Source organism: Desulfuromusa ferrireducens, assembly GCF_055389805.1.
This window is the reverse complement of record NZ_AP042415.1, coordinates 230,687-288,357: the sequence shown is the minus strand read 5'-3', so window position 1 is coordinate 288,357 and position 57,671 is coordinate 230,687. Positions and strand designations below refer to the sequence as shown.

Sequence of the window (57,671 nt, the reverse complement as noted above, 5' to 3'; positions counted from 1 at the left end):
CTCTCCCCCTCATTTGCCCAGTTAAGCCCTTTGCTGGCCGCCAGCCCTTCTCTGCTTTTGCCTTGAACCTGCCAGGCTAACGTGCTACCACAGCTGGACTTTTTTCTCACGAGGTAACTATGATCCATCTGACCGATATCAGCAAACAGCACGGCAACCGGGTGTTGTTCAAAAAAGCCAGCTTTCAAATTCTTCCCGGCAGTCGGACCGGACTGGTCGGACCCAACGGTGCCGGCAAGTCGACCATCTTCCGCTTGATTACCGGCGAAGAAGTCGCCGATAGCGGCGATATCAGCTGTGGCAAGAAGACGGTGATCGGTTATTTTTCGCAGGATGTCGGCGACATGTCCGGTCGCAGTGCGTTAGCAGAGGTGGTCGCTGCTTCGGAAGCGACGGTTAAACTCGGTGAGCAGATTCAGCAGATGGAAGCGGCGATGTGCGAGCCGCAGTCGGACGATGAGATGGTGACGCTGTTGGAGCGCTACGGTGATGTCCAGCAGGAGTTCGAACATCGCGGTGGTTACGATCTTGAGAGCCGTGCTCAGGCGGTATTGACCGGTCTGGGGATCGGTCCCGATGATTATCAGCGGCCGGTTGAATCGTTCAGTGGTGGTTGGAAGATGCGTATTGCTCTGGCGCGGATTCTGACCCTTAATCCCGATGTTTTGCTGCTCGATGAGCCGACCAACCACCTGGACGTGGAATCAATCGTCTGGCTGGAAAACTGGCTGGCCGAGGACTATCAGGGCGCGCTGGTGATGACCAGCCATGACCGCGACTTTATGAATCGGCTGGTGAGTCGGATCGTTGAGGTCGCCAACCAGAGCATCACCAGTTATGGCGGCAATTACGATTTCTATCTGCGTGAGCGGGAAATACGCCGCGAGCAATTGCTGGCCAGCCATAGACGCCAACAAGAAATGTTGTCCAAGGAAGAGGAGTTTATTGCCCGTTTTGCCGCGCGTGCTTCGCATGCGGCGCAGGTTCAATCGCGGGTGAAAAAACTGGAGAAGATTGAACGGATCGAGCTGCCTCCAGAGCAGAGAGTGGCCCGCTTCGAGTTTTCCGAGCCGCCGCGCAGCGGTGATGACGCGATCGCTATCAACGCGCTGGCGAAAAGCTGGCCATTGGACAACGGCGCTGAAAAAGCGGTTTTTTCCGGCGTCAGTGGCATGGTGCGGCGCGGTGACAAGATTGCCGTGGTCGGTGTTAACGGCGCCGGTAAATCGACCTTTCTGAAAACCCTGGCTGGTCAGACCGAGCCGAGTGCCGGGACGGTGACCATTGGTGCCAATGTCCATGCGGGGTATTTCAGTCAGCACTCGATGGAAGTCCTCAATCCGAAAAGGACGGTTTTTGAAACCGTGCAGGATGCTCTGCCGTTGCAGACCATCGGTGTGTTGCATAATCTTTGCGCCGCCTTTCTCTTCCAGGGTGAGGATGTCGACAAGCGGGTCGATAAACTTTCCGGGGGCGAAAAATCACGGCTGGTGCTGGCGACTATCCTCGGCCGACCGCTGAACCTGTTGATTCTTGACGAACCGACCAACCATCTGGATATCCAGTCGCGCGAAGTTTTGCTCGGGGCGCTGCAGAATTTTACCGGGACTCTGCTGCTGGTCAGCCATGACCGGCATTTCCTCCGCAGTCTGGTCGGGCGGGTGTTTGAGGTCGATCAGGGGCAGATGGTCGCTTACGAAGGCGATTACGAATACTACTTGCACAAAAGTGGCCGTGAGCATCTTGGGCTGTAGGTTTTTACTATAACTATTTAAAGTGTGAGCATAATAACGTGGTGAAAACATTCCCGGATTAAAGGGGGTTATTTTTCAAGGGAACCGCATTTAAATACTGTAAAATAAGACATGTGATTGATTTCAGTAGCTTTAAGGTTGACTGTCTGCCTGATTAGCTTATACTCAGACTTTCTGTTTTGGATAGATTTGTCAAGGACGAGGGGGGGCAGGTCCTTGTTGTTGTCATGTTGACACATGGCTGACTCTCTACCCTGTAGGGCCGTTATGTCCAGAGCTCTTCTGTTCTTGTTGCTGTTCGTCAGTCTGTTCCTGACTGCCTGTGCCTCCGAAGATCAAACCCTTCCTCTTATCCGCCTCGGGTACGCCCCTCATGATCATCACGCATCGCTTTATCTCGCCGCGCAATTGTCGGACCATTTTCGGCAACAGGGTGGACTGTATCTCAGGGAAGTCCGAGCTAAAGAACACTATCAGCTAATCGATCAGGGTCAGGCAATTGCTGATGTCATGGTGGTTCGCTGCACTGGTGGTGGGCAAATTATTCGTAAATTACATGAAAAGCAACTGGATGTTTCCTTCGGTCCAGTGCCGGCGATGATTCAACGGATTGACGCCGGCAGCGACCTGAAGATTGTCGCTCCGGTTATGTCAAATGGTGCGGCGCTGGTGATGGCAAAGGATTTCCCGGCCGATGATTGGCCAAGTTTTATCGCCGCAGTGAAGCAGGCACCGCAACCAGTGCGGATCGGCTACAAATTTCACAACTCAGTTCAGAGCCTTGTTTTTGAGCAGACCTTGGATTATGAGGGGATCAGCTTCTCTCACGATGTTTCTATCCACACTGTCCAAGTTGTGGTGCGTAATTTGTTCGGTTCCCAGAACCTGATTCCGGCATTGAAAAATGGACTGATCGACGGTTTTGTTATCATGCAGCCGGTCGTCGCCCTGGCGGAATATCAGCAGGTTGGCAAAGTCGTCAGTTTCTTGCATGACTTCCCTCCCGCAGGGCAGTGGCAGGGTTTGCCTTGCTGTGCCCTGGCTGCTAACGGCCCGGTCTTAAGTCAGCAGCCTCTGGCCTTGAGCAAACTGGTCACCCTGCTGTCGCGTGCCAACCGCTATGTGCAGGAACATCCCCGAAAAAGTGCAGCGTTGATCGCTCATTGGTTAGGAACCCCGTTCGCCGTCGAGGAACGGTCAATACCGACAATCAAGTATCTGGATGATTTCTCCCCCGAGTGGCACCGTGGCGTTGATCAGTGGATGACCAACATGGCGAAACAGGGTCAGTTGAGCGGAACCCTCAAGACGGCATTGGCGGATGGAACTGCAAAAACATTGCTCTACGATCAGTCATTTTTTGACTACACCCGTATGCAGGTGGGGGCGCAATGAGACTCCCGCAAAAGGTCTTTTGGATTTTTTTCATCATTACCTTCGGCACGCTGATTTTGGCTCTCAACCAGTTTGCCAGTTTTTATACCCAGCAACGTTTTAATCAGATGTCCGGCCACCTCAATCAATTGCAATCCCAGATGCGTCAACTGGACCATATCCGTGTTTCCTTGTTGCTTCCGGAAATGAACTTTGACAAGACTGAATTTGAGCGACTGGTGCATGACAGCGCAACAACCAGTAAAAAATTAAGGACAGACTTGGCTCGTCTCTCATCTCTGCTAGTGGTCAAACTTGATAGTATCGACTTTAATCTGACAAATTTTAGTCAGGCACTTCTCGAGCTGGCGACAAGTCGTAAGGTTGCTCTTCAGTTAGAAGCCGCCATTCATACAACACTGAGTCGGCTGCATACCCACAACGATGTAGAAAAAGAACATTTGACGCAGGGTGATGGCCCTTTTCCGCATCGGCATGAGAAGGCTTCCGATGCGAAGACCATTACTGATCTGGAACTACATTTCCAGGCGAACTCCTTCGTCCATCATCGGCAGTTTGAGCGGTTGCCGAATATCAAACGAATTCTGGATCAAATCAATAATAGATTTGCTGATCCGGCGCTGTCCAGCGAGCTGGGCCAACTGTTTCAGTTGCTAGAGCAGTTCTACCAACGTGACCTGCAGTTGGAGGATCGCAAGCTGTTTGTTGAAACGTCGTCTGTCAATTTTTTTCAAGTTAGTCAACGGATTCTGTCCGAGCTGGAGGATGTTAACGTCAAGCGACAACGGCTGATCTCACAGATTTCTCTTTTCGTCAGTGTTTTCGGTGTGCTGGCGGCGATTTTTTTCTGGTACCGGATTCGCGATTATTTCCGCCGTTTTCTCTACAACCAGAAGCAGGTCATGGTCGCTATCCAGAATGATAACGATCATGTGCAACTGGCCCCACAGAGCCATGATGAACTGGGTGGCCTGACGACGACCCTGAAGGATTTGTCGGTTGAATTGAAGGGAAAAAAAGACGATCTGCGCGCTTCGGAACAGAAGCATCGTCTGCTGGTGGAAACCCTGAGCGAATGGCTCTGGGAAACGAATATCAATCAGCAGTTTTCCTATTGCAGCCAGGCGGGAGAGCAGGTGACCGGTTATTCCCCGTCGGTCATGCTGGGGCGCAAATATCTGACGCTGTCAGAAGGATGTGAAGACCCTGCAGTTGTCCGCAATATTGAGCAGCATTTTTTCGCTCGAACGGCTTATAGCAACATTGAGCGAAAAATTCGTTGCGTTGATGGTTCAATTAAATATCTGATCTCCAGTGGCTCCCCTTTGTTTGATCCGGAAGGTCGATTTGCCGGTTTCCGGGGTATCGATCGCGATATTACCGCGCTGGTTGAGGCCAAAGAAGCACATGTTCAGTTAGAGCTGAAGTTGCAGCATTCGCAAAAAATGGAATCGATCGGTCGCCTGGCCGGTGGTGTTGCCCATGATTTCAATAATATTCTCAGCGCCATCATCGGTTATACCGAAGTGATTATGCATCGTTTGGAACCGGATCATGCCTGCTTCAGATATGTTCGCGAAATCCGAAACTCCGGCGATCGGGCGGCCAATCTCACCAAACAGTTACTGGCGTTCAGTCGCAAACAGGTCCGTAAACCGCAGATTCTTGATCTCTGCCGTGAGGTCAGCGAGCTGAACGACATGCTGCAGAGACTGGTCGGGGAAGAGATTCGCACCCTGATCGATACGGAGGCGGGACTGTGGCCAGTTAAGATGGATAAGTCGCAATTGGAGCAGGTGATTATTAATCTGGCAGTCAATGCCAGGGATGCCATGGCTGAGGGTGGGGTTATTTCCATTGGTTTACGCAACTACCAAATCAAAGGCGACTGTGTTGAAACGCCGAATCTGACGGCTGGCGATTATGTCCAGATCAGCGTCAGTGACACGGGCAGCGGAATGCCGCCGGACGTTATGCAGAATATCTTTGATCCCTTCTACACTACCAAGGAGCAAGGCAAGGGGACCGGTCTCGGTCTGGCGATGGTTTATGGGATTGTGACACAAAATAGCGGAGATATTCTGGTCAGCAGTGATGTTGGCAGGGGGACCTGCTTCAGAATCTTACTGCCACGCTCCCAACCGGTTGTCGAGCAAGCGGTAGTATCTAAACCGGAGAAACCACTTCGTAAGGGCAGTGAAACCATTCTGTTTGTTGAGGATGATGTGGTCCTGTTGAAAATGAATGCCGATTTTTTGCAGTCGCTTGGGTATCACCTCGTGACGGCAGGTGACGGTAACGAAGCGTTGGAGAAATACCAGCAACTTTCCGATGGCGTCGACCTGTTGATCACCGACATCGTCATGCCGAATATCGGCGGAATAGCGTTGGCAGAAGCACTTACTGGACAGTCTCCCGCGCTTAAGGTTCTTTACATGTCCGGTTATACGGAACACAAATTATTTGATCAGGGGATACTGAAGGAAGGGATCAATTTTCTTCATAAACCGGTTTCGCCGATCGATATCGTTAAATTGATGGAAAAACTGCTCGATTCCTCCCCAGCCTGAGTTTGCTTGTGCTGCTGGTCATTTGCACTGCTTGAACCAGGGGTTATGCTGACCATTGAAATATGGTTAATTCTTATTGTTATCGGGCGTCGCTGGCCTGGCGAACTACAAAACCGACCCATACCGGCAGCACAAAATAGCTGAGTGTTCTATTCGGTTAAAAGCAGCTGGTGGCAACTGGGATGTGAACGGCTCCGAAGCTAGAGACCGAACTTCTGTAATGTCTCTGCCGGAGCCTGATCGAAGTGCGAAAATTCCATCGTGAAGCTGCCCTGTCCCTTGGTCGCGCTACGGAGTTCGGTCATGTAACCGAACATTTCCAATAGTGGGATCGTGGCGCGGATGACATCTTGTCCCGGACGTGACACCACCCCTTCGACCTGCCCTCGTTTCTGTTGCAGGCTACCCATCACCCGGCCGGTGTACTCGGTCGGGGCGCTCAATTCGAGACGCATCACCGGTTCCAGCAGGGTCGCTTTGCCGTTGCGCAGCGCTTGGGATATGGCCCGACTGATCGCGGCCGAGATGCCGAGTTCCGTGGTTTTATTATTATCGTAGGGTGCAGCGGTCAGGATCAATTCCAAGTCGGTGAGGGGGTATCCTGCGACCGGTCCGGCCTGACAGGCACCCGCAATCAGCTCCTGCAACAGATCGGCTTGCTCCTCTGGCCACTGCTGCAGGACCGTTTCCGGAACATCAATCGTTAAGCCACTGCATCGTGGTTGGGGACTGATTTTGATGTTGACCTCGCCCTGCTGCAGTTTGCCGTCGATCTCTCGCTCGAAGAGTTCATGCTGCTCACTCGGCCGGGTCAGGGTCTCGCGGTAAACGACCTGTGGCCGGCCGGTTATCGTCTCGACTCCAAAATCTCTGCTCAGCCGTTGAACAACCACTTCCAGATGCAGTTCCCCCATCCCCGTTAGCAGGGTTTGACCGGTTTCCGGATCTTCTTTGACCAGAAAAGTTGGATCCTCCCATTGTAACTTTTCCAGTGCTGGTGGGAGTTTATCTCGATCGTCCACGGTTTTCGGTTCCACCGCCAACGAAACCACCGGTTCGGGGGAGTCCAGTCCTGCCAGTTGTAGTGGTGTTTCTGCAAAGCTGATGGTGTCACCGGTAAGAACATTCTTCAGGCCGGTGGCGGTGACAATATCTCCGGCAGCTGCGTGGTCGATCCGTTCTCGCTTGTGCGAATGCATGCGGAACAGGCGGGCGACCTTCTCTTCGCCGAGGGTGCGACTGTTGTAGACCGTATCGCCCGGTTTCAGACTGCCAGAATAGAGGCGCAGGTAGGTGAGTTTACGCCCTTCGTCAGCCAGAACCTTAAATGCGAGTGCACAGAGCGGCCCCTTTGCCTCAGATTCGATCTCCTGTGGCGTTTGGCGGTCAATGCGGATCGCTGCTGACGGGGGAATGTCGATCGGCGATGGGAGTAGGGCGCAGATGGCATCGAGTAACGGTTGAACCCCTTTATTGCGCAAGGCGGAGCCGAGCAGCACCGGTGATATCTGGCAGTCGATGACCCCTTGACGTAGCGCAGGCAGCAGCCGTTCTGCGGCGATGGGGAGCCCTTCAATAAAATCGTTGAGAATGCTGTCATCGTAATCGGCGGCGGCCTCAATGATCCGCTCGCGGGCCTGCTGTACTTCTTCGCACCTCTCCGCGGGGATCTCGCCATCGATGGTTGTTTGCCCGAGATCATCTTCGTCAAACAGAATGGTTTTTTCCTCGATCAGATCGATTATGCCACGGAAAGCATCTTCGGCGCCGAGCGGTAATTGTAGCAGCACCGGTTTGACGTGTAGTTTTTCAATCATGGCAATCAACACGGCGCGATGGTCGGCTCCAATGCGGTCCATCTTGTTGATCAGACAGATCCGGGGAACCTGGTAGCGATCCGCCTGCCGCCAGACCGATTCAGTCTGTGGTTGCACCCCTTCCACGGCGCTGAAAATTGCCACCGCTCCGTCCAATGCGCGTAAGGAACGTTCCACCTCAATGGTGAAATCGATGTGTCCGGGGGTGTCGATCAGGTTGAAGGTGTGGTCTCGCCATCGGCAACAGGTTGCCGATGCGGTGATCGTTATGCCGCGTTCCTGCTCCTGCTCCATCCAGTCCATTGAAGCCATGCCATCGTGGACTTCACCCATTTTGTGGATCTCGCCGGTGTAGAAGAGTATCCGTTCCGAGACGGTCGTTTTGCCGGCATCAATGTGCGAAATAATGCCAAAATTGCGGATCTGGTTGCGGTTGACATCAGCCATGAAAAGCTCCCTGAACGGCAGATGGAATTTTTGCTTTCAATTATACTACAGTATCAACGGACCCCGGTTATCCTCTGCGAATCAGTTGCTTTCTGCCCTGAGTCGGTTGAGGTGGTCAAGGTCAATCTGGTTCAGATTGAAATATTCCCGCTCCAACTCTTCGACATAAAAACGGTCGAGGCCGCTGTTACTCAAAAAATCCTCGCGGAGGCCACGATCCTGATTGGATATGATTTCCGGCAGCAGGCTGTGGAGATAGATCGCTTCCTTTTTTATGTCGTGGATGACGTTGCGGAACAGTCGTGGGTCGAGCAAGTCGCTGATAATGCCCCTGACGAGTAATTCATCGCTCAGTTCACCGAACAGTTCCTTCTGCTCGGATGGCGTTTCGTAGCGTGAATAGCGATTACGAATCCGCTCCTTGGCATTTTTAAGGACCGTGTTGTAGAGCCGTTCTTCCGCATCAAGTTGTTTGATTTTGCGGATCAGCTCTGGCAAACTCAGTTGCTTGTTCGCCGCGGAATCCAGCCCTTCTTCCAAGCAGGTCAGCTTGAGTCGGCCAAAGCGGCCGAGATAGCCGTTGCCGTGGATTTCATCAAAGAATAAGCGGCCGAACAGGTTATCCCCCAGTTCGTTGAAGGCTTGCTGGTTGCCGAGCAGGCTGCGCAGCAGGTCTTCATTGATACGGAAATTCTCCATGAAAGCCATCTGGCTCAAATGGGTCGAGGTGCTGTCGTAGCGGTCGAAGAAGGTGATGATGTAGGAAAAGTTTTCCAGTAACGCCAGCGGCGCTCCGTCGCGGATTTGTTCGTCGCAGATTTTACCGGTTTCCAGGAGTAATTGTTCAAAGCTATGATCGCGATTTCGATTTGCCTGCAATTTGGCGAACAGTAAGCGCTCCATCTCTTGATTGCCGATGTTGCCGCCGGGGGTGTCGTCGCGCGCGAAGATTCCCTGGAGTATCTGGCGGGTCGTGACGATATAGTCCGGTTCTTCGGCCGAGACTTCCGGTGCGGTCTTGAGTTGCTCATCCAGGGTGAGGAACAGGGCCGAAGGTATTTTATTCCGCACCGAAAGGGTTTTCAGTCTGGTCAGCCGAGCGTGCTGTTCACTGCCGAGGTGTCCTTGTTGATGGCAGGCAATCAGAATCTTTTTGTATTCATCGATGATCCGGTAATTATCGCGGTGCCGATACATGACATCGACGCGGATTCGCTCTTGTTGGTAACGATCAATTCCCATGTCATTGGCCAACATCTGTAACTCGGTAAAGTTGCTATCCGGTATCGAACGATGTTGGTAATAAAGGCGCTGAAATTCTTGCAGATAGCGACGATGGCGGGAGTTGATCAGGCAGACCAGATAGATAGTGCATTGCTCTGGTAGTTGGGTCAGTAATTCGGTGACCAGTTGGGAATCGTCCCGTTGGTTGAGGTTGGTCAGTCGCTTGAGGACTTTTCCTAGTCGTCGTAGCACCTGTTCTTGCTGCTGCCGGTGGGTTTGGGCGTCAAGTCCGTCAATGAAGAAAAAGCAGTTATAAACCGCATGTCCTTCGAAAAAGATCTGTTCGTAGGTGTGCTGTGTACGGTTCATTTCATCGATGTGCAGATTGCCCGATTCGTCATAGCTGACACCCAGCAGGGTCAGGCGGTTAACGATGCCGTCCTTCGATAGATCGGCCAGCGGCTGATCGACACCGAACATGTATTCACAGAAACTGCCGCCATTCCCCAGTTGACGAACGCCCTGCTCGTCGAGGATCAGTTCGTTGCCCGGGGCGAAAAAGCGCAAGGACTGGTCCGAAACCTGGTAGAAATGGTGATGGGCCGTGCGGCAACCCGCAGCAGTGGCGAAGTATTCGATATTATCGTTGATGCGACCGTGCAATCGCAGCTCGGTATTCATGGCCGCCGTCTCCACTGCGATTGTTCGTCGGCTTGGCACAATGGCAGAGAGAATTTTTGTCCATCATAGGCGAAGTCGATCCCCTCAGGGAGTTGCGGTGCATGTTTGGGATGATCCACTTCATGGCTGAGGTGGGTCAGGATGGTCTGTCTGGCGCCAATTGTTTGCGCCATTTGAATCGCCTGGGGGATGTTGAAGTGCGTGTTGTGCGGTTTGAAACGCAGTCCGTCAAGAACCAGAATCTGCAAACCTTTAAGCAGCGGTAGCGAGGTTTCCGGGATGCCATTGCAGTCGGTCAGATAGGCAAATGGACCGCAGCGATAGCCGAAGGCTTGCATGCCGCCATGATTTAACGGGATCGGAATAATTTCCAGGCCGAATAACGGAAAACCGCTCTCTATCGGGCAGAGGGTGAGTCGTGGCACGTAGCCTGGCTTTTCGACATCGGCAAAAATGTAGCTGAAGTTGTCCCGGACTCTTTCCAGGGTCCGGGGGGAGCCGTAAAGTGGGATCGGATCTTTGCTACGCAAGTTGAATCCGCGCAGATCATCAATCCCGTGCATATGATCGGCGTGGCTGTGGGTGTAAAGGACGGCGTCAATATGGCAGATGTCTTCCCGTAGGGCCTGTTGGCGTAAATCAGTTGCGGTGTCGATGAGAATGTTGTATTGACCGTAACCGATGAGCGCACTGCAGCGGGTTCGGTGATTGCGCGGGTCAGAGGAGCGACAGACGGCACAACGACATCCGACCACCGGGATGCCGGTGCTGGTTCCTGATCCGAGTATGGTAATTTCAAGCTTTTCAGGCGTCATTGTTTTGCCGTGGCTTGTTGGGTTTCTGGAAGAGATTTAGTAATTTAGCATTTTGCCGGGGGCGGAGACAATAGTTGATTGTATCTGCCTGCTTGCCAGACTTCGGTCCTCTGCAGTAGACTGGGGACTGCGAAGGATTGTCAGTATGAGTGAGAAGAAAATAGAAGAATTCAATAAGCTTTGCAGCCGCTGTATCCGGCAGTGCAAGCAGCCGGTCGCGGTGTTGATGCTCGAATGTCCCCGGTTTGAGCCACGACCATTTAAATCGGAGAAACACAGGTTTCAGCAACTGGACCTGTTCGGCAAGTAATAAAGGGTGATTCCGGCGGAATCACCCTTTACTTTTTAGCAAAACTATTTCGCTGCCTGCAGATCGAGAAACTCTTGCAACATGGGGATGAATTTCTCTGGCTCGACCAGAAACGAATCATGCCCGTAGTCGGACTGGATCAGTCGATAGTCGACTGTTTTGTTGAGGCGTTGCAGTTCGTTGACCACCTCTTCAGTCTGCTGTGGTGTATAGAGCCAGTCGGAGCTGAATGCAAACCAGAGAGACGGGCAATTGAGCCGATCGAGCGCTTCGCTGAACGAATCGAAATTCCAGGCGACATCATACAGATCGAGGGTCTTGGCCAGGTAGAGGAACGAATTGGTGTCGAAACGACCGACAAAATTACCACCGTTGTAATCGAGGTAGCGTTCGATTTCAAACTTACCGAAGAAATCGAACATGCCATCCCGTACCGAGAAGCGCCGTTCGAACTTGAGGTTCATTGAGGCGTCGGACAAAAAGGAGATGTGTCCGACGGCACGGGCCAGGGCAAAACCATCTGCTGGCGGGTGTTCCGTTCGGTAATTCCCCTTTTTCCACAGGGGGTCATTGAAAATCGCCTGCCGGGCCAAGGCGTTCAGTGCGATGGCCATCGGCGAGGTTTTTCCCGTGCCGGCGATCGGAACGATGGAACGGACCATTTTCGGATAATGAATCCCCCACTCCAGTGCCTGCATTGCGCCCATTGACCCGCCGACAACGCTCAGCAACGATTTGATCCCCAAGTGGTCAATCAGCAGTTTCTGGGCGCGTACCATGTCACGAATCATCAGCACTGGAAAGTTGAGTCGGTAGGGGCGGCCAGTGCGTGGGTTGATACTGGTCGGACCGGTGGACCCTTTGCACGAGCCGATGACATTCGTGCAGAGGACGAAATACTTGCTGGTGTCGAAGACTTTGCCGGGGCCGATCATGTTGTCCCACCAACCCGGTTTGCGGTCTTCCTCGCTATGGCGGCCAGCAGCATGCGCATCGCCAGTCCAGGCATGGGTCACTAAAATGACATTGGTGCACTCAGCGTTAAGTTGGCCGTAAGTCTCGTAGGCGATGGTGAGCGGGCCTAGCAGGCGACCACTCTCTAACCGCAGTTCGATATCAAAGTCGGCGTATTCGGTTGTGACCAAGCCAACGGAATCGTTCAAGCCATCTCCCCTTTTGGTACAGATACTAACAAAAAAGGCCCCTTCCCGGGATAATGGGAAGGGGCCTTGGAGATACGACTATACGTGGTATCGCTGGCTCCGTCCCCATCTGTCCCCCGGGACCGTAGGTCCGGCAGGGCAGGAATTGGCACCGGGCGCCCGCTGATACTTTTGTATCAAAAGGCCGGTTGCCGTGGTTTCGCAGGGCCGTTTCCCTCCACCACTCTGGATAAAGACGTTGTTCATTTTTTCTTGTGCGGCCGACTCTAGCTTACTCGGTTGTAACTTGTCAAATGGAACTGCTTGCTGGTTTGGCCGGCTCCCTGTCCTCTTCGCTTATTTTGAATGCCCCCATCTCTTTTTGCAGCAGGGCGGTATGTTTAATCAAGTCTTCAACGACCGCATCCATGCCGATAGCGCGCTCTGAATTCTCTTCGGCAATGCGGCGGACCATCGCAACCGATTCGACGACTTCGTTGCTGCGGTCGTTCTGCTCACGGGTCGCACTATCGATCAGTTCTATCATCTGCTGGATATGCTCCATACTCTGCGCAATCTGCTGGCTGCCCCGCCCTTGTTCGGAGGTGCTGTTTTTGACCCGCGCCGCGATATTTTTCATCGATTCAGCGGCGTTAGACAGATTGCGGGTGCTGGCCGTCTGCTGACCGATGGAGCTGGCAATCTGGTCGACCATATTGGTGATGGCCAGCACTGCCTGACTGATGTTGCGGTTTTCTTTCGACTGCTTCAGGGTCTGGTTAGCGATGCCGGTAATTTGCTCGGTCGAGATCAGCGAGCTTTCGTGCAGTTTTTCCAGTGCTTCACCGGCCGCATGAGACCTAGCGACCTCTTGCTGCGCGCGCAGGCTCCCTGCTTCGATTGTTGAGACGGCGGTCTGTGTCCCTTCCTGGAGATTCTCGATGATTTCGGCAATCTCTTTTGTCGACACCGAGGTGCGCTCCGCCAGATTGCGGATTTCATCGGCGACGACAGCAAAACCTTGACCGTGTTCACCTGCTTGGGCGGCGATGATGGCTGCGTTGAGAGCCAGCAGGTTGGTCTGATCGGCAACATCGGCGATGACGTTGACAATGTTACCTATGGCGTCTGAACGTTCGCCTAAATCGCTGATGGCCAAGTGGGCCTGTTCCATTATCTGCTGCAGACCGCTGATTCCGCGAATCGTGTCTTGAACTGCGGCTTTTCCCTCAAGGGCTTCTGCTGCTGCTTGCTGGGCGAGTTTGCTGGTCTGTTCGGCACTCTGTTCAATCGTGCTGGTCGCCTGCTCAAGTTCTTTTGCCGATTGTGAGGTTTCTCTGGTGTTGTTGGAGAGTTCAATGATGTTGCCATCAATCTGCTCGTTGGAGGAGGAGAGTTGATGGATGGAACTGGATATATCGCTGATAATGCCGAACAGGTTTTCCATCTGTTCGGTAATACTGATGGTGGTTGATTCCAGTTCGTGGGTGGCTGCGGCGCTCTGTTGCACCGAGGCCACGAGGTTGGAAACGCTGTCGGCAATTTCACCCGCGGACTTGCCGATTTCGGTGACGCTCAGGTGGGACTTTTCCATCGCCTTGGTCTGCTGATCGGCCGCGTGGCTGACTTCGCTGGAGCGGCTGCGGATGGCGCTGGTCGCTTCCGATAGTCCGGTTGCGGTTTTGCGGGTGTTTTCGACTATTCCACGCAGTCGTTCCACAAAGCGATTGAAGTTGCTGGCCAGAAGACCGATTTCGTCATTGGAGGTGATTTTAAGGGTTTTGGTTAGATCCGCATCTCCCTCGGCAATTTCACGTAGATTGCGGACGACTGAATCGAGTGGTTTGGCGATACCGCGGGAAAAGACAATACCAAAAATGGTCGCGACGAGCATCACTCCGATTGCCATCATCAGCAGGGTGCGTTGCATCGTCCGGTTGCTGGCCAGGATTGAGGAGCGGTCGATGGCAATCAGGAATCCGGCGGTGTCATGATTGAGCGGATAATTGTAGACGATGTGCGAGCGATTCTTCAGGGTCATCAGCACGAAGTCTTCGTCCAGAATTGCATTGAGGTCTAATTTTAGATCCTTTAATTCAGCGAGGCTGCTGGCGATGATTTTTTCCCCGTCATGAAAGCCAACATCGGCATCGATCATCGATTGAAATTGTTTGGCTTGCAGTTCTCCAATGTCACGGTAGGCGCGCAGGTTTGCAATCGGAGATCCCTGATAAATCAATGGCACGGTGCTGGAGATACTGAGACTGTTGTTGTTAACGATAAGTCGGCTGCTGCTCTCGGTCATGAGGCCGGATTCTTTTGCCTCAGCCGATTTCACAATGATCGGTTCCGCCGTCTTTGTGTCTGCGGAGAGCACGTGGATATGCCCATCGGCGTGAATCACCTCTAGCCGGTCAAAACCGAATTGGGCTCGATAGTGTTTTATGACCGTATGCAGCTGTTCGGGGTCGCCTGTGATCTGGCCGAAATAGACGGCATTCAGCAGATCCTCTTCTTGGGCCATCAGTTCGAGGGCTTCAAGCAGCATGTCTTCATCGTCGGAGGCGCCCTGCATAATGTAGCGGCCGGCTTGATCCGCCATCATGTCGATCTGTTCGCTAACCTGGCTGCTGGTGATGTCGGAGAATAGGTAGGTAAGCAAAAGCATCGGGATGATGGCCAAGGCGAGTAGCCCAGACAAAATCTTCCAGCGGATGCTGACGATTTTTTGCATTGAAGCCTCACATGGGATTGGTGATATTCAGCGCCAGCTGAATTAGGAAATTAATAGAATCTTTGAATTGTATATTGTTAATGGAAAACATGCAAGCCGCCCGTTGACAACTTTGGCAACCGATTTATATCGGCAGGCCGGGACTGATCAATGATTGAACAGTGGTGACTATAAAATGGGCACGAAATGGCCTGGGCGGACCAGGATTCAGCATTTTGGGGCGTTTGAAAACGGCACGACAATTGAAATAGAACTCCTGCGTTGAACAACGTTGTTGACAACAATACATACAAGACGAGGAGGTCTTTTCGATGGAAGCATCGCTTGATGCCCTGCAGCGTGGTGGGGATGTTCTGTTTTTATTGCTTGGTGCGGTGATGGTCTTTGCCATGCACGCCGGTTTCGCTTTTCTTGAAGTTGGTACGGTTCGGAGAAAGAATCAAGTCAATGCCTTTGTCAAGATCCTCTCTGATTGGTCGGTGTCAACCGTGGTCTATTTTTTGATCGGTTATCCGCTTGCCTACGGCGTTCACTTCCTAGTGCCGGCCGCCGATTTGATGGGGGATAATCAGGGTTATGAGTTGGTGCGCTTCTTTTTTCTGCTCTGTTTTGCCGCATGCATTCCGGCGATTATTTCTGGTGGTATTGCCGAGCGGGCCAAGTTTTGGCCGCAGGTTGTTGCCGGAGCGATCTTTGTCGGGATCTCATATCCGATTTTTGAATCGATTATCTGGGGACAGAATAGTGCTGGCCTGCAAGGCTTTTTTGAATCAACCTTTGGCGCCCCGTTTCACGATTTTGCCGGCAGCGTCGTCGTACATTCTATTGGCGGTTGGTTGGCGTTGCCAGCGGTTATAATTCTCGGTCCGCGGATGGGCCGCTTTATCCGTGGTCGTAGCCAGGCGATTCCGGTCAGCAATATCCCGTTTTTGGCTCTCGGCAGCTGGATTCTGGCGGTCGGTTGGTTCGGCTTTAACGTCATGAGCGCCCAGAACCTGGCCGGTGTTTCCGGTCTGGTTGCGGTTAATTCCCTGATGGCCATGGTCGGTGGCGTTCTGTTCGCCTTGGTTGCCAGTAAGAATGACCCCGGTTTTGTTCACAACGGGGCCTTGGCCGGTTTGATCTCCATCTGTGCCGGGTCTGATCTGGTGCACCCGATTGGAGCTTTCTTTGTCGGTGGCATCGGTTCGCTGATATTTGTCTACGGTTTTCAGTTCGAGCAAGAGAAGCTGAAGATTGATGATGTCCTCGGGGTTTGGCCGCTGCATGGTGTGGTCGGAACCTGGGGGGGCATATCCGCCGGTATCTTCGGTTCGACGGCCTTCGGCGGAATGGGCGGCGTCTCTTTTCTGTCGCAACTGGCTGGTAGCCTGCTGGCTATTGCTTACGCCGTGGTGACCGCGTTCGTCGTTTATACGGTTATTGACAAGGTTTGCGGCTTCCGTCTGGATGACGAGCAGGAGTTCGCCGGGGCAGATTTAAGTGTCCACCAAATCAATGCGTATCCAGAGGATAACGTTAGGTAGAATTAATTGGAAATGGGATTTGACAGCCTGCTGACGAGCAGTACACTGGGGGAAAGCGCAAGATTACAGGAGGCCGTGGCAGCTTCCTGCTTTACCCTGGACGACCTTATCCCTCCTGGTCTCCAGGGTATTTTTTTACAAAAAAAGTGGTCACGGATTTAATTCCGGACCACTTTTTCATTTCTTATGTTTGCAGCGCGATTTTAGGCTTCCAACTGCGCCAGTTTTTCCTTTTCTCGTTTAACCAGTTCGGCAATACTGTACTTCTGCAGAATCTGGATCATTTCTTCTTGGGCTTCGTGCCAGACTTCATGCGCGCTGCAGTGGCTGTCGCGGTGACAAGCGTCATCTTCAATCAGACAGTGATTCAGTTTGAGCTGCCCCTCTTCTGCTTGGAGAATGTCGAGCAGGGTAATCTCGTTGGCTTCTTTTGAAAGCAGAAAGCCGCCACCGACACCCCGTTGAGAGCTGACGATTCCAGCCTTGATCAGCGGTTGCAATATTTTGGTTAAAAATGCCGGGGTCACATTCTGGGTGCGGCAGATATCCTTTTTCAGAACGATCTCACTTTTTGGCTGTTGGGCCAGGTAGATGACAGTTCTGATTGCATATTCTGTTGCTCGTGTAATAACCACGTAATACCTCCAAAGTTAACTCGAAGAGTAAGAGATACACGGAAGCTCGGTGGTTGTCAATATGCTGTTCGCGGCAAGGGGAAAATTATGTGGACTTGACAGTGGCTTGTTCCGGTCGCATCATCTTGTCGATAATCATTGGATTTACGGTTGGAAAAGGTTTTTCAATAAATGGTATCTTCGCTTCACCTGCCGCGCCCCGTCACCGGCCGTTTTGCCCCAAGTCCGACCGGCCCGCTCCATTTCGGGTCGCTGGTTGCCGCCTTGGGCAGTTATCTGCTGGCAAAAAAAACTCAAGGCAGCTGGTTGCTGCGGATGGAAGATCTCGATCCGCCGCGGGTTGTGCCCGGAGCGGCTGATGAAATGCTTCGCTTGCTCGCTGCACTCGCTTTTGAGTGGGATGGTGAGGTCCTCTATCAGAGTCAGCGCCTTGAGCGCTATCAACAAATTCTGCAGGAGTTGACCGCTCGGCAGTTTCTTTTCGATTGCAGCTGTTCGCGCCGGGAAATCCTTGCCAGTGCGCCGCATCCGGGTGAGGATGGCCCGATTTACCCGGGAACCTGTCGGCAGGGGGCGGTTGGCCAGCGCAGTGAGCGGGCGTTGCGGTTGCGTGTGCCGGACGAAGCGCTGCTTTGGCGGGATCGTATCTTCGGTCCATTGCAACAGAACCTGCAGCGCGAGGTCGGTGATTTTGTTTTGCGGCGTGCCGATGGACTTTTTGCCTATCAGTTGGCCGTGGTCGTCGACGATATCGATTCGGGCATCAATCAGGTGGTACGCGGGGCAGATCTGTTGTCTTCGACGCCACGGCAGGTTTTTCTTTATCGTTGCCTGCAACAGCCGCTGCCGGACTATTATCATCTGCCCCTGGCTTTAGGGGCGGATGCCGAAAAGCTGAGCAAGCGGCACGGTCGGTCCGGACTTATTACTATCGAAAACGGCAACAGGGCGCTTTGGGCCGCGTTGGAATTTTTAGGCCAACAGCCGCCGCAGGAGCTAATCGGCGCGGCTGCGGGTGAAATACTGGATTGGGGCATAGCGAACTTTTCCGCCAGCCGGGTGGCGCCGGCGGAAAAGCTAGCCCCTGATTTGCTCGGTTGATTCGCTGGGTTTTTGTTTGCGGGGATAGGAGGTTGAAATGCGCAGATGGTTTATTTACGGACTGCTGTTGCTGCTAGCCGGTTGCAGTTGGGGGAAATACCAAATTCCCAAGCAGGATTATCACGCTAAGGTTCAGGTTTTGGGGGTTCTGCCGCTGTTGGTTGACTCCGCGGCCCCTTTCGAGTATCCGCAAAAGGAAGCCCTGCTTGACGTGCTCGCGCGATCAACCGTCGGCAAGCATGAAGCCCTGGTCGAACGGTTGAAGGAGAAAAAGGGTTATTTTGATGTCCGTTTGCTGTCGGGCAGTTCGGAGCTGATCTCCTTGGCATTGTTGAGCGGAAAAAGTCCAGACGATGCGAGCGGTCGTCCGCAAGGCTATCAGTTTGATCCGCAGGCGGTGGGCGAAATGGTTCAGCGCAATGTTGTCGACGCTTTATTGGTGGTGGTCTTCTCCGGTGAGCAGATTGAGGAGACGCGCCGTTCGCGAACATTACTCGAGTCTCTGACGACCAAGTACAATGATATTGTCGCGACGGCAGCGGTTATTGATCGTAACGGTGAAATCCTCTGGCAGCTCGGTGGTGACGAAGCCTATCGCGCTCTCCTGCTGCAGTACGCTGATTTTGACGAGGCGTATTACAATCATACGGACTTGGTGAAAGTTAAAAATATCAGCTTGTCGGGGGTCGAAAAAACGCTGTATGAACCCCTTGGCGAAGCGGAGACAAAACTCCTGCCGGAGATGTACGACAAGTTGTTCGATCGTATCGTCTCGGGAATCAGCCCTGGGTTGCTCGATTCACTTTAGTCGTTAACTAATGGTTTGGGTTCGAAATTCGTTATTGTCGGGTTGGGCTTTTCGGCCTCGTTGTTGATGGAGTTGTTTGTTGCGCCACAAAGAAAAAGCAAAACAATCTGCGGTTTACTGCCTTTCTGAGCGTGCCGACTGTGACCGGGTACAGCAACGTATTCATGCTTTGGAACTTTCGGAGGCGCGTTATCAGGGTTTGTTTGTGGCCGTAGCCGATGCCTTGGTTTCGATTGGCCCTGATGGTTTGATCAATCGAGTCAATAGTGCCTGCGAGCAGGTTTTCGGCTGGCCGGTCGACGCTCTGCCAGGGATGTCGCTGGCGACGCTGTTTCCCGATTGTTCACAGGTTGAGTTGGCCTACCGGAAGGCCCTGTCGGGGGTGGGGCAGGTTTTAGAGTTGCCTTTTGTTTGGCCGAATGGCCAGCGGGTGACGCTCGCCCTGCAGCTTTCGACAATTTTAGCTGGGCCGGAGATTTCCGGGGTGTTGCTCACCGGGCACGATCTGACCAAAGAGAAAGCCTGTGAGCAGGAGCGGGCTCAGCTGTATGCTGACTTGCAGTCCAGTCACCGCGAACTTGAGAAGAAAGCGCTGGCCTTTGAAGACTCGCGGCAACAGTTACGGCAGGCGATGTCCCGGCAAGAAAAGACCAACGAAGAACTGCGTAAAATCGGCCGGATGAAGACCGATTTTATCGGTATTGCGTCCCATGAGTTGCGTACGCCGTTAACTTTTTTGCTTGGTGCCCTGGAGTACCTCGGCGAAAGTCTGCCCGGACGGATCAACGAAGATGAACAGAGCCTGCTCGATTATGCCCTGCAGGGTTCCGAGCGTCTTTCCGATATCGTTGAAAATATGCTCGATATTATTCGTCTGGAGGCCGATGGTTTCCATCCCCAGCGGGAAACCATCGCACTTTTGCCGCTGCTCACCCATATTCAGAGTAATCTTGCGGGAGTTCTCAAAGAGCGGGAGCTGACGCTTGTCTGGCCGGGGGGAGAACAATGGCCGGAACTGTCCGTCGATCCGTCGATGGTTCGCCGTGCGCTGGAGGATGTGATCGGCAACGCCATCAAATATACTGAGCCCGGTGGGGAGATCCGTCTCAGTGGTGTCTTTCGCAGTCGGGAAAGCCTAGTCGCGGACGCTGCGCATATCAAGCGGTTCTGGTCAGATTTTTCTGCCGACGATAGCTGCTCAGACGCCTTCTTTGACGTCTGTGTTACTGATAATGGTATTGGTATTCCACGTCAGGAACTGCCCCATGTTTTCGAACGTTTCTATACCGTCGGCAAGCTTGACGAGCATAGTTCCGGTGATAAATTCCTCGGCCGCGGGGCCGGCTTGGGTTTGGCCCTGGTCAAGCGGATTATGCATGGCCATAACGGCCTGAGCTGGGCCGTTAGTCCCGGCTCGCGGGAAGAGACTGCACTTGAGAATCCGGGCAGCTGTTTTCATCTCCTGTTTCCAATTACGCAGAATCCCGCGCCCGTTGAACTTCCTGTTGCTGGAGATCGCAAAGCGCGCATCCTGGTGATTGATGATGAGCCGGCAATCCGCCGCTTAATTGAAATCCTGCTGAGTAAAAAATATGACCTTGAGTTGGCCGTTAATGGGGTTGATGGTTTGGTCAAGGCGCGAACCTTTAGCCCCGATCTGATCCTGCTTGATCTGTTTATGCCGGAGATGGATGGCTTTGAAGTCTGTGAAAAATTAAAGTTAGACCCGCAGACAGCGGACATCCCGGTAGCGATGTTTACTGCGATGGCACGGAAGCATGAGCGGGACCGGGGGCGGGATGTCGGAGCGGTCGCTTATATTGCAAAGCCGTTTCTCCCTCGGGAGTTGATGCAACGCATTGACCTGTTACTCCAGGAATATTGTCGAGACGAAAATACTTTGTGCTGAGATGAAATTTTTATTCACGGTTGACAAGGGCTGGTAAAGCGGGTAAAAGCAGAAGAGAGATTTTTTAAGCGCCTGCCAGTTCTGCACCTACCAAGCGCTAGGTTGATATATAATAGTCTGCAGCATATAATCCATAGAGCCATTCGATTTATTTACATATCAGAACGAAATTAAAGAGACCCTTGACGCTACTATATAAGATCGGCCAGCAAACTTTTCGAGTATCTCGCATTGTAGCAAATCCATTGATCCCCCATCTAAAGTGCAAACCCCCTGGTTGCGGTCCCTGCGCTCACCCGACTGGTAAAATCTGGAGAACCAAGTTATGAATCTTAAGGAACTGAAGAAACAGAAAATTTCCGAGCTGATTGCTCTTGGCAAAGAGCTGAAGCTGGAGGAAATTGGCGGCATGCGTCGTCAGGATCTGATTTTTGCGATCCTCAATGCTACCGCGGCGCAAAAGAAAGCGATATTCGGCGAGGGGGTTCTTGAGATTCTTCCGGATGGGTTCGGTTTTTTACGGGCTCCAGATGCCAATTACTTGCCAGGCCCGGATGATATCTACATTTCTCCATCGCAGATTCGGCGTTTTGCGCTACGCACCGGTGATACGGTTGCCGGGCAGATCCGTCCGCCGAAAGAGGGCGAGCGTTACTTTGCTCTGTTGAAGGTCTCCGAAGTCAACTTTGATGACCCGGCCAAAATGCGTGAAAAGACTTTCTTTGATAACCTGACACCGCTTTATCCTGATCAGCAATTGACCATGGAAAATGGTACCGATAACTATGCAACGCGGATCATCGACCTGGTTTCGCCGATCGGCAAAGGGCAGCGTGGCTTAATTGTCGCACCGCCGCGGACCGGTAAAACCGTGCTGTTGCAGAATATCGCCAATTCGATTTCCGCTAATCACCCCGAGGCTTATCTGATCGTGCTGCTGATCGATGAACGTCCCGAGGAAGTCACCGATATGCAGCGCAGTGTCAACGGCGAGGTTATCTCTTCGACCTTTGATGAGCCGGCCAACCGTCACGTTCAGGTTGCCGAAATGGTCATAGAAAAGGCCAAGCGCCTGGTTGAGCACAAGCACGATGTCGTCATCCTGCTCGATTCGATCACCCGTCTGGCCCGTGCCTATAACACCATCATCCCCTCCAGCGGCAAGATTCTTTCCGGTGGTGTCGATGCCCATGCCCTGCACAAACCGAAGCGTTTCTTCGGTGCCGCGCGGAATATCGAAGAAGGGGGCAGCCTGACGATCATCGCCACCGCTTTGATCGATACCGGCAGCAAGATGGATGAGGTTATCTTCGAGGAATTTAAAGGCACCGGTAATATGGAGCTGCACCTTGATCGCCGTCTGGCGGACAAGCGGACCTTCCCGGCGATGGATATCAATCGCTCCGGTACCCGGAAAGAGGATTTGCTGGTTGATGCCACGCACCTACAGCGGATCTGGCTGTTGCGGCGGGTACTGTCCAGTATGAATACTGTTGACAGTATGGAGTTTACGCTCGAGAAACTGGCCGAAACCAAGGACAATCAAGAGTTTCTCGATTCGATGAACCAGTAATAAAGCGCTTGCCTGTCTGTGGTAAAAGTGCTATTTAAGCGGTTTGTTTACAGCTAATATCGATAGACCTGTACAAAGCCAGGTCGCCAAGGAGAAAAAGATGAAAGAAGGAATCCATCCCAAGTATCAGGATATCACCGTGCGTTGTGACTGTGGAAACACTTTCGCAACCCGTTCGACCCTGACCGAAGAGATCCACACTGAAATCTGTTCCGCTTGCCACCCGTTTTACACCGGCAAGCAGAAGCTGATCGATACCGCTGGTCGGATCGAACGCTTCCGTAAAAAGTACGCCCAGTAGGAACGCGGGTAAGAATGAGGCGGCCCGGATGGGCCGCCTTTTTTCGTTTAAGGCTCACCAATTATGCACGTCGAACTGTTAGTTCATACCCCGGAACCGGAACAGGTGGTCGCTGCCGCTGCTCGTCTTTGCTACTCGAACTCCTCGATCGATGAGTTGATGGAAAAAAGCAAGACCGACCGCCAGGAGTTTCTCGAGAAGATCCTCTCGCTCGGCCATCACTCGGTGATGGAGCATGTCAGCTTTTCTTTCGGTGTCGAAGGGATCAGTCGCGCTTGCTCGCATCAGTTGGTGCGTCATCGTCTCGCATCCTACTCACAGCAGAGTCAGCGTTATGTTTCGCATAAAAAGCGCTTCACCGCGGTGACCCCCGACAGTATCGCCGCCAAACCGGAATTGAATCAGCGCTATCAGCAGTTGCTCGACGAAATTCATCAGTTTTACGGTGAGATGCTCGACGCCGATATCCCGGCAGAGGATGCCCGTTTTTTACTGCCGAATGCGGCCACGACCAAGGTTGTCGTAACCATGAATGGCCGTGAATTACGCCACTTCTTCGGCTTGCGCTGCTGTCGGCGCGCGCAGTGGGAAATTCAGGCGATGGCCAAGCAGATGCTGCAACTGGTCAAGCCGATTGCTCCGACTCTCTTTGCCAAGGCTGGCCCTGGCTGCATCTCCGGCCCCTGTCCAGAGGGGAAAATGACCTGTGGACAGATGACCGCTGTGCGTGATGAATTCTCTACCTTCGGGTGAAAGATTCCTATGTTTGCAAATCTTGAAGATGTTGTTGACCGTTTCCGCGAAGTCGAAGGCTTGCTTTCCGATCCTACGGTGATCTCCGACCAGAAGCGGTACCGTGGTTTAACCAAGGAGCACGCCGATCTTAGTGGGGTCGTTTCTGTTTACAGCGACTATAAGCAGGTCTGCAGTGACATTGAGGGCAATCGTGAGCTGTTGTCGGACAGCGACCCCGAGATGAAGGAGCTGGCCAAGGCCGAACTCCCCGAACTCGAACAACAGCAGACGCAATTTGAGGAACAGTTGCGACTGCTGTTGTTGCCCAAAGATCCCAATGACGATAAGAACATCGTCCTGGAGATCCGTGCTGGTACCGGTGGTGACGAGGCAGCGCTGTTTTCCGCCGATCTGTTCCGCATGTATTGCCGTTATGCCGACCGCAATCGCTGGAAGGTTGAGATGATGAGCGCCTCGGAAACCGATGGCGGCGGTTTCAAGGAAGTTGTTGCCCTGATCAGCGGCGAGCGGGTTTATTCACGGCTTAAATTTGAAAGCGGTACCCATCGTGTCCAGCGGGTTCCCGACACGGAAACGCAGGGACGGATTCACACTTCGGCTTGTACTGTGGCGGTTCTCCCGGAAGCGGAGGATGTTGATATTGAAATCAACAATGCCGATCTGCGTATCGATCTTTACCGCGCCTCCGGTGCTGGTGGGCAGCACGTCAATAAAACCGAATCTGCAGTGCGTCTGACCCACGTCCCGACCGGGGTGGTGGTTGCCTGTCAGGATGAATCCTCGCAGCATAAGAATAAAGCCAAGGCGATGAAGGTCCTCAAGTCGCGCATCTACGACCAGATGCTGGCCGCGCAGAATGCAGTAATGGCTGCTGATCGCAAGAATCAGGTTGGTAGTGGTGACCGCAGTGAACGGATCCGCACCTATAATTATCCCCAAGGGCGTTGCACCGATCACCGCATCGGCCTGACCCTCTACAAGCTTGACGCCATCATGCAGGGGGATGTTGATGAAATTATTGAGGCGCTGATCACCGATCAACAGGCAGCGCAGATGAGTAAGCAGGAGTCCTGAGTTTGAGCGAAACCTGGACGCTGCTGAAACTGCTGCGCTGGACCACAGAATTCTTTGCCGAAAAAGGGATCGATAATCCGCGTCTCGACGCGGAACGGCTTTTGGCGCACGTGCTGCAACTCGACCGGGTTGGGCTTTATCTCAATTTCGAACGTCCGCTGATCGCAACCGAATTGGATACGATCCGTCCGCTGGTTAAACGTCGCGGTCAGCGTGAGCCGCTGCAATACCTGCTTGGCAGTACCGAGTTCTGGTCCTTGGACTTTGAAGTGACACCGGCGGTCTTGATTCCTCGCGGGGATACCGAAATCCTGGTTGAAGAATCTCTGTCGCACGCTGCGCCGGAGGGCAGTTTGCTCGATGTCGGCACCGGCAGTGGCGCCATCGCCATCAGCTTGGCCAGCGAACTGCCAAACTGGCAGGTCAGTGCCCTTGATTTATCAGCTGAGGCGCTGGAACTGGCCCGTCGCAACGCGAAGAAAAACGGCCTTGCCGAACGGCTGCAGTTTATCCACGCAGACCTTGCTGAACTGCCTCAACAGCAGTATGATCTGATCGTTTCCAATCCTCCCTATATTGCGCAGGCTGAGTGGGAATCGCTGATGCCGGAAGTGCGTTGCTTTGAGCCGCAAATGGCATTGCTGGCGGAAAATGATGGTCTCGATTGTTACCAGAAACTGGCGGCACAGGCGGTCAGTCGACTCAATCCTGGTGGCTGGCTGTTGGTTGAAATTGGTTACCAACAGGCGCTGGCGGTACAGCAGCTATTTGCTGACGCTGGTTTGACGGATGTTTATGTACGTGACGATTACGCCGGACAACCGCGGGTGGTTGGTGGTTGCCTGGCACAATAACGATAGAAAGTAGACCCTTTGGAAAAAATAGTCATAAAAGGCGGAGTGACCCTGAACGGGGAAGTTAACGTCAGCGGGGCCAAAAATTCGGCTCTGCCACTGTTGTTTGCGACCTTGTTGGCGGATGGCGAAAGTGAAATCTGTAACATTCCCGATCTGCGCGACATCAACACCGCGGTTAAACTGCTGCGTGAACTGGGAGCGGTGACCTCCTATGAAGGTGATTGCCTCCGTGTCGATGCTCAGCCGATTCAGAGTATCGAGGCGTCTTACGATCTGGTCAAGACGATGCGAGCATCGGTGCTGGTGCTCGGTCCTTTGCTGGCTCGCTGTGGCCATGCACGGGTCAGTCTCCCCGGCGGCTGTGCCATCGGCGCGCGACCGATCAATCTCCATCTGAAAGGTTTTGAGGCACTTGGTGCCAAGATCACCCTTGATCATGGATATGTTGAAGCAACCGCAGATAAACTGGTCGGAGCGAAAATTAACTTTGATATGCCGACGGTTGGCGGGACCGAAAATCTACTGATGGCGGCCAGCCTGGCGCAAGGTGAGACGGTACTGGAAAACGCCGCCCGTGAACCGGAAATAGTCCAGTTGGCCGATGCGCTGATCAGCATGGGTGCCAAGATCGAGGGCGCTGGAACGGCGGTTATTCGTATCCAGGGCGTCGATCGATTGGAGCCGCTTAAATGCAGTGTTATTCCAGATAGGATTGAAGCTGGAACCTTTATGATTGCCGCAGCGATAACAGGTGGCAATGTCCTGGTCCGTGGCGCCATGCGTGAGCATCAGGAAGCATTGATCGGTAAGCTGATTGAGGCTGGCGTCAGTATCGAAGTAGAAGGGGATGGCTTGCGGGTGATCGGGCCGCAAAAGCTGAAGCCGGTTGATATTCGCACTAGCGTTTTTCCCGGGTTCCCGACCGATATGCAAGCACAGTTCATGGCCCTGATGCTGAAGGCTGAGGGGACCAGCAGAATTTCCGAGACGGTTTTCGAAAATCGTTTCATGCATGTCTGTGAATTGCAGCGGATGGGTGCTGATATTCAGATTGATGGACATAGCGCGATCATTCGTGGCGCTGAGTCGATGACCGGTGCGCCGGTGATGGCGACCGATCTGCGCGCCAGTGCCTCGCTGATTCTGGCCGGTCTGGCAGCAGAGAATACCACCGAAGTCTCGCGTATCTATCATTTGGATCGTGGTTACGAAAAAATTGAGAAAAAACTGGCAGCGCTCGGTGCCCGCATCTGGCGCGAACAGGAGTAAATACTATGAATGACTGGATCACCTTCGCTCTGCCCAAGGGCAGAATTTTGCAGGATTCGATGGAGCTGTTCGGCAAGATCGGCATCACCTGCCCGGAGATGGACGACAAGAGCAGCCGCAAGCTGGTCTTTGAAAATACCGAGCAGAAGTACCGCTTCATGGCGGTGCGCGCCACCGATGTGCCGACCTATGTCGAGTATGGCTGTGCTGATATCGGCGTGGTCGGTAAGGATACCCTGCTTGAGCAGGGTAAAGACCTTTATGAGCCGCTCGATCTCAAGTTCGGTTATTGCCGCTTGGCGGTTGCCGAGCCGAAAGAGCTGCGCGAAGATGACGATCCGATGAACTGGTCGAATATCCGCGTCGCTACCAAGTACCCCAATGTCACCGAGCGCTATTTTGCCGCCAAAGGGGTGCAGGTCGAACTGATCAAGCTTTATGGTTCCATCGAGCTGGCTCCCCTGGTCGGGTTGTCGGAGCGGATTGTCGACCTGGTCTCGACTGGCGGCACTCTCAAGGCCAATGGTATGGTCGAGGTGGAAACCATCGCTGAAATCACCAGCCGGCTGATCGTTAATCGCGCCAGCTTGAAAACCAAGCATCAGCGGATCAGAGAGATTATCGATGGCTTGGAGCCGTTGATCGGTGACGAAGTGAAAATCTCCCAGTAGGGGATGGCTGGAGGAATGACCATGATGCGCATGTTGAAATTTTCCGATGCCGGTTTTGCCGACGAGTTCCGCCGTATCGAACAGCGGGCCGAAGCGGTTCCGGCAGAGATAGAGACCACGGTTAAGGCGATTATCGCCGATGTCCGCCAGCGTGGCGATGCGGCGCTGTTCGAATTGACCGCCAAGTTCGATCGGCTGCAGTTGAATGCAGATAGCCTCGAAGTCACTGAAGAGGAAATCGATGCGGCGATGACGCAGATCAACGCTGAGTCGCTGGCGGCGTTGCAGCTGGCCGCCGAGCGGATCGCGGATTATCATGCCAAGCAGAAGCAGGAAACCTGGCTCTCGACCGACGAAGATGACGTGTTGCTCGGTCAGCTGGTGCGGCCGCTCGATCGGGTCGGCATCTACGTGCCGGGCGGCAAGGCGACTTACCCCTCTTCGGTGTTGATGAACGCCGTGCCGGCCAAGGTTGCCGGGGTCGAAGAGGTGATTATGGTGGTGCCGATGCCGGGTGGTGAGGTTAATCCGCACGTACTGGCGGCGGCGCGGATTGCCGGTGTTGACCGGATTTTTAAAATCGGTGGCGCTCAGGCGGTTGCTGCGCTGGCTTACGGCACCGCTTCGGTGCCACGGGTCGATAAAATCACCGGACCGGGCAATATTTATGTGGCCACAGCCAAGCAATTGGTCTTCGGTCAGGTCGATATCGATATGATCGCCGGCCCCAGTGAGATTCTGGTGATTAACGATGGTAGTGGCAACGCTGCCCATATCGCTGCCGATCTGTTGTCGCAGGCGGAACACGATGAACTGGCCTCTTCGGTGTTGGTCACCAGCTGCGAAAAAATGGCCGCAGCGGTGCAAGTTGAAGTCGAAAAGCAGCTCAAGGAACTGAGTCGCGAAACCATCGCCCGCAAGTCGATCGAAGATTTTGGTGCCATCATTCTGGCGCAGGATCTTGATGAAGCGATTGCTTTTAGTAACCGGATAGCTCCCGAGCACCTGGAGCTGGCGGTCGATAATCCCTTTGCCATCCTGCCGCAGATCCGGCATGCCGGGGCGATCTTTATGGGCCATCACACTCCGGAAGCGGCCGGCGACTATCTGGCCGGACCGAACCACACCCTGCCGACCGGTGGCACCGCGCGGTTCTTTTCGCCGCTGTCGCTGGATGATTTCGTCAAGAAATCGAGCATTGTTTCCTTTTCGGAAGCTGGACTGCAACGACTCGGCAAGGAAATTGTTCATATCGCGGAATTAGAAGGACTCGAAGCGCACGCCAAGTCTGTTTCGATCCGGCTGAAGAAATAGCCTGAATCTCTGTAGGGGCGAGGCATGCCTCGCCCGCGGGCGACCTGTAGGTCGTCCCTACAATTTTATTACTGGAGAAACGGATATGTCACGTACCGCAAAGATCGCTCGCGAAACCAAAGAGACCAATATCAGTATTGAGTTGAACCTGGATGGTTCCGGGCAGCATCATCTCGAAACCCCGGTGCCGTTTTTCAATCACATGCTTTCGGCTGTGGCACGGCACGGTTTCTTTGACCTGACGGTCAAGGCGAGCGGCGATACGGAAATTGACGATCACCACACGGTGGAAGACATTGGTATCGTCCTCGGTGAAGCTTTCAAACAGGCACTTGGCGACAAGGCCGGGGTACGTCGCTTCGGTCGTGAAACCATGCCGATGCATGAAGTGCTGGCTTCGGTGGTGATCGATTTTTCCGGTCGGCCATTTCTGGTTTTTAACGTCGACCTGCCGAAATCCAAGGTTGGTGATTTCGATACCGAACTGGTTGAAGAGTTTTTTGTCGCTTTCTGTAATCACTCCGGCGCCAATATTCATGTCAACCTGGCCTACGGTGACAACCTGCACCACATCATCGAAGGCATCTTCAAGGCCTTTGGCCGCGCTCTAGATGAGGCGACCAGTATCGATCCCCGTATTCAAGGGGTGATGTCGACTAAAGGGACACTTGAGTAACTGCTATGATCAACATTATTGACTACGAAATGGGTAACCTGCGCAGCGTCGAAAAGGCTTTCGAGACGCTCGGCTTTGCCGCGCGCGTCAGTGCTGACCCGAAAGATATCAAGACCGCTGATAAAGTGGTTCTGCCGGGGGTCGGTTCTTTTCGCGACTGCATCCACAACCTGCGTGAAGGTGGCTTTGTTGAGCCGCTATTGGAGCATGTTGCTGCCGGCAAGCCGCTACTGGGAATCTGCGTCGGCATGCAGATGCTGTTCGATGAAAGTGAAGAGTTCGGCCGCCATCTGGGCCTCGGTTTGGTCCCTGGCAAGGTGGTGCGTTTTCCGTCCGGCATGGTAGAGGGCGGTGAGCGGCTCAAGGTGCCGCATATGGGTTGGAACAATATCACTCTGAAACAGGATTCACCACTGTTTGCCGGTGTCGAGGATGACAGCTTCGTTTACTTTGTTCATTCCTACTACTGTCAGGCCGAGCAGCAAGAGGATGTTGCCGCCAGTTGTCGTTACGGTGCTGTCGAATTCTGTGCCTCGCTCTGGCGCGATAATATCATGGCGACCCAGTTTCACCCGGAGAAGAGCCAGACCATCGGCCTGAATATTTTCAAAAATTTTGGAGAGCTATAATGATTATCCTCCCCGCTATCGACCTTAAAGAAGGCCGCTGCGTCCGTTTGGAACAGGGCTTGATGGATAAAGACACCGTTTATAATGAAGATCCGGCCGCGCAGGCACTGCAATGGCAGGAGCAGGGCGGCGAGCTGTTGCATATTGTCGATCTTGACGGTGCTTTTGCCGGCGTGCCGAAAAACAAGGCCGCGATTAAGGCGATTGTTGATGCCATCGATATCCCTTCTGAATTGGGCGGCGGCATCCGCGACATGGCGACCATCGACGCTTACTTAGAGCTCGGCATTGATCGGGTTATTCTCGGCACCATCGCTAAGGAGAATCCGGCGCTGGTTAAAGAGGCCTGCGAAAAATATCCCAGTCGAATCGTGGTTGGTATCGATGCGATGAACGGGTTGGTTGCGGTTCGCGGCTGGGCCGATGTGACCGAAAAGCTGGCAACCGAGATGGCCAAAGAGATGGAAGGTTTCGGCGTTGAGGCGATCATCTATACCGATATCGCCCGCGACGGCATGATGCAGGGACCGAATATCGCTGCGACCAAGGCTTTGGCCGAGTCGATCAATATCCCGGTGATTGCCTCCGGTGGCCTTTCCTCACTGGATGATATCCGGCGGCTGATCGAGATCGAATCCTCCGGGGTGACCGGGGTGATCACCGGCAAGGCGATCTATTCCGGTGCCATCGATCTGCGCGAGGCTGTGGCGCTGACGAAGGGATTGTAGGGGCGACCGATCGGGCGCCCGCGGGCGAGCCATGGCTCGCCCCTACCGTAAGTAAAAGGTTTTTTTATGCTGACCAAACGAATCATCCCTTGCCTTGATGTTAAAGATGGCCGGGTCGTCAAAGGGGTTAACTTTGTCGGCCTGCGCGACGCCGGTGACCCGGTCGAAGCGGCCGAGGCTTACTGTGAGCAGGGCGCCGACGAGCTGACCTTTCTCGATATCACCGCCTCAAGCGATAAGCGCGGCATTATCCTCGACGTAGTGCGCCAGACTGCCGAGCGGGTGTTTATGCCGCTGACCGTCGGTGGCGGGGTACGTGAGGTAGCTGATATCCGCAATCTGCTCAATGCCGGCGCTGACAAGGTTTCCATCAATACTGCTGCGGTTAATCGTCCCGAATTCGTCCGTGAAGCGGCGCAGCGCTTTGGCAGCCAGTGCATCGTCGTTGCCATCGATGCCCGGCGGGTCGAGGGTTCAAATCCGCAAGCCTGGGAGGTCTATATCCACGGAGGCCGCACTCCGACCGGTATCGATGTCATCGCATGGGCGACGCGGATGGCCGAATACGGTTGCGGCGAAATTTTGCTGACTTCGATGGATTGCGACGGCGTCAAGACTGGCTACGATATCGCCTTAACCCGTTCGGTCAGTGATGCGGTCGAGATTCCGGTGATCGCTTCGGGCGGTGTCGGTAACCTTGAGCATATCCGCGAAGGGCTGGTCGAGGGTGGTGCCAGTGCAGCACTTGCGGCATCGATCTTCCACTTCAAGGAATACACCATCGCCGAGTGTAAAGAGTATCTGCAGCAGCACGGTGTTGCCGCGCGAATTTAAAGCGACGGAGAAAAGATGTCACCTTCCGAAACGACAAAGCCAGCAGAGGCTGGCAACGAAGATATTCTCGAAGCGGTCTACCAGATTATTCAGCAGCGCAAGCAGATGGCCGATGGCGAAAAGTCATACGTCAAGTCGCTGTTCGATAAAGGGCTGGATAAAATCCTCGGTAAGATCGGTGAAGAAGCGACCGAAACTGCTGTTGCCGGTAAGGGCGGCGACAAGGACGAGATCGTCAGTGAGACGGCTGACTTGTTCTTTCACGTGCTGGTGCTGCTCGGTTATTATGACCTGCCGCCGGAACGGGTTTATGCCGAGCTGCGGCGCCGCTTCGGTATGTCGGGTCTGGAAGAGAAAGCCAGTCGGAGTAAATAATCGGCAAAAGTTATCCACAGTAAGCTGGCAGTATCGAATGATGCTGCCAGCTTTTTTATTGGAGGTCGGGCGATGCAGTACGATTTTTTGGTTATCGGTGGCGGTATTGTCGGTGTTTCGACTGCCTGGCAGCTGCAGCAACGTTATCCACAGCATAGGATTTTGCTTGTGGATAAAGAACCGACCTTTGCCCAACATCAGACCGGTCACAACAGCGGCGTGATCCACGCCGGGGTTTATTATGCTCCGGGGAGCCTCAAGTCTCAGTTCTGTCGCGATGGGTCCAAAGCGACTATCGATTTCTGCCGTCAGCAGGCGATTCCCTTTGAACAGTGTGGCAAGCTGTTGGTGGCGACCAGTCAGGCGGAGCTTGTAGAAATGCAGGCGCTCTATGTACGCTGCCAGCAAAATCGTATTGAAGCAGAACTGCTCGATCAAGATCAGTTGCATGAACGGGAACCGAATATCATCGGATTTGGTGCCATCTGGGTAAAAGCAACCGGGATTGTCGATTTCCAGCAGGTCACGGCAAAAATGGCCGAACAGTTTGTCGCCCTCGGTGGCGAGGTGCGCATGTCTACCGAAGTGACCGCGCTGGTCGAAGATGCCGACCGGGTAGTGGCGCAAACGACGACCGGGGAGGTGACAGCTGGCTACCTGATCTCCTGTGCCGGTCTGCTGGCTGATCGTTTGGTGCAGATGCTCGGTATCGACGTTGATTTTCAAATAATCCCCTTTCGCGGCGAATACTATCAACTGCCAGCCAAGTACAATCAACTGGTCAAGCACCTGATCTACCCGATTCCCGATCCCGAATTGCCTTTTCTCGGCGTGCACCTGACCCGCATGATTGATGGTAGTGTCACTGTCGGCCCGAATGCGGTCCTCGGCTTCAAGCGAGAAGGCTACGGCAAGGTTAATTTTGCTCTACGGGATACGTTGGAGATGCTGCGTTTTCCGGGTTTCTGGAAGGTGTTGCAGGCCAACTTGCGTTCCGGCCTTAAGGAGATGAAAGATTCACTCTATAAACCGGGGTATCTGCGGCGGGTGCGTAAGTACTGTCCACAATTGCAGGCTGAAGATTTACAACCTTATCCGGCCGGCATCCGCGCTCAGGCGGTCCGCCGTGATGGCAGCCTGGTGCACGATTTTCTCTTTACCAAAAGTCCGCGCAGCCTGCATGTCTGCAATGCCCCCTCACCAGCGGCGACCTCCGCGCTCCCGATCGGCAACTATATCTGTGAACAGGCGGCACACTGTTTGGCCGAGCTGAGCTAGGGAGACCGTCTCTTTCTTGGAGGATATGTATCGTTCTCGATGGGTAAATAAAAAGGGGGCCTGCACTAGTATCATGCAAGACAGTCCAACCATTGGGAATCAGTTGGGCCGTCTTGCATGTTGTGCTGGAATGGGGTATCCGTGGGCGATTCGCGGGTTGTAAGGGGTCATGTTTAAGACAGAACAAAGGCCTTAGTCGAGATTACTCTTCTTTCAGTGCGTACCCAACTCCGCGAACAGTGCGGATCAGTTTTTTCTCATAATTATGATCTACCTTTTTACGCAGATAGTTCACATAGACATCGATAATGTTGGTGAAAGAGTCGAAGGTATAATCCCAGACGTGTTCGGCAATCATTGTACGTGTTAGAACCTGGTTAGGGTTCAGCATGAAATATTCAAGAAGCCCATACTCTTTAGATGTCAGATCAAGCTCATTGCCAGATCGCCAGACCTTATGGCTGACAGGGTCAAGGCGAAGATCAGCAAAAAAGATTTCTGCACCTCGGTCCTGACTTTTTCGTCTTATCAATGCACGGCAACGGGCAATGAGTTCAGCAAATGCAAATGGTTTGGTTAGATAGCCATCACTGCCGGAGCCTAGTCCTGTGACAATGTCATCTACGGTATCTTTAGCGGTTAAACAAAGAATTGGAGTGGAAATATTTTTCTCTCGAATTTCTTTGATAGCTGTGATCCCATCCTTCTTGGGCATCATGATGTCCATCAGGATCAGGTCATAGGTAGAACTTGTCGCTTTGTGGACACCTTCTTCACCGTCATGCGCCAAGTCAACAGTGAAATTTTCTTCCTCCAAGCCTTTTCTGATAAAGGAAGCAACCTTCTTTTCATCTTCGACAACAAGAACACGCATCTGAACTCCTGTGGGTAACCTACCAAAGTGATTTAGTTTATTGAAGAATATTTAACTTCAAACTAACAGGCCGGAAAAACCTGTGCAAGCAAAATTAAAAGAAATCAACCTCCTGGGGCCGTCTCTGAGATAGTCTGGAGAAAGTGGACACCAATGTGTCGCGAAATCTGGGCCACCAATTTCCACCTGAGGTCTAAGCCGAACGGTAATAGCGTTTCTGTGTGTGAACATCATGGGCGGTTCTTGCTTTGCGGCACGAAACAGGCATCAATTTGCTGGAAGTGGCAATATCCAATACGCTTTCGACTGATCTACTGCGTGCCAAAGATAGTATTGCCTTCCTCTAATATGTTTAATCTGTATTTGTAGTTGGAATAGCGACTGTACTGATATCACAAAATTCATCCATAATATGCTTAGCCAGATTGGACTGAATGCTATCTTCATGGCATTTTGATCGATATAGACAGATCGTAGCTGAAGGAAGTGCAGGTAATTTTCTGTGAGGAATCATACGTAAGTCAGGGATGAATGTACTCACACCGATTGGCGCCACTGCAAGTCCTGATTTTACTGCCGCCAGAATTCCCGAAATACTTGAGCAGGAATAAGCAATTCTATAATCGATACTCTCTTTCTCTAATGTTTCAATCGCCCACTGGCGGTGTAAGCACCCCTCGTTAAAAACAGCTATTGGCAATGGCGATTCGTTTTCTGGTTTGGCATCTTTAGGCCCAACCCACACCAAAGATTCTTTTCTTATGAATTCCGCTTTGGGATCAATTGTATTAGTATTTCTCAAGCAAAGATCTATTTTGCCTTGTTCCAGCATTTTTAGAAGCTCCTTAGACCTGTCACTATAGAGATCCACTTGGATCAAGGGGTGTTTCTCAGCGAACCTTTTCAGGATTCCCGGGATATACAACGCCGCATATTCTTCCGTCGTTCCAAAACGTATCCGGCCTTTCATATTGGATTCAGACAATGATGCCAAAGCTTCATTGTGTAATCGCAAAAGCTGGTTGGCATAGTTCAAGAGAGATTCTCCATGCCTCGTTAATTTGACACCATGGGGAATACGTTCAAAAAGAGTCTTACCTAAACTTTCCTCTAATTTACGTATCTGATGGCTGACCGCTGACTGCGTGAGATTTACCTTTTGAGCTGCTTGGGTGAAATTACGTGTTTGAGCTGCAGCTGTAAATGTCCTCAGAATGTCCGGTGCTAAATCCATAATACTCCCCATTACCTTTATTCATGCCTGGCATGATGGTTAGTCGATTGACTAATACCATAAGAATTGATCATTATAAAGAAAAAGAAATTAGCATTGTTATCAGTGCCCTAAAATCTACTTGTGAACTATTGAGGAGAGCAAAGTGATAAAAAAAATTAAGCCAGCGGATGTTCTAGGAAAACCACTTGAACTTCCTTGCGGTGTCATTCTAAAAAATCGACTTGCAAAAGCGCCAATGTCAGATTCGCTTGGGAACGGAGAGGGTGATCCTACAGAAACTCAGATTCGACTCTACGAGAGGTGGGCAGAAGGTGGAGCCGCACTTTCTGTCATCGGTGAAGTACAGGGAGATTATCGCTTTCCTGAAAGGCCGGGTAATTTGGTACTCGGGGCTCATACGAATCAGCAAGCGCTGCAATCACTAGCCAGACGATCCATGATTAATGGGGCTCATTTATGGCCGCAACTTGGTCACGCCGGTGCCCTTTCACACCTGCCTATCAGCCTCCCCAAAGGTCCGTCTTCCCTCGATATCGGTAATTTTCATTGCGCAGGCATGTCGATGGAAGAGGTTCGTGAATTGCCGTACCTGTATGCAAAAACCGCAGGATATACAAAGGCCGCAGGATTTAGTGGCGTTCAGATTCACGCAGCGCACGGTTTCTTGCTTAGTCAATTCCTTTCTCCATTGTTTAACCGTAGGAATGACAGGTACGGCGGTTCCATCGAAGCACGATGCCGCATAGTGATCGAGGTCGTAGAAGAGGTGAGGCGAGCCGTTGGTCCGACGTTTCCCATCGGGATTAAGATCAACTCGACGGATAAACTGGTAGGTGGATTGACACAGGGTGATGCGCTAGAAGTGGTGCGCCTTGTCGATCAAACTTCGATCGATCTGATCGAGATTAGTGGCGGGACCTATTTCCCCGGAGCGACGGCAAGCTCGGACAGCTCGGGAGAAGGGCCATACTTTCTTGATTTTTCTCGACTAGCCAAAGGTGTAACCAATGTGCCTGTGATGGTGACCGGTGGGTTTAAAAGACGTGAGCAAGCAGTGAGTGCAGTCGCTAGTGGAGCTGCCGATATGGTGAGTATCGCGCGTGCCATGGTTCTTGATCCTCGGCTTGCTGAGACATGGTTAACCGAGGACGGCGGTGATCCAGATTTCCCCAAATTTGAATCTGCACCTCCAGGTGGGATATCGGCTTGGTACACCATGCGACTAACAGCTTTGGGCGAGGATCAGGAGAATGCTTTCACGTTGGACCTTCCCTCAGCCATCCATATCTATGAAGAACGTGATGCCCTGCGCTGCATTAAGTGGCGAGAGAAGAATTGGTAGCTATGTAGAATAGGATAATCTGACGGTCTTATTGATGTTTTTAAAAGTCAGGATTTCACTTTGAAAGCGCCGGTAAAAGCCGGCATGGATCGGGAGGTGCAAGTCCTCCACATGGTAAAGGCTAGCGACCAGCCGTGACCCCGAGTCATGCGTCGGCTTCCCGCAAGGGGGCGGCGAAGCGTTGACAGGGGGCGTGCAGGCCGGGCTATTGAGCTCCGAAAATTCCTTTTTCGGGTTGCCGACCTTGTAAAGTGATGGGGAAGGCAGCACGAGGCGTCGCGTTATCGCAAGTGGCGTCATCGGACCCGCGGAGTCAGAGAACCAGGGCATGTCCGCAAGCTCCATGCACGGAAACCGGGAGATCCGGGAAATCGGCCGGGTGTTTATCTAGCACACCGGTCCGGTCGGGAGAGGCGTAAGGCCGAACGCCCGATATGCACGATTCCCGGAAGTCGGACGAAGGCATAGTATCGATGAAGCGAGCGAACAAAGGAAGACAGCCAGAAGTAACAGGTGAACGACCTGCGGAGTTCGTGGAGAAAAGGCCTTCGGCCAAGGGGAATCCTGACCAGACGACCGTGACCGGAACACAGAGTTCGGAATCAGCGTTGAGCGGACTGGACAGGATACGAGAAGCCGCGAAGCGGGACAAGAACCTGCAATTTACCAACCTGCTGCACCATGTCACCGAAGAACACCTTGACACCGCCTACCGAAAACTCAACCCCAAGGCGGCTAAAGGCATAGACAGGGTCACATGGCATGAGTATGGCGAGAGCTTAAAAGAACGACTTGCCACACTTCATGAACAGATCCATAAGGGAAGCTATCGCGCCAAACCAAGCAAAAGGGTTTGGATACCGAAGAGGGACGGAAAACAGCGCCCGATCGGAATAGCCTCACTGGAAGACAAGATCGTCCAACAAGCACTGGTGGATATCCTCCAACCGATTTACGAAGAGGATTTCCTTGGGTTCAGCTACGGGGCACGCCCCGGCCGAAACCAACACAACGCTTTGGACGCCGTCTACGTCGCGATCACACAGCGCAAGGTAAGCTGGGTTCTGGATGCGGATCTTCGGACTTTCTACGACAGTCTCAATCATGACTGGCTGATGAAGTTCTTGGAACACCGCATCGCCGACCAAAGAGTCCTCCGACTGATACGCAAATTCTTGCAAGCCGGAGTCTCCGAAGACGGCAAGTGGACCAAAACGGAGGTGGGGACACCTCAGGGTGCAGTCATATCGCCGCTACTGGCAAATATATACCTGCACTACGTTCTGGACCTGTGGGTAAACCGGTGGCGAAAACACCGGGCACGCGGCGAAGTCTACATCGTGCGGTACTGCGATGACTTCGTCATGGGATTCCAATACCACTCCGATTCACGGATGTTCCAAATCGAGCTGAACCAACGACTGGCCAAGTTCGGGCTGGAATTGCATCAAGAGAAAACCCGACTTATCGAATTTGGTCGCTTTGCTGCCGCAACCCGCAAGGAGCGCGGAGAGAAGAAACCGGAAACTTTCGATTTTCTCGGATTTACTCACATCTGCGATCGGAGAAGGAAAAGCGGGAAGTTTATAGTGCGCCGCAAAACCATCGGCAAACGTCTACGTGAGAAAATCAAGGACGTACGCACCACCCTCAAACGCAAACGGCACCTTCCGGTTGCGGCGCAGGGTCGCTGGTTACGCGGGGTTATTCAAGGGCATATCAATTACTATGGTGTGCCTGGCAATAGCAAAGCGCTGAACGCTTTTCTCTTCCAGGTCAAATATGCCTGGTGGCAGGCCCTACGCAGACGTAGTCACAAAGCAAGACGATTAACATGGCAGCGAATGCAGAAATTTATAGGCAGGTGGATACCCCAAGCAAGAGTGTGTCACCCATACCCGAGTCAACGTCTCTGCGTCTGACCTGAGGCAGGAGCCCGGTGCGGTAATTCCGCACGCCGGGATCTGTGCGGGGGACGCCGGGTAACCGGTGTTCCTACCGTGACTGAAAACGAAATCATGATCAGTCAGGCCGATTTTTAAAACTAGTAAAATTTGACAGGCCGAGTCCAACAAGCGCTGACTTACCGGGAGTAGATCGAAGGTCATTTTACCCCCAATCTGTCGACCAGACGAAATCATCTCAGAAGTTGTTCCGCATTGAATCATGATGTCGGGAACCGACCAACTCGACCATTTCTGGAATATCACCACGTCCAGTAAGTAAGTGTTCGATTAATGCCCTATTTATGCAAAAAGGGGTGACTTATCAGACATCCGGGCCCATCAAAATTCCTATGGAGATATGAAAACCTATTTTGGCAGGATATTTGCTGAAGAAGTGAAGGGCCTTTCCGGTTATGCGGGTCATCTGCCACAACAGCTTAATAATAAGGAAATGTCTTTGATTGCAATTAGATAGGGGATCCACTATGGTTTATCACTATCTGCCAATTTGCTGAGGCACGTGGGGCCCATGGATTCTAGTCTGAAACACATTATAGAGTATCTCAGGCTGCAGCGCGGGATGGACTTTTCTGGCTATCGCATGATGACCCTGCAGCGCCGGCTTTCTGTTCGCATGTCTCAGGTGGGAGCCCTGTCCTCTGATGCCTACTGGGAGGTTCTGAACTCCGACCCGACTGAGCCCGACCGGTTGATAGATGTTTTCGGGGTCAATGTCAGCCATTTTTTCCGCGATCCGCTGGTCTTCGAGATGCTCGGGCAACGGTTGCTGCCGAAGCTTATCGAGCGCAAGCTGGAGTCCGGCAGCCGCGAAATTCGGATTTGGAGTGCCGGTTGTGGTGGCGGGGAAGAGGCCTATTCCCTGGCGATGTTGCTGCATCATGCGTTGAAGAAGCAGACGGTTCCCTGGCAACATTATATCTTCGCCTCGGATATCAACGGACAGGCGCTGCAGCAGGCCACTCAAGCCTGTTATCCCCGGGATAAATTTGTCGATACCCGCCTGATGTTCCTCGATGAGTATTTTGAATCGACCGATAATGGCTTTGTCGCCCGCCCATTCCTTCGTCAGATGGTGAATTTTTCCTCTGATGATCTGACCTCGCAAACCCGCATGTCACCGGCGGATAGTATTTACGGCTGTTTTGATCTGATTCTTTGTCGAAATGTACTGATCTATTTTGATGCTGAACTCCAGGAACGGGTCTTCGGCAAGTTGTGCCACTCTCTGGGGCACTCTGGACTTTTGGTTCTCGGTAATGCCGAGATGTTGCCTAAGCAGCTGGATGGAAAATTTCAGGTGGTCGATGCCGGTTGCCGGATCTGGCGCAAATTACCTAAGTAAACCGTGGAGCTAGGGCATAGCTGCCGTAGAGGGATAAATATGATGCAAGAAGCGCAGGATTTGTTGGCAAAGAAGTCGCAGCCGAATTGGTTTCAGGGTATTCGAGGACGCTTTACCATCAGCTTTTGTCTGTTGTTTGTCCTGATCCTGAGCGGCTCTTTGTTTGTCAGTATCTACGGTGTCCCGGGCACCGATTATCAGGGCCGCGAGGGCCACCAGCGGGATGAGGCGATCCATAACCTCGGGTTGATCGCCGAGGCGAAAAAAGATCGACTGCTATTCTGGCTCAATGAGCGCAGCTCAGCGGTTAATTTCCTCGCGACCAATGCCTTGGTCGAGGAGAGGGCGGTCGAGATCAGGGCAAAATTCCCCCAACTTGTCGACACGGCGTCGGATTCCGAGTTCTGGCGTGAGCTGCAGGTGGACAAGAACTACACTGACCTGATCGAGTTTTTCGTAAAAGTCCAGAATGCCTACAAATTTTATGCCTCAATTCAGGTCATTGATGCCGCCACCGGGCGGGTCATGGTGTCGACCAGCCAGGAGCATTTGGGGGAGGATTCCTCCAGCCGTAAGGTCTATCTCGGCACCCTAAAATCGGGTGGCGCTCATGTCAGTGATCTGGAGACCTTACACCCCGGCGGCACCCCATCCTTTTTCTTTAGTGATCTGATCCGGGATCAAGGCGGCAAGGTTGTTGCCATACTGGCACTGGAGGTCAATGCCGAGGAGGCGCTGCGGCCGGTTCTGAATGCCGGTGAGGGGCTCGGTGAACAGGGCGAGGTTCTGCTGGTCAACCAACGGGCGCAGATTCTCACCCCGTTAAAGTATCCCCTGGCGGGCGGCGGGCGTGCCAAGGTTCTGCAATTTCAGATCAAATCCAGCCCGGCAGTGCGGGCGGCGCGTGGCGAAAACGGTCACGTCGAGGGCAAGGATTATCGCGGGGTGTTGGTTCTGGCGGCCTATCGCTACTTGCCGATTTCTCCGGACTTTGGCTGGGGAATGGTCGTTAAGGTCGATAGTGAAGTTGTTTTTGCGCCATTTCAGCGTGATCTCGCCGAGGCTTTCTGGATAGGCCTTTTTGGGGTGCTGATGGTTACTTTCTTTACCGCCGTTGTGGCGAGGAATGTAACCCGGCCAATCCTGCTGCTCGGCCAGGCCGCGGAAGGTTTCGCGGCCGGGGATTTCTCCGCGCGCAGTGGTCTGCAGCGCAGCGATGAAATCGGCAGTTTGTCAGTCGTCTTTGATGTTATGGCCGAGACGGTGGAAAAGACCATGGCAGCGCTCGAAGATCAGGCCACCCAGCTGCATGAAACGGCAACCGCCCTTGAGTTACGGCAGAAAATTCAAGCGAACGCTCTTGCTATCTCGGCGACTCTGGCCGCGTCGATGACTCTGGATGAACTTCTCGAAAGCGGGCTCAATGAACTGATGTTGGTCACCGGCAGTCAGGTCGGGGCCATCTATCTTGCGGATGCGCAGGCAGCGGAGTGCTTCAAACTTGCGAAGCAGAGTGGCGTGGCGTCCGGGGCGGTTCTCCCGCATGAGGTCGTGCTCGGTCAGGGGACCCTTGGTCTGACTGCGCAACGACGCGTTGTCGAGGTTTTCGAGGATCTCCCGCCGCAGACCCGATTTACGGTCGCGACCATCGCCGGTGAAAAAATACCGAACAGTATCGTCAATGTTCCGCTGGTGTTGCACGATGAGGTGGTCGGCATTGTCGCCCTGGCGAGCCTTTATCTGATCGGGCCGGGACCGTTGGAGGCTCTTGAAATGACCCGTAGGCAGCTTGCCACGGCGATCAAAAATGCCTTGACGCATGCGGAAACAGAGTGTCTGGCAGTGGATCTGCAGGTCAAAAATGAAGAGCTTCAGGTCCAATCAGAAGAGCTTCAGGTCCAATCAGAAGAATTGCAGTCGCAATCTCAGGAGATGCGGGCGCAGACCGAGGAGTTGATCGCGCAGCAGCAGCAGGTCGAGGAGGCAGATCGTCTGAAATCGGAGTTTCTCTCCAACATGAGCCATGAGCTCAGGACTCCACTGAACAGTATTATGGCTCTTTCTCAACTGATGATTGCCCGAGGCCCGGGTAAAAAGCCTGAGGAGGAAGCTGAATATCTTGCCGTGATCGAACGCAATGGTCGTAACCTGCTTAATTTAATCAACGATATTCTCGATATCTCTAAGATTGAGTCAGGGCGGATTGAGATTGTCCCGAGCGAGATCGAGATCGAGCAACTTCTCGATTGGACGTTGGGGACGGTTCGGCCTCTGCTTGAGGAGAAGGGGCTTGAACTGAACATCAGACCATTCAAAACGCTGATGTTTCATTCTGATCAGGATAAGGTTCAGCAGATTTTGCTCAACCTACTGTCCAATGCCATCAAATTTACTGATCAGGGGCAGATTGAGGTGGCGGTTCGCAAAGGCGGTTCCTGGGGAATTGCCTTTACCATTCGGGATACCGGAATCGGTATTGCCGAGCATAATCTTCCCCATATCTTTGATGAATTTCGTCAGGTCGACGGCTCGACAACCAGGCGGCACGAAGGGACCGGTTTGGGCCTGGCGATCTGCAGGAAACTGGCGCGAATTCTTGGTGGCGATATTACCGTTGTCAGTGAAAAGGGCGTGGGGAGTACTTTTACCCTGACCTTGCCGAATCAGCTTGCTGCGCAAACGTCCGTGCCGGAGTCCTCAACGGCAAGTCCAGCGCCGCTTGTTGATGGCACGACGGGATCGCCGTTACCAGGTCCCAATCCAGCACCTGCAGACGCAGCGCATCCACTGGTGCTGATCGTTGAGGATAATGTGGTGGCCTCACTACAGATCCGTTCGGCGCTGGAAGAGCAGGGCTATCGCGTCCAATCCGCCTCCGGCGGCGAAGAGGGGCTTGCTTGCGTTCATGCCCAGGTGCCGGACGGCATTGTGCTCGACCTGATGATGCCTGGGGTTGATGGTTTTGAAGTGTTGGAAACGATCCGCTCGACAGCGAAAACTGCCACCCTGCCGGTTCTGATCCTGACCGCCAAGGAACTGACCGCTGCTGATCGCGCCCGGCTGAGCCATAACAATATCAGCCAGCTTATCCAGAAGGGCAGTGTCGACCGGGAGCAACTGGTGGCCGCCGTCGATCGTCTAACCGGTAAAGACATCAAGCCTGCGGCAAGCCGGGAAGAAATTCCGCTGGTGCGCGCAGCGCAAACTGAAATCCGCTGGAAAGGTGCCGAACCGGGACCGATTCTGATCGCCGAAGATAATCCCGACAATCGCCTCACCCTACAAGCTCTGCTCGATGAGCTGGGTTATCGTCATATCGTCGCCGAAGATGGTGCGCAGGTGGTCTCTGTCGCTCGGGAGGAATGTCCGGCGCTGATCTTGATGGACATTCAGTTGCCGGTACTCAGTGGTTTGGATGCCACGCGTCAAATAAAAGCCGATCCCTCTGTCTGTAAAATCCCGATTATTGCGCTGACCGCCCTGGCGATGAAAGGCGACCGGGAACGTTTTCTCGCGGCGGGTTGCGACGATTATCTGTCCAAGCCGATAGATGCTGCAGAATTGCAGCGGGTGTTGGGCGTTTGGCTGGGTGAGGGCTAACGCTGATGGGTAAGGAGAGAACAGAACGCCATGGCATGACACTCTTGCTGGTGGATGACAATCGCGACAACCTGTTTATCCTCTGTCAGGTGATTGCCGAGCATCTGCCCCAGTGTACGCTGTTGACCGCGAGCAATGGCCGGGAAGGCTTAGTGTTGGCGGCCTCCAGAAGGTTGGATGGTGTGCTGATCGATCTGCAGATGCCGGAGATGGATGGCATCGGAATGTGTCGCCAACTCAAAGCGCAAGAGCGGACCGCCAATGTGCCGGTGGTCCTGATCACCTCGCATGTGTCTTCTGCGCGCTTGCGCGCAGAAGGGCTTGATGCCGGCGCGGAAGATTTTATCTCCCGGCCGATCGACAACCTTGAGCTGGTTGCCCGGATCCGCACCATTTTGCGCATGAAAGATGCTGAGGATCGGTTGTTGCTGGCCAATGCCGAACTCGAACAGCGAGTCGCCGAGCAGACCGCCTCGCTGCGCAATTATCAGAAGGCGGTTGAGGGGACCCAAGATCCGATTGCAACCCTTGATCGCCAGTATCGCTACCTGGTCGTTAATGACGCCTACCTGCGTTATCATGATTTGCAGCGGGAGCAGGTATTGGGCCGCACCTGGAGCGAGGTGCTGGGGGAGAAGTATTTTACGCAACAGAGTCAATCTGTGTTCGAGCAGTTGCTACGTGGGGAACAGGTTACTCTCGAGAGTTCTCTACAGGTGCCACGCCTGGGGCTGCGGCACCTGCTTAAGAATTTCGCGCCGATGTTCGCTGCCGATGGACAGGTCAGTGGCATGGTCATTGTCATGCGGGATATCACCGAGCGCAAACAGGCCGAAGGGGAGTTACGGAAAAAGCGCAAGAAGTATAAGCAGCTCTCAGCGCAATTTCAGGCCCTGTTGGACGGTATCCCCGATGTTTTGATGCTGCTGTCGCCGCAAAGGCAGGTCGTTTGGGCCAATCGTGCGGCGGACAAATATTTTGACGGTCAGCGTTCGAAACTGGTCGGGACGCTCTGTTCGCAGCTCTGGCAGTGCGCCAGTTTCCCCTGTCCCCAGTGCCCGGCGGAGCAGGCCTTTGTCGATGGCACCAATCAGGAAACACTCAAGCGCTCTGCCGACGGACGTTATTGGTTGGTTAAGGTTTTTCCCCTGCACGATCAGGAGGATGTCACGCACGTGATCATGCTGGCATCTGACATTACGGAAAAGACCAAACTGCGTGAAGAAGCACTCCGCTCCAGCCGGTTGGCTTCGCTCGGTGAGCTGGCCGCCGGAGTGGCGCATGAGATCAACAACCCCAATGGTCTGGTGCTGCTAAATGTCCCGCTGCTACTCGATATCTGGCCCGATCTGAATGCCGTTTTGGAGCAACATTACCGGCAGCAGGGAGATTTTTCGCTTGGTCGGCTGAACTACCTGCGGCTACGCGATGAAATCCCGCGGATGCTGAACGATATTCACGACGGCGGCAAGCGGATCAAGACGATAGTTGAGGATCTGAAGGGTTTTGTCCGTCATGAAAATACTGAGAACTTCGAGTCGGTCAATATCAATCTGGTGGCTGAGGCTGCGGTCAGGCTGGTGACCAATCAGATCAACCAGGCAACGCGGAGCTTTTCTGTCAGTTATGCCGCCGAGCTGCCCCAAATCAGAGGCAGTTTCCAGCGCCTCGAGCAGGTTCTGATTAACCTGCTGATCAATGCCTGCCAGGCGCTGCCTGATCTGGACAGGGGGATTTCCCTCCGCACCTGTTTAGCGGCCGACAGGTCAATGGTTCTGATTGAGCTACGGGACGAGGGGCGTGGAATCCGCGAGGAGCACCTGGCGCATATTACCGATCCGTTTTTTACTACCCGGCGGGACAGCGGTGGCACCGGTCTCGGTCTTTCGGTTTCCTCGCGACTTATCAACGAGCATGGCGGGCGCCTGGAATTTTCTTCGGTCTTGGGCGAGGGAACCACTGTTAATCTGTTTTTGCCGATTATTTCGCGAGGAGAGGGCCGATGAACGAACTTTGTTATCCCGAGCTGCCAGTGCTGCTGGTCGATGACGAACTCTCCTGGATGAACAGCCTGAGGATGGCGCTGGAGTATTCCGGGGGGATCGACCATGTGTTGCAGTGTCTGGACAGTCGCCGGGTGATGGCTCTGCTGGCGGAACAGGAGGTCAGCCTGGTGGTGCTCGATCTGACCATGCCGAAGCTGGCCGGGGAAGAGCTGCTGGTGCAGATCGTTGCGGAATATCCCTGGATTCCGGTGCTGATTCTCAGTGGCATGAATCAGCTGGAAACCGCCGTCAACTGCATGAAGGCCGGAGCCTTCGACTACTTCGTCAAAACCGGCGAGATGGAGCGCCTGCTTGCCGGGATCCAGCGTGCCCTTGATCGACAGCGGACCGAGCAGGAATACAGCCAGCTGAAAAATAAGTTGCTTAGCGATGGTCTGGAGCATCCCGAGGCATTTTCGGCCATCGTTACCGGCAACACGAAGCTGCGTTCTTTATTTAAGTATATCGAGGCTATCGCTCCCAGCAGCGAACCGGTGCTGATCACCGGGGAGAGCGGGGTGGGGAAGGAACTGTTCGCCAGGGCGGTGCAACAGCTCGGCCGGTCTGAGCAGCCCTGGGTTGCGGTAAACGTCGCCGGGCTTGATGACGAACAATTTTCCGATAGTCTCTTCGGCCATCTGCCAGGAGCCTTTACCGGAGCCGGCCGTGGTCGGCCGGGGCTGATCGAGGAGGCGGCTGACGGTACACTCTTTCTCGACGAGATCGGCGATCTGAATTCATCTTCGCAGGTGAAATTGCTGCGCCTGCTGCAGGAACGTGAGTACTATCCGCTGGGGAGTGATCGACCGAAACGGGTCAGAGCCCGGTTTGTATTTGCCACCAACCATGATCTGGCCGCGCGCCAACAAGAGGGGAGTTTCCGCAAAGATCTTTATTACCGGCTGCGGGCACACCTGGTCGAGGTTCCTCCGCTCCGTGACCGTTGTGACGATATCCCGCTGCTGCTGCAACATTTTATTGTTCAGGCGGCGGCAGCCCTGGGGATTAATCCTCCATCTCCACCCAAAGAGCTGGTGTTGCTCCTGGCAAATTATCCGTTCCCCGGAAATGTTCGCGAATTACGCGCCATGGTTTATGACGCAGTCAGTCAGGCGCGGGCGGGAAAAATTTCCCTGGCGCCGTTCCGTAAGCAGATTGGCCCGCTAAGAACTGTCCAGCAACGCGATCCGGACAGTACTGCTGCTTCTGGCGCAGAGGGGCACGGGCTGCTGACAGCGACCTTGCCCAGTCTGGCCGAAGCTGCCGAGCTGCTGGTGAATGAAGCGCTGCAACGCTCCGGCGGCAACCAGAAGATTGCCGCCGAACTGCTCGGTATCTCCCGCCAGGCCTTGAACCAGCGGCTGAAAAAGCTTCAAGACTAAAAACAGGCATTTTGTGGGTGCAATAAAAATTGCCCTGCCTGTTTTGGTTGCACCCTGTTTTTTCTCCCCTTTTCCCGTCCTTACCTCAGCAGTATTCCGACAACTGTCCGTAGCCTCTCAGTCCCTGGCAAGCTGCGGCAATACTGCCTTACCACCTCTGTTCATTTATGCCGTCCCGGTGACAACAAGTCCTGCCGAAAGCACTTGATCCTGTTCCTGGCGACCGCACCTGTCAATATTTATTGCACCCACAATACGGCGAAGCGTTTCAATTTCCTGAGATATAACCCAGTGAAAAACCCTAATTGTTAGAAAATCCTCAACTTGGTAAGGATGTTGCTATTAAGAAAAACTAAGTTTAACCAAGGCGGTTGCTGTCGTTCGGTTTGTTGTTCTCACGATCCGGGCAGCAGAACGAACTGCCGAGGTTCAAAAAAATCAACGGTTACTAGCCAAAGGAGTTGGGGAATGAAGCTTGGAATGAGAATTGGGTTAAGTTTTGCTGTTTTATTGTTGATCACCCTATTTATGGGTGGTTTGGCGATCTGGAACATGGGGGGGATCGAAGGAAAGACAACGCAGCTTGATAAAGAACATATTCCAGAGGTGGAGGTGGCGAACAAAATTGAACGCCAGGCGACGCTGACCATGTTTGATATGCGTGGCTACGCTTTTACCGGCGACAAGGAATTTCTGACCAAGGCCAAGAACAGTCTGGTGCAACTCAAACTGAACCTGGGGGAAGCCAGGACCCTGATAGCGAATTCCCCGCATCTGGTCACGCTCAAGGAGGTGATCGATAGCTTGGAGCGGGACGTTGCCAGCTATGAGCAGCTTTCCAATGAGGCGATTGGGCACGAGCAGGCGCGTGCCCAGCATCTCGCCGGATTGGTCACTGTTGGAGGCAAGATGCTGACGCTCGGTGACCAGTATCTTGCCGCTCAGGATGACAAGATTCAGCAGGAAGCCGATGCCGGTAGCGCTGCTGGCGCTATCAAGCAGCGTGTCGTCAAGCTTAAGACGATGAATGAGATCGTCGCTTTGACCAATGCCACGCGCATGGCGGTATTACGTTCCTTGGCGATGCGCGATCCCAGCTACAGTCAGCAGGCGGTTAATAACATTGATACGATTCTCGGCAAACTGACCAAGTTACGTAGCATCACATCAAAACCACAGGATGTCCGTTTTCTGGCTGAAGTAGAAGGGTCTGCCAAGGCTTACCGGGACGGCATGGAAAAACTGGTCGCCAGTTGGTTGGCAGTGCAGGAACTGGCGCAGAAGCGTACGCTGCTCGGGGCGAAGATTCTCGCCGATAGCGCGAGTACCTCGGTCAAGGGGCTGGCCGAGGCGATAGCAATCGCGGAAGAGACGGTCGATACCTTGCGTTCTTCGCAGACGATCCTGATCACCAGCTTGGTGGTCGCGCTGCTGATCGGCATTATTATGGCCGTTCTGATCACCCGCGCCATTACCGTACCGATCATCATGGGGGTGAATCTTGCAAGCGAGATTGCCAAGGGTGATTTTACCAAGCGCTTGAAGTTAGAGCGCAAGGACGAAATCGGTCAGTTGGCCAACGCGCTGGACAGCATGTCAGACACCCTGCAAAAGGCCGCCGGGGTTGCTGAGCAGATCGCCAGCGGAGATCTGCGGGTTGATGTTCAGTTAGCATCGGAAAAAGACCAGCTGGGCAGGGCGTTACAGGGCATGGTCGAGAATCTGAACGATATCCTCGGTCAGGTGCAGGTCGCTGGAGAGCAGATCGCTTCCGGCAGCTCCCAGGTTTCCGATTCAAGTCAGTCGCTCTCGCAAGGGGCCACCGAAAGTGCCGCCAGTCTGGAGGAGATCACCTCTTCGATGACCGAGATGGGCAGCCAGACCGCGCAGAATGCCGAAAATGCGGGTGAGGCAAGTGGATTGTCGCTGGAGGCAAAAAAAGCGGCGGAAAATGGCAATCAGCAGATGCAGACCATGGTTTCGGCGATGGGTGAAATCAATGCGGCGGGTCAGGATATCTCTAAAATTATCAAGACGATTGATGAGATAGCCTTCCAGACAAATCTATTAGCGTTAAACGCTGCGGTAGAGGCGGCGCGCGCCGGACAACATGGCAAGGGCTTTGCGGTGGTTGCAGAAGAGGTGCGTAATCTGGCCGCTCGCAGCGCTAAGGCCGCCAGTGAAACCGCTGAGTTGATTGAAGGTTCAGTTGAGAAAACAGCACGTGGTACGCAGATCGCCGGTGCGACCGCCGAGGCGCTTGGGGAGATCGTTACCGGGGTCACCAAGGTCACCGATCTGGTCGCCGAAATCGCCGCGGCCAGCAATGAGCAGGCTCAGGGGATCAACCAGGTGTCGCAGGGGCTGACCCAGATTGATCAGGTCACCCAGCAGAATACCGCCAGCGCGGAGGAAAGTGCAGCGGCGGCTGAAGAACTCTCAGGGCAAGCAACGCAGCTACAGCAGATGCTGCAACGTTTCAGCTTGCGCCATATCGGGCGTAACCTTTCTGCTGAGCCTCGAGTTGCCCCGCTTGCTAAGCGGCCTGCGGTCGGATGGAGCGAGATGGCAACGGCTCCGAAGGAAACCGCCAAGGAATCTCGCGGCACAGCGCAGATTGCATTGGATGACAGCGACTTCGGTCGTTTTTAAAGGCAAGGGGCTGGCGGGCTTTTTGTCCCGCCAGCCCTTATTTTCGGGTTGCAGAGGTAAGGCTTAAGGAGCGGTTTAATTATTTTTTTTCAGATTGGAATATTGGTTGAATACTGGAATCCCTGATTTGTCGTAACAAAAAAAGATCTGTCTGGGGGAACGGTTTCTACACAATAGGGGTGGGTTACATGATTGGGAATAGGCCTGAACTGCTACTGGTCGATGATCGTCTGGAAAATCTGGCGGTTTTAACGCAGGTGATTACGGAAAACCTTCCCTTGGCAATGATCACGACTGCCGGATCTGCTGAGGAAGCTCTGGCCAAGGTCGCAACACGAAATTTTGATGGAATTCTTACCGATGTGCAGATGCCGGGGATCGATGGTCTAGAGCTTTGTCGGAGACTCAAAGCAAACGCCGATAGCGTCGATATCCCGGTTATCCTGATCACCTCGAACCTCTCGACGGCTGAATTTCGCGTCGCGAGTCTTGCCGCCGGGGCGTTGGAATTTATCTCCCGCCCGATCGACAATATTGAGTTGGTCGCTCGGATTCTCAGTATGCTGAGGATCAAGTGGACCGAAGACCAATTGCGCACCACCAATTTCAATCTGGCGCAACGGGTCGCAAGTCAGACCGTGTCGCTGCGTGAATATCAAAAAGTGGTGGAGAGTACTCCCGACCTGGTGGCAACAATCAGTGCCGATTATCGTTATCGGATGGTCAATGACACTTTCGCTCGTTACTACTGTCTCGATAGCGAGCAGATTGTTGGCCAGCGAGTTGCTTCTCTCGTGCCAGGAAATACCTTCGAAGACCAGGTTCGCCCCAGGCTAGATGCTTGTTTGCAGGGAGAGACTATTGAGTTTGAGGATTCGAGGAATTATCTCGAGCTGGGGCTGCGGTATCTGTTGATCCGTTATTCGCCGCTGAAGGGAGAGGCTGGGCGCATCGAAGGCGTGGTCGCGATTCAGCGGGATATTACCGAGCGGAAGCAACTGGAGGGACAGCTGCAGCAGATGCAGAAGATGGAAGCCCTCGGAACCCTGGCAGGTGGCATTGCTCACGATTTCAACAATGTTCTGGCGGCAATTTACGGCTACACCCAGGTTTCGCAACTGCATGTGGGAAAAGACGCAAAGCTGGGCCACAATCTTCAACAAATTGCTGTCGCTGCAAATCGAGCGACGGAACTCGTTAAGCAGATTCTTACCTTCAGTCGTAACAGTACAGAGGAGCTACAGCCTCTGGAAATCCACTTGATCGTCAAAGAAGTTTTGAAGTTTTTACAAGTATCAATTCCGAACTTGGTGAAGGTGCGACAGGAGATTGCTCCCGACGTGGGGATGGTTCTGGGTAATCCAACGCAGATCCACCGGGTGATGATGAACCTCTGCACCAACGCCTATCAGGCGCTGGCGGAACGCGGCGGGACAATTGATGTCAGTCTAAAATCGGTCGCGGTTGATCAGTCGCTGGCGGCGACCCACCCCGATTTACAGTTGGGCGCCTATGCCCTGCTTGAGGTCCGGGACAATGGTCCTGGAATGGACACGCAGGTCGCCGCGCGGATCTTCGACCCATTTTTCACCAGCAAAAAAGTCGGTGAGGGGACCGGCATGGGGTTGGCCGTGGTGCATGGCATTGTCAAGTCCTGCGGCGGAGCAATTCTGGTCGACAGCTATTCGGGGCGCGGTTCAACCTTCGCCATTTACTTTCCGCAGCATCAGAAAGAAATCAAGGTTAACGGTTCGTTGCCGGAGAAGCTGCCGCATGGCACAGAACACATTCTCTTTGTCGACGATGAGAACACTCTGGTGGAATTGGGGCATGATTTACTCGGTTCACTGGGATATCGGATCACCGGATGCAGTGATAGTCGGGATGCGCTGGAAAAGTTTCGCCGTAACCCTGCGGAGTACGATCTGGTGGTCCTCGATCTCGCAATGCCAGGGCTTTCGGGCGCGGATCTCGCTCGTGAGATTATAGCGCTTCGGGCCGATATGCCAGTGATTATCTACACCGGTTATCTTGGCCCCCGAGATGGAGAGCAGGCACAATGCATTGGCGTGAAGGCCCTTCTGGTCAAGCCACTGGGGCGTGCCAGGTTTGCCTGTGAACTCAGGCGGGTGTTGGATGAAGCGAGCGGTGCAGCTATTGCTGCTGATAACCTCAATTGCTTCGGGGCGACGAGGCTTTCTGGGTGAGATCTTGTTGGTCAAGTTGATACCGGTGAAATGCTATTGATTTTCAAGGGAGGGGGGGGGTATGTGGAAAATTGAAACGGCAGTCTCTATTAAGCTCGGTGGCAATACATACATCAATACTCCGAATTTAATTGTCCACAAAGGTGAACCCATGTTTCAGATCTGTCGCAGTGATTCTGGTGGTTGTTTCAGCATTGATTTTACCGTGTTTGATGCTCACGGCAATCGAGCCGCAACGATTCGCCGGGGAGTGGTCGTTCAAGGCGATGCTTCGAACTACATTATAGAGATGAGTCAACGTCATTATGTTGTCACCGAACAAAGTACCGGCCAGCAAATAGCCGTTATCCATCGCCGCGGTGTTGATGGAGCAGAGTTGGAAGTTTCTGTTTGTCTTTACACGTTAGACGGTTTTTTGTTTTGTGCCACGCCAACACAAACGAATATTGATGGGTTGGCAAGTATCGGTTGTACCGTAGTGAACGGTACCTTTGGGATCGCTTTTGGCTAGGCGAAATAGATAGGGTCTGTTCTTTATTTATTCACTGATAGCACCGCGAGCGAAAATTTGTAAAAAATGATTTCGCTTGTAAATTACTTTTGTCGAAGGGAGCAAAGAGTATGGCAAACACAGCAGAATCGCTTGAGCAAGAAGTTCTTCAGCACGTGGAAGATTCCCAACGCGATCTTTTTTTGACTTTCCATTTGCATAACGAGGACTATGGCATTGCTATAAATCACGTCACCGAAATTATCGGCATTCAGAAAATCACCGTGGTTCCGGATATGCCTGCTGAAGTAAAAGGGGTTATTAATTTGCGTGGTCGAGTTATCCCGGTCATGGATGTTCGCTTGCGATTCGGTCTGCCGCGCTGCGATTATGATGAGCGCACCTGCGTCATTGTTGTCGAGGTCAATGATAATACCACAGGTCTAGTCGTCGACCGGGTCAATGAAGTCGTCGAAATTGCCGCGGAACAGATTGAACCGCCTCCTTGCGGCAAGAAAGAGCAAAGTTATATTCAAGGGATGGGCAAGGTTGAGGCTGAGGTGAAGATACTGCTTGATATTGAATCCTTAATTGATGTCGCTGAGAAAATATGTCAAACGACCCCTGATGAAGAAAATTTTGCCGGTCAGTCTTGTGCTTGAACCGCTACCCTGATAACTGTTGGATGATTGGTTGCACCTCGGTATGTTGATCAGCGTTCAAGATTGACCCAGTATCGTTATTCAGGACCTGTGACCAAAAAACGAACTAATTTTCTGCCAATACCGTCGGATCGTTCCTGGTGTGCAGTTAGTAATCAACGCTGAAATTGTCTCTAAAGGAATCACTTTCGAAGGTGATTCTCTGAGGACTCTGTTCTCTTCGAAAAACTAGTAAGTTTTGACCGGCCGAGTCCGACAAATATTGACTTGTCGAACGTAGATTGAAGGTATTTTTTGCCCAATCTGCCGACCACCCGAAATCGTCTCATCGGAAGTTGCTCCGCATTGATTTGCTGGTCAGAGAATAGACCAAATCGAGCTCGTCTTGAATATTGCCACTTCCAGCACACTCAGCCAGGTGATCTCTTTCATCTCAAAAGTATGGAGTTGTGGCCGCAATAGATTCAACCCTGCAAGCACACATTGATCCGAATCTAAAATGTTCTATCAAAAGGGTTCGCACATATACATTAGGAGTTTTGAAATCAACAAGATTCGCTAACCGAGCCAATGGAAATGGCGGCAGGGCTACTGCCCGGCCGCCAAAATTTAAATCAAAACTTAGGTTTGTTGCTTTATTCTTCAGTTCGTTGCAGTTCGGCGACCCCTTCGACAAAGTGACTCATTGCCACCGCCATATTGCCCATCACTTCCGCCCATTCCTCGAGATGATCCTCGCCATCCTTGGTCAATTTGTACTGTCGGCGAGCCGGCCCCGAACCGCTGACATCCCAATCGGAAACGACATTGCCGTTTACTTCGAGAGTTCGCAGCGTGCGGTAGAGTGCGCCCCGTTCAATTGTGGCATCGGTAAGGGAGTGTTCGTTGATTTCTCCCAGTAACTCGTAGCCGTAGGCGGAGCCTTTTTTTTTCAAATTGTAGAGCACCAACGGTTCAACAAAGCGGTAGAGCTTACCTAGTGCGCAGGAGCAGGGACGTTCGTTGCCATGTTGTGGACAGCTGGTTCGTGACATAACGGGGAGCTCCGTGAATAGATCTTGATTGTTTGAATCTCAATCTAGCACAGCGTCAGCAATTGACCAAATATTATGGCTCCCAGCGAGGTGCGGTTGTTGTGCCTGCTACGGGCAGTTTTACAGCCCTCCAAACAGGGCCTTACACCCACCAATCGCCACGCAGAACAGCCAGGCAGCAAACGGAGCTACCGCAAGAATACCAAGGCCAAGAAATAGCTTCCAAAGGGTCTCTTTTTTTTCCGAGATAAGCTCTTCTACGGTCATTTTGGTTTGCTCCATACTTAAAGGGTCGAGGTTGTAACCGAAGGAGTTCGGTTGATAAGAACACCTAGATGTAACATGCACCATATAGAATATCTGTACTTTTTTGTCAATAGTGGCCGAGGAAAAAAGAGGTGGGTCGGTAACACTGGGCGGATTTTTGATGTCTTTAAGGTCGTTGGGTTGAATCAACTTGGGAAAGGTGGAGTGTTTGTTGGTCTGGAAATGGTGGGGCTGGAATTGCGCTGTTGCCGGGTTGGCTTCTTGGCAAACAGTGCAATTCCGATTTTTTCACTCTTTTTTTCTGTCCATAAAGGGGGTGATCAGGTCGATCGGTACCGGAAAGAGGATGGTGGAGTTTTTCTCCGTGGCGATCTCGGTCAGTGTTTGCAGGAAGCGCAGCTGCAGGGCGCCTGTTTCACTCGAAATTTTCTGTGCTGCTTTGGCCAGCGATGCCGAGGCCTGCAGTTCTCCTTCGGCGTGGATGACCTTTGCTCGTCGCTCCCGTTCGGCTTCGGCCTGCCGGGCCATGGCGCGTTGCATCTCGACCGGCAAGTCGACATGTTTGATTTCAACGTTGGAGATCTTTACCCCCCAGGGGTCGGTCTGGCGATCAAGAATTTCCTGCAGGTTCTGGTTGATTTTATCCCGATGCGACAGCAGCTCGTCCAGTTCGACCTGCCCCAACACACTCCGCAGGGAAGTTTGAGCCAGTTGACTGGTGGCGTAGAGATAGTTTTCTACCTCGATCAGTGCCTTGTCCGGGTGGACAACGCGGAAGTAGAGCACCGCATTGACCTTCATTGAGACGTTATCGCGGGTGATGATGTCCTGCGGCGGTACATCCATTGCCACGGTGCGCATGCTGATCTTTTTCATCTGGTCGACAATCGGGATGATGAATTTCAATCCAGGTCCCTTGACGCTGGAGAAGCGCCCGAGGCGGAAGACCACGCCCCGTTCGTATTCCAGCAGAATGCGGACCGCTGAGGCGAGGATGATAATGACGAAGGCCAGGGCTATCAGCCAGAAGATATTGATGCCGAGTTCGAACATGCGTTAGTCCTCCGTCTTGAGCGTTGCCGGTTGCTGGGCAGGTTTAACTCTGACTTCCAATTCCAGGCCGCGCAGCACGCGGACGATTTCGATTTCGGTTCCTTCGGCGATCGGTTCACTGGCGCGCGCCTGCCAATATTCGCCATGCACGAAGACGCTGCCACGCCCGTCGATCGCTTTAACCACTTTGCCGGTCTCGCCGATCATCCCCTCCTGTCCGGAAACCGCAGGGCGCTGCTGGGTGCGAATGACCATCCAGCTGGCAAAGAGGAAAAATCCAGCACTCACTGCGACCGTGGCGGCAATCACTGCCCGAGAAATTTGCAGGTAAGGTTCACTGCTGTCGATCAGCATCAGTGAGCCGAAGGCCATGGCGATGATGCCGCCGATCGACAGCATGCCGTAGGAGACGATCTTGATTTCCAGAACGAAGAGCACGATAGCCAGCAGAATCAGCAGCACGCCGACGTAGTTTACCGGGAGCGTCGACAGGGCAAAAAACGCCAGCAAGATGGCAATGGCGCCGATCACGCCGGGAAGAATGACACCGGGCTGGGAAACTTCGAAGAAGATGCCGATAATGCCGAGTATCATCAGTAGGTAAGCGATGTTCGGATTGCCGAGCGCATTGAGGATCTTTTGTCGCCAGTTCATCTCAACCGGTGTCAGTTGCGCGTTTGCGGCGAGGAAAACCCGTTTTTTTCCGTTACGCAAATAGGTCAACCCTTCCAGCTGTTGCAGCAGGTCGGTCGGGTTTTCGGCGATAAAATCGATCACTAGTAGTTCCAGCGCTTCCTCGGCAGAAATGGAGACGCTTTCGCGGACCGCTTTTTCTGCCCACTCCTGGTTGCGGCCGCGTTGTTGCGCTAAACTGCGGGCGTAGGCGGCGGCATCGTTTTCCACCTTTTCCATCATTGTGCTGTCGGGTTGATTGCCGGGACCGATGCTGACCGGGTGTGCGGCGCCGATATTGGTGCCGGGAGCCATCGCCGCAAAGTCTGCCGCCAGCGTGATCAAGGCTCCTGCCGAAGCCGCTCGAGCGCCGTGGGGAGCGACATAGACGACCACCGGGCGCTGTGAATTCAGCTCAGCCTGAATGATCTTCCGCATGGCGGTGTCGAGCCCGCCGGGGGTGTCCAGCTGAATGAGGATCGCCGGGTCGCTGTTCTGGTTGGTCAGGGTGATTTGTTCGGTGATGAAGGATGCTGTGACCGGGTTGATGGCGGAGGCGATAGTGAGGTGGCGGACCACCGCAGTGGCAGCATAAGTTTTCTGAATATCGACCATCTGGAGTAGGGGCAGGCCGACGAAGATAATGATCAGCAGCCGTTTCATGCATTTAATATTATCCTCTTCCGCGAAGCTGTCAATCCTGGTTATTGAGGGCCGGGTTGGATCTGGTTGCTCATTGAATCTTTAGTGGCTCTGGAATTGTTCTTGATTTTGTATGCCTGTTTACATATACTGCCAAATTCGTTTAAATTTGGGTGCCAGAATTCTCTGCGCACCCTCTTTCTGTGTTTACTCGGTGTCCGGAGCAGGTCATGAGTCTCAAAGAACAACTTAACAGCGATATGAAAGAGGCGATGAAAGCCAAGCAGGCGGAGCGTCTCAGTACCATCCGTCAGCTGCGCAGCGCCATTAAAAATAAAGAGATCGATCTAAAAAAAGAGTTGGATGATGATGTCGTGATTGGCGTCATCGGCACCCTTTGTAAGCAACGCCGGGAAGCGGCACAGATGTACCGTGAAAATGAGCGCCCCGAATTGGCGGATAAGGAAGAGGCCGAGCTAGCCGTGCTGCAGGATTATTTGCCCGCACAACTCGGTGAGTCAGAGTTGCGTGCGATCGTTGTCGCTGTTATCGCCGAAGTGGGTGCGACGTCGCCGCGGGATCTGGGCAAGGTCATGCCGCAGGTGTTGGCTAAGACCAAGGGCGCCGCAGACGGCAAGCTTGTTAGCCAGTTGGTCCGTGAGCAACTGGCCGGCTGAGTGGTCCGTGGAGCCTTCTGTTGAGTTTTGTTGATATCGGTATTCTTGGAATCCTGGGCCTGTTTCTGTTCAAAGGGGTCATTCGGGGGTTGTTGAAGGAGGTCTGTTCGCTGCTTGGATTGAGTCTGGGCGGCGTTTTTGCCTTTACTTTTTATCTGCCTCTGGCTCAGACACTGCAGGATTCCTTTCCTCTGCCGGCGCAAGTGACCGTTTGGGGTTCATTTATAGCCATTTTTTTGTCGGTTATCATCATTTTTGCAGTGCTGGGATTTGTTCTGCACCGATTTGTTCGTTTGGTTTTTCTCGGAGGATTTAACCGCGTT

The 57,671-nt window shown here is 53.2% G+C and carries 45 protein-coding genes, 1 pseudogene and 1 riboswitch (1 of these 47 cut by a window edge); of the genes and pseudogenes, 34 read left to right on the top strand and 12 right to left on the bottom strand.

Features of this window, described 5'->3' with window-relative positions:
• Nucleotides 1–119 precede the first annotated feature (119 nt).
• The 3 genes from ACZ5PT_RS01295 to ACZ5PT_RS01285 all read left to right on the top strand — a co-directional run bounded on the left by ACZ5PT_RS01295 (nucleotide 120) and on the right by ACZ5PT_RS01285 (nucleotide 5,719).
• On the top strand, nucleotides 120–1,754 hold the full coding sequence (locus tag ACZ5PT_RS01295; RefSeq protein WP_464265002.1) for an ABC-F family ATP-binding cassette domain-containing protein: 1,635 nt from the start codon (nucleotides 120–122) through the stop codon (nucleotides 1,752–1,754).
• A gap of 267 nt (nucleotides 1,755–2,021) precedes the next feature.
• Entirely contained in the window at nucleotides 2,022–3,149 is a 1,128-nt protein-coding gene (locus tag ACZ5PT_RS01290) for an ABC transporter substrate-binding protein (RefSeq protein WP_464265001.1), read from the top strand.
• The gene (locus tag ACZ5PT_RS01285; RefSeq protein ID WP_464265000.1) at nucleotides 3,146–5,719 is read left to right on the top strand and encodes an ATP-binding protein; all 2,574 of its coding nucleotides are present in this window, start codon (nucleotides 3,146–3,148) and stop codon (nucleotides 5,717–5,719) included. Before ACZ5PT_RS01290 ends, ACZ5PT_RS01285 begins: the two co-directional genes overlap by 4 nt.
• A gap of 200 nt (nucleotides 5,720–5,919) precedes the next feature.
• Here ACZ5PT_RS01285 and fusA read toward each other — a convergent pair whose 3' ends face one another.
• From fusA to ACZ5PT_RS01270, 3 genes are all read right to left on the bottom strand, one after another.
• Nucleotides 5,920–7,983, bottom strand: a complete 2,064-nt coding sequence (gene fusA / locus ACZ5PT_RS01280; RefSeq protein WP_464264999.1) for an elongation factor G — start codon at nucleotides 7,981–7,983, stop codon at nucleotides 5,920–5,922.
• A gap of 81 nt (nucleotides 7,984–8,064) precedes the next feature.
• A complete protein-coding gene (locus ACZ5PT_RS01275; protein WP_464264998.1) occupies nucleotides 8,065–9,888 on the bottom strand; it encodes a TIGR04442 family protein in 1,824 nt (607 codons plus the stop codon).
• The gene (locus ACZ5PT_RS01270; protein WP_464264997.1) at nucleotides 9,885–10,703 is read right to left on the bottom strand and encodes a GPMC system MBL fold metallohydrolase; all 819 of its coding nucleotides are present in this window, start codon (nucleotides 10,701–10,703) and stop codon (nucleotides 9,885–9,887) included. Before ACZ5PT_RS01270 ends, ACZ5PT_RS01275 begins: the two co-directional genes overlap by 4 nt.
• 145 nt (nucleotides 10,704–10,848) lie before the next feature.
• Here ACZ5PT_RS01270 and ACZ5PT_RS01265 point away from each other — a divergent pair, with 145 nt between their 5' ends.
• On the top strand, nucleotides 10,849–11,013 hold the full coding sequence (locus ACZ5PT_RS01265) for a hypothetical protein (RefSeq protein WP_464264996.1): 165 nt from the start codon (nucleotides 10,849–10,851) through the stop codon (nucleotides 11,011–11,013).
• Nucleotides 11,014–11,057: 44 nt separating this feature from the next.
• On the opposite strand, the gene metX is transcribed toward ACZ5PT_RS01265, so the two are convergent.
• Together metX and ACZ5PT_RS01255 are read right to left on the bottom strand one after the other, a co-directional pair.
• Nucleotides 11,058–12,176, bottom strand: a complete 1,119-nt coding sequence (metX, locus tag ACZ5PT_RS01260) for a homoserine O-acetyltransferase MetX (RefSeq protein ID WP_464264995.1) — start codon at nucleotides 12,174–12,176, stop codon at nucleotides 11,058–11,060.
• Nucleotides 12,177–12,278: 102 nt separating this feature from the next.
• Nucleotides 12,279–12,412, bottom strand: a riboswitch (SAM riboswitch).
• A gap of 53 nt (nucleotides 12,413–12,465) precedes the next feature.
• Nucleotides 12,466–14,889 carry a methyl-accepting chemotaxis protein gene (locus ACZ5PT_RS01255; protein WP_464264994.1) on the bottom strand — a complete coding sequence of 808 codons (2,424 nt, stop codon included), beginning with the start codon at nucleotides 14,887–14,889 and terminating at the stop codon, nucleotides 12,466–12,468.
• Nucleotides 14,890–15,200: 311 nt separating this feature from the next.
• Between ACZ5PT_RS01255 and ACZ5PT_RS01250 the strand changes: the two genes are divergently transcribed.
• Nucleotides 15,201–16,415, top strand: a complete 1,215-nt coding sequence (locus ACZ5PT_RS01250) for an ammonium transporter (protein WP_464264993.1) — start codon at nucleotides 15,201–15,203, stop codon at nucleotides 16,413–16,415.
• Nucleotides 16,416–16,618: 203 nt separating this feature from the next.
• On the opposite strand, the gene ACZ5PT_RS01245 is transcribed toward ACZ5PT_RS01250, so the two are convergent.
• On the bottom strand, nucleotides 16,619–17,050 hold the full coding sequence (locus ACZ5PT_RS01245) for an RrF2 family transcriptional regulator (RefSeq protein WP_464264992.1): 432 nt from the start codon (nucleotides 17,048–17,050) through the stop codon (nucleotides 16,619–16,621).
• 171 nt (nucleotides 17,051–17,221) lie between these two features.
• On the opposite strand from ACZ5PT_RS01245, the gene gluQRS reads away from it, so the two are divergent.
• From gluQRS to lhgO, 17 genes are all read left to right on the top strand, one after another.
• On the top strand, nucleotides 17,222–18,151 hold the full coding sequence (gene gluQRS / locus ACZ5PT_RS01240; protein WP_464264991.1) for a tRNA glutamyl-Q(34) synthetase GluQRS: 930 nt from the start codon (nucleotides 17,222–17,224) through the stop codon (nucleotides 18,149–18,151).
• Between the two features lie 37 nt (nucleotides 18,152–18,188).
• Complete coding sequence (locus ACZ5PT_RS01235) at nucleotides 18,189–18,959, top strand: hypothetical protein (protein ID WP_464264990.1); 771 nt, start codon at nucleotides 18,189–18,191, stop codon at nucleotides 18,957–18,959.
• 79 nt (nucleotides 18,960–19,038) lie between these two features.
• Entirely contained in the window at nucleotides 19,039–20,868 is a 1,830-nt protein-coding gene (locus ACZ5PT_RS01230; protein ID WP_464264989.1) for a response regulator, read from the top strand.
• Between the two features lie 325 nt (nucleotides 20,869–21,193).
• Complete coding sequence (rho, locus tag ACZ5PT_RS01225; protein WP_464264988.1) at nucleotides 21,194–22,441, top strand: transcription termination factor Rho; 1,248 nt, start codon at nucleotides 21,194–21,196, stop codon at nucleotides 22,439–22,441.
• Between the two features lie 100 nt (nucleotides 22,442–22,541).
• On the top strand, nucleotides 22,542–22,742 hold the full coding sequence (gene rpmE, locus ACZ5PT_RS01220; protein WP_464264987.1) for a 50S ribosomal protein L31: 201 nt from the start codon (nucleotides 22,542–22,544) through the stop codon (nucleotides 22,740–22,742).
• Between the two features lie 63 nt (nucleotides 22,743–22,805).
• Nucleotides 22,806–23,495: an FAD-dependent thymidylate synthase gene (thyX, locus tag ACZ5PT_RS01215; protein WP_464264986.1), complete on the top strand. Its 690-nt coding sequence runs from the start codon at nucleotides 22,806–22,808 to the stop codon at nucleotides 23,493–23,495.
• A gap of 9 nt (nucleotides 23,496–23,504) precedes the next feature.
• Nucleotides 23,505–24,572 carry a peptide chain release factor 1 gene (gene prfA, locus ACZ5PT_RS01210; protein WP_464264985.1) on the top strand — a complete coding sequence of 356 codons (1,068 nt, stop codon included), beginning with the start codon at nucleotides 23,505–23,507 and terminating at the stop codon, nucleotides 24,570–24,572.
• A gap of 2 nt (nucleotides 24,573–24,574) precedes the next feature.
• On the top strand, nucleotides 24,575–25,426 hold the full coding sequence (gene prmC, locus ACZ5PT_RS01205; RefSeq protein ID WP_464264984.1) for a peptide chain release factor N(5)-glutamine methyltransferase: 852 nt from the start codon (nucleotides 24,575–24,577) through the stop codon (nucleotides 25,424–25,426).
• A gap of 18 nt (nucleotides 25,427–25,444) precedes the next feature.
• Nucleotides 25,445–26,698 (top strand): UDP-N-acetylglucosamine 1-carboxyvinyltransferase, encoded by a 1,254-nt coding sequence (murA, locus tag ACZ5PT_RS01200; protein ID WP_464264983.1) that lies wholly within the window; start codon nucleotides 25,445–25,447, stop codon nucleotides 26,696–26,698.
• Between the two features lie 5 nt (nucleotides 26,699–26,703).
• Nucleotides 26,704–27,369 carry an ATP phosphoribosyltransferase gene (gene hisG / locus ACZ5PT_RS01195; protein ID WP_464264982.1) on the top strand — a complete coding sequence of 222 codons (666 nt, stop codon included), beginning with the start codon at nucleotides 26,704–26,706 and terminating at the stop codon, nucleotides 27,367–27,369.
• A gap of 24 nt (nucleotides 27,370–27,393) precedes the next feature.
• Nucleotides 27,394–28,683: a histidinol dehydrogenase gene (gene hisD, locus ACZ5PT_RS01190; protein WP_464266697.1), complete on the top strand. Its 1,290-nt coding sequence runs from the start codon at nucleotides 27,394–27,396 to the stop codon at nucleotides 28,681–28,683.
• A gap of 85 nt (nucleotides 28,684–28,768) precedes the next feature.
• The gene (hisB, locus tag ACZ5PT_RS01185; RefSeq protein ID WP_464264981.1) at nucleotides 28,769–29,359 is read left to right on the top strand and encodes an imidazoleglycerol-phosphate dehydratase HisB; all 591 of its coding nucleotides are present in this window, start codon (nucleotides 28,769–28,771) and stop codon (nucleotides 29,357–29,359) included.
• A 5-nt stretch (nucleotides 29,360–29,364) separates the two neighbouring features.
• The gene (gene hisH / locus ACZ5PT_RS01180) at nucleotides 29,365–29,988 is read left to right on the top strand and encodes an imidazole glycerol phosphate synthase subunit HisH (RefSeq protein WP_464264980.1); all 624 of its coding nucleotides are present in this window, start codon (nucleotides 29,365–29,367) and stop codon (nucleotides 29,986–29,988) included.
• On the top strand, nucleotides 29,988–30,716 hold the full coding sequence (gene hisA / locus ACZ5PT_RS01175; RefSeq protein WP_464264979.1) for a 1-(5-phosphoribosyl)-5-[(5-phosphoribosylamino)methylideneamino]imidazole-4-carboxamide isomerase: 729 nt from the start codon (nucleotides 29,988–29,990) through the stop codon (nucleotides 30,714–30,716). The genes hisH and hisA overlap by 1 nt, the downstream gene beginning before the upstream one ends.
• A gap of 66 nt (nucleotides 30,717–30,782) precedes the next feature.
• The gene (hisF, locus tag ACZ5PT_RS01170; RefSeq protein WP_464264978.1) at nucleotides 30,783–31,550 is read left to right on the top strand and encodes an imidazole glycerol phosphate synthase subunit HisF; all 768 of its coding nucleotides are present in this window, start codon (nucleotides 30,783–30,785) and stop codon (nucleotides 31,548–31,550) included.
• A 15-nt stretch (nucleotides 31,551–31,565) separates the two neighbouring features.
• Complete coding sequence (locus ACZ5PT_RS01165) at nucleotides 31,566–31,925, top strand: phosphoribosyl-ATP diphosphatase (protein WP_464264977.1); 360 nt, start codon at nucleotides 31,566–31,568, stop codon at nucleotides 31,923–31,925.
• 72 nt (nucleotides 31,926–31,997) lie between these two features.
• Nucleotides 31,998–33,203, top strand: a complete 1,206-nt coding sequence (lhgO, locus tag ACZ5PT_RS01160) for an L-2-hydroxyglutarate oxidase (RefSeq protein WP_464264976.1) — start codon at nucleotides 31,998–32,000, stop codon at nucleotides 33,201–33,203.
• A gap of 202 nt (nucleotides 33,204–33,405) precedes the next feature.
• On the opposite strand, the gene ACZ5PT_RS01155 is transcribed toward lhgO, so the two are convergent.
• A complete protein-coding gene (locus ACZ5PT_RS01155) occupies nucleotides 33,406–34,077 on the bottom strand; it encodes a response regulator transcription factor (RefSeq protein ID WP_464264975.1) in 672 nt (223 codons plus the stop codon).
• Between the two features lie 352 nt (nucleotides 34,078–34,429).
• On the bottom strand, nucleotides 34,430–35,311 hold the full coding sequence (locus tag ACZ5PT_RS01150) for a LysR substrate-binding domain-containing protein (protein ID WP_464264974.1): 882 nt from the start codon (nucleotides 35,309–35,311) through the stop codon (nucleotides 34,430–34,432).
• A gap of 145 nt (nucleotides 35,312–35,456) precedes the next feature.
• On the opposite strand from ACZ5PT_RS01150, the gene ACZ5PT_RS01145 reads away from it, so the two are divergent.
• The 10 genes and pseudogenes from ACZ5PT_RS01145 to ACZ5PT_RS01100 all read left to right on the top strand — a co-directional run bounded on the left by ACZ5PT_RS01145 (nucleotide 35,457) and on the right by ACZ5PT_RS01100 (nucleotide 53,003).
• The gene (locus tag ACZ5PT_RS01145) at nucleotides 35,457–36,656 is read left to right on the top strand and encodes an oxidoreductase (RefSeq protein WP_464264973.1); all 1,200 of its coding nucleotides are present in this window, start codon (nucleotides 35,457–35,459) and stop codon (nucleotides 36,654–36,656) included.
• A 434-nt stretch (nucleotides 36,657–37,090) separates the two neighbouring features.
• Nucleotides 37,091–38,642 (top strand): annotated as a pseudogene (gene ltrA / locus ACZ5PT_RS01140) (group II intron reverse transcriptase/maturase).
• 489 nt (nucleotides 38,643–39,131) lie between these two features.
• Nucleotides 39,132–39,965 carry a CheR family methyltransferase gene (locus ACZ5PT_RS01135; protein ID WP_464264972.1) on the top strand — a complete coding sequence of 278 codons (834 nt, stop codon included), beginning with the start codon at nucleotides 39,132–39,134 and terminating at the stop codon, nucleotides 39,963–39,965.
• Nucleotides 39,966–40,004: 39 nt separating this feature from the next.
• Entirely contained in the window at nucleotides 40,005–43,565 is a 3,561-nt protein-coding gene (locus ACZ5PT_RS01130; RefSeq protein ID WP_464264971.1) for a response regulator, read from the top strand.
• A 5-nt stretch (nucleotides 43,566–43,570) separates the two neighbouring features.
• A complete protein-coding gene (locus ACZ5PT_RS01125) occupies nucleotides 43,571–45,571 on the top strand; it encodes a PAS domain-containing protein (protein ID WP_464264970.1) in 2,001 nt (666 codons plus the stop codon).
• Nucleotides 45,568–46,992, top strand: a complete 1,425-nt coding sequence (locus tag ACZ5PT_RS01120; RefSeq protein ID WP_464264969.1) for a sigma-54-dependent transcriptional regulator — start codon at nucleotides 45,568–45,570, stop codon at nucleotides 46,990–46,992. The genes ACZ5PT_RS01125 and ACZ5PT_RS01120 overlap by 4 nt, the downstream gene beginning before the upstream one ends.
• A gap of 468 nt (nucleotides 46,993–47,460) precedes the next feature.
• Entirely contained in the window at nucleotides 47,461–49,644 is a 2,184-nt protein-coding gene (locus ACZ5PT_RS01115; protein WP_464264968.1) for a methyl-accepting chemotaxis protein, read from the top strand.
• Nucleotides 49,645–49,832: 188 nt separating this feature from the next.
• Nucleotides 49,833–51,851 (top strand): ATP-binding response regulator, encoded by a 2,019-nt coding sequence (locus tag ACZ5PT_RS01110; RefSeq protein WP_464264967.1) that lies wholly within the window; start codon nucleotides 49,833–49,835, stop codon nucleotides 51,849–51,851.
• A 61-nt stretch (nucleotides 51,852–51,912) separates the two neighbouring features.
• A complete protein-coding gene (locus tag ACZ5PT_RS01105; RefSeq protein WP_464264966.1) occupies nucleotides 51,913–52,362 on the top strand; it encodes a hypothetical protein in 450 nt (149 codons plus the stop codon).
• A gap of 110 nt (nucleotides 52,363–52,472) precedes the next feature.
• Nucleotides 52,473–53,003 (top strand): chemotaxis protein CheW, encoded by a 531-nt coding sequence (locus ACZ5PT_RS01100; protein ID WP_464264965.1) that lies wholly within the window; start codon nucleotides 52,473–52,475, stop codon nucleotides 53,001–53,003.
• Nucleotides 53,004–53,638: 635 nt separating this feature from the next.
• Here the strand turns inward: ACZ5PT_RS01100 and ACZ5PT_RS01095 are convergent.
• The 4 genes from ACZ5PT_RS01095 to ACZ5PT_RS01080 form a co-directional block, all read right to left on the bottom strand.
• On the bottom strand, nucleotides 53,639–54,037 hold the full coding sequence (locus ACZ5PT_RS01095) for a PadR family transcriptional regulator (protein ID WP_464264964.1): 399 nt from the start codon (nucleotides 54,035–54,037) through the stop codon (nucleotides 53,639–53,641).
• A 120-nt stretch (nucleotides 54,038–54,157) separates the two neighbouring features.
• Nucleotides 54,158–54,304: a hypothetical protein gene (locus ACZ5PT_RS01090; RefSeq protein WP_464264963.1), complete on the bottom strand. Its 147-nt coding sequence runs from the start codon at nucleotides 54,302–54,304 to the stop codon at nucleotides 54,158–54,160.
• A gap of 288 nt (nucleotides 54,305–54,592) precedes the next feature.
• A complete protein-coding gene (locus ACZ5PT_RS01085) occupies nucleotides 54,593–55,357 on the bottom strand; it encodes a slipin family protein (RefSeq protein ID WP_464264962.1) in 765 nt (254 codons plus the stop codon).
• A 3-nt stretch (nucleotides 55,358–55,360) separates the two neighbouring features.
• A complete protein-coding gene (locus tag ACZ5PT_RS01080) occupies nucleotides 55,361–56,692 on the bottom strand; it encodes an NfeD family protein (RefSeq protein ID WP_464264961.1) in 1,332 nt (443 codons plus the stop codon).
• Nucleotides 56,693–56,901: 209 nt separating this feature from the next.
• Here ACZ5PT_RS01080 and ACZ5PT_RS01075 point away from each other — a divergent pair, with 209 nt between their 5' ends.
• On the top strand, nucleotides 56,902–57,348 hold the full coding sequence (locus ACZ5PT_RS01075; RefSeq protein ID WP_464264960.1) for a GatB/YqeY domain-containing protein: 447 nt from the start codon (nucleotides 56,902–56,904) through the stop codon (nucleotides 57,346–57,348).
• Nucleotides 57,349–57,368: 20 nt separating this feature from the next.
• On the top strand, nucleotides 57,369–57,671 hold the 5' portion of the coding sequence (locus ACZ5PT_RS01070) for a CvpA family protein (protein WP_464264959.1). Its footprint extends 183 nt past the window's final position; the window shows 303 of its 486 coding nt (coding positions 1–303); the start codon lies at nucleotides 57,369–57,371; the stop codon falls past the right edge of the window.

Excerpts from the sequence above, each read along its gene's own strand:
- ACZ5PT_RS01295 (WP_464265002.1), top strand. The coding sequence starts at position 120 with ATGATCCATCTGACCGATATCAGCAAACAGCACGGCAACCGGGTGTTG.
- ACZ5PT_RS01290 (WP_464265001.1), top strand. The coding sequence starts at position 2,022 with ATGTCCAGAGCTCTTCTGTTCTTGTTGCTGTTCGTCAGTCTGTTCCTG.
- ACZ5PT_RS01285 (WP_464265000.1), top strand. The coding sequence starts at position 3,146 with ATGAGACTCCCGCAAAAGGTCTTTTGGATTTTTTTCATCATTACCTTC.
- fusA (WP_464264999.1), bottom strand. The coding sequence starts at position 7,983 with ATGGCTGATGTCAACCGCAACCAGATCCGCAATTTTGGCATTATTTCG.
- ACZ5PT_RS01275 (WP_464264998.1), bottom strand. The coding sequence starts at position 9,888 with ATGAATACCGAGCTGCGATTGCACGGTCGCATCAACGATAATATCGAA.
- ACZ5PT_RS01270 (WP_464264997.1), bottom strand. The coding sequence starts at position 10,703 with ATGACGCCTGAAAAGCTTGAAATTACCATACTCGGATCAGGAACCAGC.
- ACZ5PT_RS01265 (WP_464264996.1), top strand. The coding sequence starts at position 10,849 with ATGAGTGAGAAGAAAATAGAAGAATTCAATAAGCTTTGCAGCCGCTGT.
- ACZ5PT_RS01255 (WP_464264994.1), bottom strand. The coding sequence starts at position 14,889 with ATGCAAAAAATCGTCAGCATCCGCTGGAAGATTTTGTCTGGGCTACTC.
- ACZ5PT_RS01250 (WP_464264993.1), top strand. The coding sequence starts at position 15,201 with ATGGAAGCATCGCTTGATGCCCTGCAGCGTGGTGGGGATGTTCTGTTT.
- gluQRS (WP_464264991.1), top strand. The coding sequence starts at position 17,222 with ATGGTATCTTCGCTTCACCTGCCGCGCCCCGTCACCGGCCGTTTTGCC.
- ACZ5PT_RS01235 (WP_464264990.1), top strand. The coding sequence starts at position 18,189 with ATGCGCAGATGGTTTATTTACGGACTGCTGTTGCTGCTAGCCGGTTGC.
- rho (WP_464264988.1), top strand. The coding sequence starts at position 21,194 with ATGAATCTTAAGGAACTGAAGAAACAGAAAATTTCCGAGCTGATTGCT.
- rpmE (WP_464264987.1), top strand. The coding sequence starts at position 22,542 with ATGAAAGAAGGAATCCATCCCAAGTATCAGGATATCACCGTGCGTTGT.
- thyX (WP_464264986.1), top strand. The coding sequence starts at position 22,806 with ATGCACGTCGAACTGTTAGTTCATACCCCGGAACCGGAACAGGTGGTC.
- prfA (WP_464264985.1), top strand. The coding sequence starts at position 23,505 with ATGTTTGCAAATCTTGAAGATGTTGTTGACCGTTTCCGCGAAGTCGAA.
- hisG (WP_464264982.1), top strand. The coding sequence starts at position 26,704 with ATGAATGACTGGATCACCTTCGCTCTGCCCAAGGGCAGAATTTTGCAG.
- hisD (WP_464266697.1), top strand. The coding sequence starts at position 27,394 with ATGCGCATGTTGAAATTTTCCGATGCCGGTTTTGCCGACGAGTTCCGC.
- hisB (WP_464264981.1), top strand. The coding sequence starts at position 28,769 with ATGTCACGTACCGCAAAGATCGCTCGCGAAACCAAAGAGACCAATATC.
- hisH (WP_464264980.1), top strand. The coding sequence starts at position 29,365 with ATGATCAACATTATTGACTACGAAATGGGTAACCTGCGCAGCGTCGAA.
- hisA (WP_464264979.1), top strand. The coding sequence starts at position 29,988 with ATGATTATCCTCCCCGCTATCGACCTTAAAGAAGGCCGCTGCGTCCGT.
- hisF (WP_464264978.1), top strand. The coding sequence starts at position 30,783 with ATGCTGACCAAACGAATCATCCCTTGCCTTGATGTTAAAGATGGCCGG.
- ACZ5PT_RS01165 (WP_464264977.1), top strand. The coding sequence starts at position 31,566 with ATGTCACCTTCCGAAACGACAAAGCCAGCAGAGGCTGGCAACGAAGAT.
- lhgO (WP_464264976.1), top strand. The coding sequence starts at position 31,998 with ATGCAGTACGATTTTTTGGTTATCGGTGGCGGTATTGTCGGTGTTTCG.
- ACZ5PT_RS01155 (WP_464264975.1), bottom strand. The coding sequence starts at position 34,077 with ATGCGTGTTCTTGTTGTCGAAGATGAAAAGAAGGTTGCTTCCTTTATC.
- ACZ5PT_RS01150 (WP_464264974.1), bottom strand. The coding sequence starts at position 35,311 with ATGGATTTAGCACCGGACATTCTGAGGACATTTACAGCTGCAGCTCAA.
- ACZ5PT_RS01135 (WP_464264972.1), top strand. The coding sequence starts at position 39,132 with ATGGATTCTAGTCTGAAACACATTATAGAGTATCTCAGGCTGCAGCGC.
- ACZ5PT_RS01130 (WP_464264971.1), top strand. The coding sequence starts at position 40,005 with ATGATGCAAGAAGCGCAGGATTTGTTGGCAAAGAAGTCGCAGCCGAAT.
- ACZ5PT_RS01125 (WP_464264970.1), top strand. The coding sequence starts at position 43,571 with ATGGGTAAGGAGAGAACAGAACGCCATGGCATGACACTCTTGCTGGTG.
- ACZ5PT_RS01120 (WP_464264969.1), top strand. The coding sequence starts at position 45,568 with ATGAACGAACTTTGTTATCCCGAGCTGCCAGTGCTGCTGGTCGATGAC.
- ACZ5PT_RS01115 (WP_464264968.1), top strand. The coding sequence starts at position 47,461 with ATGAAGCTTGGAATGAGAATTGGGTTAAGTTTTGCTGTTTTATTGTTG.
- ACZ5PT_RS01110 (WP_464264967.1), top strand. The coding sequence starts at position 49,833 with ATGATTGGGAATAGGCCTGAACTGCTACTGGTCGATGATCGTCTGGAA.
- ACZ5PT_RS01105 (WP_464264966.1), top strand. The coding sequence starts at position 51,913 with ATGTGGAAAATTGAAACGGCAGTCTCTATTAAGCTCGGTGGCAATACA.
- ACZ5PT_RS01100 (WP_464264965.1), top strand. The coding sequence starts at position 52,473 with ATGGCAAACACAGCAGAATCGCTTGAGCAAGAAGTTCTTCAGCACGTG.
- ACZ5PT_RS01095 (WP_464264964.1), bottom strand. The coding sequence starts at position 54,037 with ATGTCACGAACCAGCTGTCCACAACATGGCAACGAACGTCCCTGCTCC.
- ACZ5PT_RS01090 (WP_464264963.1), bottom strand. The coding sequence starts at position 54,304 with ATGACCGTAGAAGAGCTTATCTCGGAAAAAAAAGAGACCCTTTGGAAG.
- ACZ5PT_RS01085 (WP_464264962.1), bottom strand. The coding sequence starts at position 55,357 with ATGTTCGAACTCGGCATCAATATCTTCTGGCTGATAGCCCTGGCCTTC.
- ACZ5PT_RS01080 (WP_464264961.1), bottom strand. The coding sequence starts at position 56,692 with ATGAAACGGCTGCTGATCATTATCTTCGTCGGCCTGCCCCTACTCCAG.
- ACZ5PT_RS01075 (WP_464264960.1), top strand. The coding sequence starts at position 56,902 with ATGAGTCTCAAAGAACAACTTAACAGCGATATGAAAGAGGCGATGAAA.